Source organism: Ruegeria sp. HKCCE3926, assembly GCF_017872515.1.
In the GTDB taxonomy this organism is placed as follows: Bacteria; Pseudomonadota; Alphaproteobacteria; order Rhodobacterales; family Rhodobacteraceae; genus Ruegeria.
Genome location: NZ_JAEDOU010000004.1, coordinates 114,245 through 171,164, shown reverse-complemented (window position 1 = coordinate 171,164; position 56,920 = coordinate 114,245). Strand labels below are relative to the sequence as shown.

Here is a 56,920-nt window from a genome sequence, read left to right as displayed (position 1 = left end):
GCCTCGGGCTTCGCGGACTACCCGGAACGAATTCGCAAGAAACTGCTGCGCGAAGTGACGCAGCAAACAGCGGGCCTGAAATGACAGTCAGGAGATTCGTGATCACATGCCTTTGATCTTGAAATCGCTAACATTGATGAAGGGGAATGTTAAATGTGATCACGACAATATTTTGTGTGATCACATACCGGAATAATCCGTCAAATTGCGCTGAATTTAGTGGTTTTTGCACCCGCAGCACGTGACAGTGTCGCAAAAAACAGTAAAACGTTCGGTAGCCAACCGAAAAGGAGCCGCCATGGCCGATGTAAATCGGGGCAACCGCCCACTTTCGCCGCACCTGTCGATCTATCGTCCACAGCTGACGTCGGTCACATCCATCCTGACACGCATCACCGGAAACGCGCTACTGCTGGCGGCGCTGCTGATCGTCTGGTGGTTTCTGGCCGCAGCAACGTCGCCCGAGGCCTTCGCCGTTGCGAACGGAGTGATTACTTCGGTGCTTGGCGATCTGGTGATGGCTCTGTCCGTATGGGGTCTTTGGTATCACACGCTGGCCGGTGTACGGCACCTGATCTGGGACAATGCGATTGGGCTGGACCTTCCCACAGCGACAAAGCTGGGCTGGGCCGTTGTCATCGGATCGGTCGTGCTGACCCTTCTGACCCTTGTCATCGTCGCGTGATTGGAGGCCTGACATGCGTTATCTGACCGACCGCAAACGCGCCGCTGGCCTTGGCTCGGCGAAATCCGGCACCGCCCATTTCTGGGCGATGAAAGTCAGCTCGGTGGCTCTGCTGATCCTTGTGCCTTTGTTTGTTTTCACCTTCGGCCCGGTTCTGGGTCAGCCGTTTGACGTGGTACTTGAATACTATTCGCGGCCCTTCCCTGCCATCGTGGCAGCACTGACGCTGGCAGTTGGCTTCAAACACTTCGCAGACGGTGCGCAGGTGATGCTTGAGGACTATGTTCACGGCACGCTTGAAAAGGTCCTGATCATTCTGGTGACCTGCCTGTCCTACGGTGCGGCTGCGACCGGCATCTTCGCCATCGCGCGCATTGCCCTCTAATTCCCGGAGCTGAAAGAAATGGCTGCATACGAATACGAAACGCATGAATATGACGTGGTCGTTGTTGGCGCCGGTGGGGCCGGTCTGCGGGCGACATTGGGTATGGCGGAACAAGGCCTGCGTACGGCCTGCGTGACCAAGGTTTTCCCAACCCGTTCTCATACCGTGGCCGCGCAGGGTGGCATTGCCGCGTCGTTGTCGAATATGGGCCCCGACCATTGGCAATGGCACATGTACGATACCGTCAAGGGCTCGGACTGGTTGGGCGATACCGACGCGATGGAGTACCTTGCCCGCGAGGCGCCAAAGGCGGTCTACGAGCTGGAGCACTATGGCGTTCCGTTCAGCCGTACGGAAGAGGGCAAGATCTATCAGCGCCCCTTCGGTGGACACACCACTGAATTCGGAGAAGGTCCTGCGGTACAACGCACCTGTGCAGCCGCCGACCGGACCGGCCACGCGATTCTGCATACATTGTATGGGCAGTCGTTGAAGAACAACGCCGAGTTCTACATCGAATATTTCGCCATTGACCTGGTCATGTCCGAAGACGGTCAATGTCAGGGTGTCGTCTGCTGGAAGCTGGACGATGGCACCATGCATGTCTTCAACGCCAAGATGGTGGTATTGGCGACCGGCGGCTATGGCCGTGCCTATTTCAGCGCCACCTCGGCCCATACCTGCACCGGCGATGGCGGCGGCATGGTGGCCCGTGCCGGGCTGGCCTTGCAGGATATGGAATTCGTTCAGTTCCACCCTACCGGCATCTACGGTTCGGGCTGTCTGATCACCGAAGGCGCGCGCGGCGAAGGCGGGTACCTGACAAACTCGGAAGGTGAACGGTTCATGGAGCGCTATGCGCCCCAGTACAAGGACCTCGCACCACGCGATTACGTTTCGCGCTCGATGACCATGGAAATCCGCGAGGGACGTGGCGTAGGGGCCGAAGGGGATCACATTCACCTGAACCTCAGCCACTTGCCTGCCGAAGCTCTGGCGGAGCGCCTGCCCGGTATCTCGGAAAGCGCCAAGATTTTTGCGGGTGTGGATGTCACGAAGGAACCGATCCCGGTTCTGCCCACCGTGCATTACAACATGGGCGGTATCCCCACCAACTATTGGGGTGAGGTTCTGAACCCAACTGCCGAGGATCCGACTGCGGTCGTTCCCGGTTTGATGGCCGTTGGCGAAGCCGGTTGTGCCTCGGTCCACGGTGCGAACCGGCTGGGGTCGAACTCGCTGATTGACCTTGTGGTCTTTGGCCGGGCGGCAGCGATCCGGGCTGGCAAGGTTGTCGACGCCGAATCCCCCAACCCGGTTCTGAACCAGGCGTCGGTCGACAAGGCGTTTGACCGTTTTGATGCGGTGCGTAACGCCAGCGGTTCAATCCCAACCGCCGATCTTCGGCTTGAGATGCAAAAGACCATGCAGGCGGATGCGGCCGTGTTCCGAACCGCCAAGACCATGGCCGAAGGCGTCGAGAAGATGACGGCGATTGCCGCAAAGATGGACGACCTGAAGGTCACAGACCGTTCGTTGGTCTGGAACAGCGATCTGATGGAAACCCTTGAACTGACCAACCTGATGCCAAACGCGCTTGCCACCATCGTCGGCGCCGAGGCCCGCAAGGAATCCCGAGGGGCCCACGCGCATGAAGACTTCAGCGAGCGTGATGACGAAAACTGGCGTGTTCACACGGTCAGCCGGGTCGAGGGCAACAAGGTTGAGCTCAGCTATCGTCCGGTCATCGTTGATCCGCTGACGACCGAGGACCAAGGCGGTATCAGCTTGCAGAAAATCGCGCCCAAAGCGCGGACGTTCTAAGGGCTGGTCAGGAACAGGGGCGAGATGGCAGAGTTTTCTTCGACCGATTATTGGCAACGCCGATATGAGCGCGGCAAGACCTCGGGAGCGGGGTCTTACGGGCGTCTTGCTGTCTACAAAGCGAATTTCATCAACACGATGGTCGAGATGGAAGGCGTGGACTCGGTTGTAGAATTGGGATCGGGCGACGGAAATCAGGCGCAATTGTTTGATATCCCGAATTATACCGGTCTAGATGTCTCGGACCTCTGCGTTCGGCGCTGCAACGAAGTTTTTCGATCCCGCCCCAATTGGGTGTTCAAAAACGCCGATTCCGAGGTTGAGCCGCATGACGTTTCTCTTTCGCTGGATGTCATTTATCATCTGACCGAGGACAGCGTTTTCGAAAACTACATGCGGCGGTTGTTCGGACTGGCAAAGCGTTTTGTCGTTATCTATTCGTCTGATTTTGACCAGAACCCTTCCAACCAGCATGTGCGCCATCGCCCGTATTCCCTGTGGGTTGAAGAATTCATGCCCGGCTGGCAGCTCTATTGTGAAGAAGAGAACCCGTTTGCCGTCAAAGGGCATGCGCATGCCTCAAAGAACAGCTTTGCCGCGTTCAAAGTGTTCGAGCGGAGTTGAACGTGTGACTGGCGCAAGCACCATATCACCCCGGGAAGCCAAACAAGCCGCTTTTGATCATGTCACATGCCGGAGGGGCGTTCAAAAAAGCGCAAGTCATGGTGAAATCCCAGGCGTGCCAAGGCGTATGCTTTGCTGGTGCCCGCAATGACGGTCGAGAAACTCAAATCCGGGCAAAGCGATCCCAAGATCATCCTGATCGGCTTGAACCGCTGTGCGACGACCTCGTTTCACAAGCTGTTTCAGAACAGCGGGATTCCTTCGGTGCATTGGGAAGATGAACAGGGTCTAAACCTTGCACATCGGATGGTAACCAATATTGCCATGGGGCGCAGACCGCTGGATGGGTTTGGTGCCGTCCGGGCCTTCACCGATATCGCCTTTGTCAATTCGCGCTTCATGCTGGACGGCGCGCGTTTCTTTCGAGAGCTGCACGCGGCTTACCCCGACGCCTTTTTCTTGCTGAACACGCGCAATCGCGATGACTGGATCGCATCACGTGCCAACCATTCCGGCGGTAGGTACCTAGAGCGATGCTGCAAGGCCAATGGACAGACGGCCGACGAGGTAAAACGGGGCTGGGCGCATATGTATGACGTGCACCATTCCGAGGTCGAAGCTTTCTTTGACGACAACCCGCGCTTTCTGCGCTTTGATATCGACCGGGACGATCCGCAAAGCCTTGCGGATTGGCTTTCGCCGGATTTCGACGTGAACATCGCCCATTGGGGGCATTATAACCGAGGGGCGTCTGAATGCGCCCGGACAGGCTGAAAGGCGGCCTTGTGCTGAATGGAGAATTGACATGGTTCAACTGACCCTGCCCAAGAATTCCCGGATTACCACCGGCAAGACCTGGCCAAAGCCGGACGGCGCCACGAACGTGCGCAAGTTCCAAATCTATCGTTGGAACCCCGATGACGGGCAGAACCCGCGTGTCGACACCTATTTCGTTGATATGGATACGTGCGGTCCGATGGTACTGGACGCGCTGATCAAGATCAAAAACGAGATCGATCCGACGTTGACGTTCCGCCGGTCTTGCCGCGAAGGCATCTGTGGATCTTGCGCGATGAACATCGACGGGATCAACACGCTGGCCTGTATCTATGGCATGGATGAGATCAAGGGCGATGTGAAAATCTATCCGCTGCCGCATATGCCGGTGGTCAAGGACCTGATCCCTGATCTGACTCATTTCTATGCCCAGCATGCGTCCATCATGCCGTGGCTGGAAACCAAGACCAATCGCCCTGCGAAGGAATGGAAACAATCCATCGAAGATCGCAAGAAGCTGGATGGTCTTTATGAATGCGTGATGTGCGCCAGCTGCTCGACCTCATGCCCCAGCTACTGGTGGAATGGTGATCGCTATCTTGGCCCCGCTGCCTTGCTGCATGCCTATCGCTGGATCATCGACAGCCGGGATGAAGCCACTGGTGAGCGTCTGGATGAACTGGAAGATCCGTTCAAGCTCTACCGCTGTCACACCATCATGAACTGCGCCAAGACCTGTCCGAAAGGTCTGAACCCGGCCAAGGCGATTGCCGAGATCAAGAAGATGATGGTCGAGCGCGCGGTCTAAACACAGGCCCGATTTGCGGTTTTCGCATGTCCATCTTGCAAAAATAGGCGATGCAGCCCCGGCTGCATTGCCTTATTTTTTTGGCAGGGAGGAGTGATGAGCTTTAGTCAGGATCACTCCAATGAGCAAAGACACATCCAAACGGAAAAGCGCCGCCCAAGACGCGCTGGAACTGCTTGAACAGGCATGGGCCTATTACACGCCCGAACCTGCGAAGGCTGACAAGGAACCAGAGCTTTTCGAATACGCAAACGCAGCCTGATACAGGCTGCAAGGCTTGCAAACTGACGGTTTATCGGCAAAGCAGAGGGATGCCTGTTCTTCTGCTTCTTCTGGCGGCCGGCGTGTTTGCCTATTTCCTCTGGCGCTCGCGCCATTCCGGGCTGACACGTGATTGCAGGTGGCGGCAGGACAAGAGCCACGGCATCTGGCGGTGCAGCTTCTGCGGTGCCGAAATCACTGCACTGGACCAACCTTTGCAGTGTTTGAAGGCGCGTGACCCCTGAAAGATAGGGCTTTCCGAGAATTGAATAATGCGCCACTCTGCCCGGCATGACCGTTTCAGAAAACACTCTCCACCTGCCTGAAGATGCCGAAGCCCGTCGCGCGGTTTCCCCTGTCATCTGTTACCCGAACGAGGCATTGCCGCGACCGGATGTGACTTGGATGAAGTCCCTTCGCGAACGCGCAAGCAAAACGGGCGAAGTGCTGGTGCCGCCACGTGATGCACGTTGTTTTGAAGTGCCTGCCGGCCATTTCTTTCGCATCACTTCCGTCGAGGGGTCGCAGGTTGGCGATCTGAACCTCTGGAACCGAAACGACCTGTCGGAACGCTTCTATTCCGGAAAAACCCGGGCGCTGCATGGCACGCATCTGACCACCGGAGAGCGGATGTGGTCCAGTTTTCCTCATCTGCGCCCGATGGCCACGATTATTGCGGATACGCTGGAGTGGTACGGGATCGATTCCTATGGGGGGTCGGTTCATGACGTCATCGGCACGCGATGCGATCCGTATACGGGCAACCTTTTGTCCGGTACGCAATACCATCATTGTTGCCACTCCAACCTGACCCGCGCGCTTGCGGATCACCTCAATATTCCGCTGACCGAAGCCGAACCCGCGGTGCACGACGTACTGAACGTCTTCATGTGTACCGGTTTCACCCGCGACACGGGTCAGTACTTCATGAAAGCCTCACCCGTGCGGCCCGGGGATTTTCTGGAATTCTTTGCCGAGATTGATTTGCTGGGCAACCTCAGCGCCTGTCCGGGCGGGGATTGTTCCTCGGAACATTCCTCGGAAACGGCTGCATGCTACCCCTTGCTGGTCGAGGTATTCGCTCCTGCCAGTGGTGATTTGAAGGGGTGGGACAGCCCTGCGAGCAATGGTTATGATCGCTCGCACGGGCGTTAGCAAAGGCAGGCACCCGTTTCCTCGTGCCTGCCCACCATCAGCTGTTGGGGAACGCAGCCTGAAGCGCGATTTCCACCATTTCACCAAAGCTGCTTTCACGTTCTGACGATGGCAGGGCCTCTCCGGTCAACAGGTGGTCGGAAACAGTGAGAACGGCCAAGGCGCGGCATTTGTGGCGCGCCGCCAGGATATAGAGTTCGGCCGCTTCCATCTCGACCCCCAGAATGCCGTGACGCACCATCTGTTCATTGAGATCTGGACGTTCGTCATAAAAGACATCTGACGAGTAAATTCCACCAACATGGGTCGGCGTTCCCTTGGCGGCAGCCGCTGTGGCGGCAGCTTGCAGAAGCCCCCAATCGGCGCAGGGCGCAAAGTTGAGCTCTTTCATGATGCCGCGCGACGGCGTGCTCAGCGTGGTTGATGTCATGGCCAGAATAACGTCACGAATTTTGACGCTGTCCTGCATCCCCCCGCAGGATCCGATGCGGATCAGGGTTTTCGCATCGTAATCGCGGATCAACTCGTTTACATAAATGGAAAGGGACGGCATTCCCATGCCGCTTCCCTGAATTGTTACGGGGTTTCCCTTCCAGTTTCCGGTAAAGCCAAGCATTCCCCGAACGTTATTGACCTGTTTGACATCATCCAAAAACGTCTCGGCCGCCCATTTCGCCCGGTAGGGATCACCGGGCAATAGAACGGTTTCAGCTATTTCGCCTTTTTCGGCGCCAATATGAATTGTCATTTTCCAAATCGCTCAGATTAGATTTCCAGATCAGAAATATCCGCGCCTGCCGTCAGCGCGTCATGCACCCATTGAGGTTTGCGGCCGCGACCGGTCCAGGTTTGATCGGGATTCTCCGGATTACGGTATTTAGCCTTTGTTTTTGTTGGCTTAACACTGCGCGACGTTTCTTCGGACAGTTCAGACAAAGAGAAGCCGAATTCTGCCGCAGCCTTTTCTGCAGCTTTCAAAGCCTCCTGACGTTCGCGTTTTTCTGCCCTGACCAAAGCTTTTTCAATGTCATTGCGCAAAGCCAAAAGGTCTTTGCGCGACATATTCTCAAGATTGATCCCCATCATTCTTCTCCATCAGATAATAACTACGGTGCACATGAGCGCGCACCGTAATTCCAATTATCAGCGTATTCCATCCCGAATTTTTCAGAGACGGAAACAGGAGAAAAAGTGCCTTGCAGCTAATTTACTCTGCGGCGAGGTTCCGAGGATCCGCCAGAGTAACAATATCGCCCATTATCGAATTGAGTTCGAAGTTTTTCGGGGTGTAGACCTTGGCCACACCCATGGTTTTCAGTTTTTCGGCATCTTCGTCCGGAATAATGCCGCCCACCACTACTGGGATATGAGATAACCCTGCCTGCCGCAGACGTTCCATGACGTCTTTGACCAGTGGAAGGTGGCTGCCGGACAGGATCGACAGTCCAATGACATGCGCGTCATCTTCGCGGGCGGCCGCAACGATTTCTTCGGGTGTCAGGCGAATGCCCTCATAGCTGATGTCCATACCGCAATCGCGGGCACGGAAGGCGATCTGTTCGGCACCGTTGGAATGGCCGTCCAGCCCGGGTTTGCCTACAAGGAACTTCAGACGCCGGCCCAGCTTGTCGCTGACGGCATCAACGGCGGCACGCAGGTCGTCCAGCCCTTCGGTCTTGTTCGAAACAGACCCCGAAACACCAGTTGGGCCGCGATAGGTTCCATAGACTTTGCGCATTTCTTCGGCCCATTCGCCCGTTGTCGCGCCGGCCTTTGCGGCGGCAACGGACGGTTCCATGATGTTTGCCCCGGTCTGTGCCGCTTCACGCAGCGCGGCCAGGGCAGCGGTTACGGCCGCTTCGTCCCGTTCTGCGCGCCACGTGTTCAGGCGGTCGATCTGTTCTTGTTCCACGGCAGGATCAACAACCATGATGCCACCGTCTTCGGTTTGCAGGGGTGATGCCTCGCCTTCGATCCATTTGTTCACACCAACAACAACGGTTTCATTGCGTTCGATCCGGTTCAGGCGTTCAGCGTTGGAATCCACCAGTCGGGACTTCATGTATTCGATCGAAGCGACCGCGCCGCCCATCGAATCCAGGTTGGCCAGTTCGGCCCGCGCGCCTTCTTTCAACTCTTTCACCTTGGCATCGACAGCGGGGTTGCCATCGAACAGGTCATCGTATTCCAGGAGATCGGTTTCGTAGGCCAGGATCTGCTGCATCCGCATCGACCACTGCTGGTCCCACGGGCGCGGCAGACCCAGCGCCTCGTTCCAGGCGGGCAACTGCACCGCTCGGGCGCGGGCATTCTTCGACAGGGTAACGGCCAGCATCTCGATCAGGATGCGATAGACGTTGTTTTCGGGCTGCTGCTCGGTCAGGCCCAGAGAGTTCACCTGCACGCCATAGCGGAATCGACGGAATTTCGGATTTTCAACGCCATAGCGTTGTTGCAGGATCTCATCCCAAAGATCCACGAAGGCGCGCATTTTGCACATTTCGGTGACAAAGCGGATGCCAGCATTCACAAAAAAGGAAATCCGGCCGCATAGCGCCGGGAAATCCTCGGCAGGTACACGTGGGCGCAATTCGTCCAGCACGGCGATGGCAGTGGCTAGGGCATAGGCCAGTTCCTGCTCTGGGGTCGCACCTGCCTCTTGCAGGTGATACGAGCACACGTTCATCGGGTTCCATTTCGGAACATTGGTATAGCAATACTCGGCCACGTCCGCGATCATCTTGAGCGACGGCTTGGGCGGGCAAACATAAGTGCCGCGGCTCAGGTATTCCTTGATCAGGTCGTTTTGAACTGTGCCCTGTAGTTTGGATACATCCGCGCCTTGCTCTTCCGCGACGGCGATATAAAGCGCCAAAAGCCATGGCGCAGTGGCGTTGATCGTCATCGATGTGTTCATCTGCTCAAGCGGAATCTGGTCAAACAGAACCCGCATGTCGCCCAGATGACAGACCGGCACACCGACCTTGCCGACTTCACCGCGGGCCAAGGTGTGGTCGCTGTCATAGCCTGTTTGCGTGGGCAGATCGAAGGCCACGGACAGACCGGTTTGGCCTTTCGCAAGATTCCCCCGATAAAGCGCGTTCGAGGCTTTGGCCGTGGAATGACCGGCATAGGTTCGGATGAGCCAGGGGCGATCTTTCTGCGTCTGCGTCATAGCGGGGCCTCGCCTTTCAGTGGGCAATAAAATTACGTCTTAAGGTTCTAAAGCGCAATTTTCGGGACATGTCAATTCGCTGCGTTGCGGCATGTCGCAATTGTTCAGATTGTGGGCGGCTGTGATTGGTGGCAATCTGCCGCCATGACGCAAACCGTGGAACTTCCGCTTTGGCTTTTCGTGCTGATCGTGGTCTTTGCCATGGTCACTTTCGCATCGCATTTCCTGTTTCCATCCGTCCGCTGGTTTTTCCGTCGCAGACTGGAACGCGCGGTGGCGCGCCTGAACCAGCGCCTTCAACGCCCGATCCAGCCCTTCAAGCTGGCGCGTCGGCACGACATGATCCAGCGCTTGATTTATGATCCGCAGGTCGGCCAGGCGGTTCAGCAACATGCCCGTGAAACCGGCATGCCCGAGGCCGTCGCCTCGGAGCAGGCACGTCGTTATGCCCGAGAGATCGTTCCGTCCTTTTCCGCCTTCGCCTATTTCAGCTTTGCGATCCGGTTGGCCCGCTTGCTGAGCAACACATTCTACGAGGTGCGGCTTAGCTATCAGGACGAAGAATCCGTCAGGAGCATTGACCCCGAAGCTACCGTTGTCTTTGTCATGAACCACCGGAGCAACATGGATTACGTTTTGGTCACGTATCTTGCAGCCCGACATTCTGCACTGTCTTATGCTGTCGGAGAGTGGGCCCGGGTCTGGCCGCTCAGCCGATTGATCCGGGCGATGGGGGCGTATTTTATCCGGCGCAAGTCCGGCAGCGAACTCTATCGTCAGGTTCTATCCACCTATGTGCGCCACGCAACCGAAGCCGGCGTAACTCAAGCCATGTTTCCAGAAGGCGGGCTGAGCCTGACCGGGGCTATTGCGCGCCCCAAGCTTGGACTGCTCAAATATATTATGGATGGAACGTCGCCACAGGGGCGCGATGTGGTGTTTGTCCCGGTTGCCCTGAATTACGACCGTGTGTTGGAAGACACCATCCTGACCCGCGCAGCACTTGGGACAGAGCGACGGTTTCGCGCACGGATCGGCGTCATCACGCGCTGGATAGTGAAACAGATCTGGCGTCGTTTGATCGGCCGATACAAGCGGTTCGGTCTGGCGTCCGTCCGGTACGGCAGGCCGATCTCTCTCAGGGAATTCCGGGCTGAAGGCAGTGACGACATGATGACGGATTTGGCCCGGGCGCTGATGCAGCGTATCCAGCATGCTATTCCGCTGGTGCCGGCACCAGCGGCCTGTTTGCTGGTGCGCGACAACGGCCCGATGTCCGAAGAAGACGTGCTGTCACAAATCCGACAGATGATGGAGCGCGATGATCCGCAGACCAAGGACAATTCGCAGGCCATATCAAATGCTCTGGATCAACTGGTTGAACGCCGGATTCTGAACCGACAGGGGAATATGCTGTCCGTATCAGGTCAGCGCGGCGATCTTCTGGACTATTACGCCGCATCCGTCCCAACGGATTCAAGTTACCAGGTTTCTGCAGCCGCAAAATAGCTTTCTGCAACCGCTGGGTCATAAAATTACAATATGGCACCAAAAACGGTTGCAATATTACTCATCGACCAATATTCCAGTCTGTGAAGCGCGCGATTCTGCGTCGCGGCAAAGGCACTGAACAGAGGAGGCCGGCATGGCTTTGGACACCGAAAGTGGTATCGCGTCGTACGAGGCACCTGAAAAAGATCTGTATGAAATGGGTGAAATCCCACCCATGGGATATGTCCCAAAGCAAATGTACGCTTGGGCCATTCGCAAAGAACGTCATGGTGAGCCGAACACCGCCATGCGGCAGGAAGTTGTAGATGTTCCAACCTTGGACAGCAACGAAGTGTTGGTTCTGGTTATGGCCGCAGGGGTCAACTATAACGGCGTCTGGGCCGCTCTGGGGCAGCCGATCAGCCCGTTTGACGGTCACAAAGCACCCTACCATATCGCGGGTTCGGATGCGTCGGGCATCGTTTGGGCCGTTGGCGACAAGGTGAAGCGCTGGAAAGTTGGCGATGAGGTTGTGATCCACTGCAACCAGGACGACGGCGATGACGAGGAATGCAACGGCGGTGATCCGATGTATTCGCCCAGCCAGCGGATCTGGGGCTATGAAACGCCGGATGGCTCGTTCAGCCAGTTCACCCGCGTGCAGGCACAGCAGCTTATGCCGCGCCCCAAGCATCTGACATGGGAAGAAGCGGCGTGCTACACCCTGACGCTGGCAACCGCATACCGGATGCTGTTTGGCCACGAGCCACACGATCTCAAACCGGGTCAGAATGTCCTGGTCTGGGGCGCATCCGGGGGTCTGGGGTCCTACGCAATCCAATTGATCAATACCGCAGGCGCAAATGCAATCGGTGTGATTTCAGACGAAAGCAAGCGTGATTTCGTTATGGGGCTGGGCGCCAAAGGTGTTCTGAACCGTCGCGACTTCAACTGCTGGGGTCAATTGCCCACGGTCAACACACCGGAATATGCCGAATGGTTCAAAGAGGCCCGCAAATTCGGCAAGGCGATCTGGGACATAACCGGCAAAGGCAACAATGTTGACATGGTGTTCGAACACCCGGGTGAAAGCACTTTCCCGGTATCGACCTTCGTTGTGAAAAAAGGCGGTATGGTCGTGATTTGCGCCGGAACATCGGGTTTCAACTGTACATTCGATGTGCGCTACATGTGGATGCACCAAAAGCGTTTGCAGGGCTCGCACTTTGCTCATCTGAAGCAGGCGGCAGCCGCGAACAAGCTGATGGTCGAGCGCCGCCTTGACCCCTGCATGTCCGAGGTGTTCACCTGGAATGACTTGCCCGAGGCCCACATGAAAATGCTGCGGAACGAGCACAAGCCGGGCAATATGTCCGTTCTTGTTCAGGCGCCGCGTACTGGTCTGCGTACCCTCGAGGAAGTCCTGGACGCAGGTTGATAACGCGCCAGGGTTGTAGACAAAAAACGCCCGCGAATCACTTTGCTGGTTCGCGGGTCTTTTGTGTTTTTCAGGCCTCTGACAATCTTTCAAATGCTTGCAATTTTGCCCATCGCTATTTTTGGGGAGTAGAAACCGGTGAATAGGCCAAAAAAGATCATACATGTTATGGTTGTGTTAACCCTTCGTTAACTGTTTCAGAGAGACCCTGATGGCGCAAAATGAGTGGATATTGGACGTATTGTCGGACCTCAATGCTTTCGCCGTTGCGAATGGTTTGACCGCGCTTGCAGAGCAGCTTGATGACACAAGACTGATCGCGGCTGCCGAGATTGCGTCCTTGAAGAACGAGGCACGAGCGCCCGCGAATGGCAACGAAGGTCGATTTGGGTCAAATCCTTCAGGATTTGGAAAACACCAACACGCTTGAAGAACTCAGCGCCGTAGCTGAGCGTTTGCGGGACGCGTTGAAGGTCGAGCACCTGACGTATCACTGGGTTGACGGTGCCGGAGATCAATACGGCTACACCACCTATTCAGACGCCTGGGATGAGCGCTACAGGGAAAAAAACTATCACCGTATCGACCCTGTGATCTTGGGGTGTTTCCAGCGGTTTCATCCGGTTGACTGGAAGTCGTTGGATTGGTCCGGCAAGGTGGCAAAGGCTTTCCTTCTGGATGCGCAAAACCATGGCGTTGGAAATCAGGGGTATTCCATCCCAATTCGGGGTCCAAATGGTCAGTTCGCCCTGTTCACGGTCAACCACAGTTGTGATGATCAAACCTGGAAGAACTTTATCTCGACTTACGGGCGAGATTTGATTCTTGTTGCGCATTACATAAATCGCAAGGCGCTGGAGTTTGAAAAAGACAGGCAGCCGGACTGCCCGCGCAGCTTGTCGCCAAGGGAAATCGACGCGATCACACTTTTGGCGTTGGGATACAGCCGCGCCCAAGTGGCCCATTCCCTGACGATTTCCGAGCATACGTTGCGCGTTTACATTGAAAGCGCGCGCTCAAAGCTGGGCGCACATAACACAACCCACGCAATCGCCACGGCACTCAGCCGGGGATTAATAGTGGTTTAAGAGGCGAACGGCCTCCACACGCAAAATTAACCACGACTCTGTACTCCCTTCGTTCCTGCACAGGACGACAAGGGGAACAAGTCATGCTGCGTTATCTATATGCCGATGAGTTACACAGATTTCCGACTCTGGCAGAGGGGATGTTCAAAGATCGTACGGATCAGTTCAAGACCCGGTTGGGGTGGGATGTCCACGTCAACGAGAAGGGCGAAGAACGGGACGAATACGATGATCTCAATCCGCTTTATGTCATCTGGGAAGAGCCGGATGGCAGCCACGGAGGGTCGATGCGTGTATTGCCTACGACCGGTCGGGTGATGATCAATGAGGTTTTTGGTCATCTGAATGGCGGCAAGCCGATTTGCAGCCCCCTGATCTGGGAGGTCACCCGGTTCTGCCTGTCCCGAACAGCCAGCCCGCATACTGCCGGCGCCATCATGTTGAGCGGCGGTGAAATGATGGAAGGTTTCGGCCTGACGCATATTGCCGGTGTATTCGATGCCCGGATGATCAGAATCTATCGCCTGATCGGGTCATCGCCCGAGGTTCTGGGAACCCAGGGCAGCGGGCGCGATCAGATTTCAGTCGGATTGTGGCCCTATTCCGCGGATGACTGCAACCGTGTGGCAGAGCGTGCGGGCATCCCGCGCGACCTGTCTCGGATGTGGTTCAAGGCCGCATTCGGGCCGAAGAGACAGCACCGGTTCGCCCTGTCCGCTTAAGTGTCGGAAAACGCCAATCCACATCTGGTGATGGCTGGCGCGGCCCTGTAGGGTCGCGCCATGTCCTTGCCGAATGTAACGTTCTCAGATGATCAGGCCGCCGCGTATGACAGCATCGCCGAGATGCTGCGGGCAGCAGGTGTTGATCTGGAAGATGATGCCCTTCTGAAACTGCCGGGCGCAGGAAAATCCGGTGTGATGGCCGTGATCGGCAAAGCCGGCTCGGGCAAAACACTGCTGTTGGTCGAGCTGTACAAGGCACTGGCAGAGACGGGTGTTCAGATCGTGTCCGGCGATTATGAAAGCCGCAAATCGAAAGACAAGCGCAGCCTTGCCATCCTGGCCCCGACGAACAAGGCTGCAAGCGTTCTGCGATTGCGCGGCGTGCCTGCGACCACGATTCACCGAATATTGTACACGCCGGTTTATGATCCGGAATACGAGCGTATTGCGGAATGGCTGGCCGGCAATGACGAACGCCCCGATATCGAAGGTTTGACGGATGAAGCCTTGGATCGCGCGGCTGCTTTCTATCAAAATAACAAATCGATCCCCGGGGCCCTGGCCGCCGCCGGTTTGCGAGGGTCGGATTTCATCACAGGGTGGAAGCGCCGTGACGAACCACTGGATATCGGGTTTGTCGATGAAGCGTCGATGCTGGATGACCGTCAGTTCGATGATCTCAAAGAGATTTTCCCGACCCTTCTGTTGTTCGGGGATCCGGCTCAGCTGGCACCGGTAAACCAGTCCGGCAGCATGGTTTTCGAGGCATTGCCCGAACCCAGGAAGCTGACACTCCAGCGGGTGCACCGCCAGGATGCGGACAATCCAATTCTGGATCTTGCGCATGCGCTGGCTGACCCGGCAATGGGCTTCGAGGATTTCGAGCGACTGATCGAAGAAACAGCCCGTAGGGATGACCGAGTTGTCTGGGGCCAGCGGGTTGAGGTCGATCTGATGGCCCGAAGCCCGGTTCTCGTCTGGCGCAACGCCACGCGCATTCGTTTGATACAGGCCTTCCGGCAAGTTCACGGCGCACCGGATACAGAATTGCTGGCAGGTGAACCGCTCATTTGTGATGGGATCGAATTGCCCCTGAAACATCGCAAGAAACGGCTGGACCTTGAGGCGCGTGGGCTGATCAAAGGAGCTCAGGTGGTATATCTGGGGCCGGGACGAAAGCCGGGGTTCTCGCGTCTTCACGTGGTGGGGGCCGAAGACCCTCAGGTCAGTGCCGCCTCGATCGTTCAGATTGAAAAACCGGACGAGGAAGAGCCTTTTATTCCCTACGCTGCCCGCATGGGGGCGACCTTTTTGCACGGAGCGGCCGTGACGATCCACAAGGCGCAGGGGTCACAATGGGATACGGTTCAGGTGTTCGCTCCAGACCTCTATGCCGCCGCTCGTATGGGCCGGACCGAGGCCGGACAGCCATTGTGGAAGCGTCTGGCATATGTCGCGATCACGCGCGCGCAAGAGCGGTTGATCTGGGTGGTGCGAAATCGCCTGTCAAAGCCCACGCACCCCCTGCGTGTGGATGACTTGAGGGCGATTCCGGCGGCGTCGCTGACATTGGAGGCGGAAGAGACATGAAATCCATCATCGTAACGGGTGCCAGTTCAGGTATTGGCCGGGCAACGGCCCTGCTGTTCTTGTCTCAAGGGTGGACGGTCGGGCTGTTGGCGCGCAGCAAAGACAAACTGGATGCTCTGGCAAAAGAGCATCAGGCAGCCATCGTCCTGCCTGCGGATGTGACCGACCCGAATGCGGTTGGACGGGCTTTTCGGTCTTTCACAGACCGCACCGGGCGGCTGGATGTTCTGTTCAACAACGCCGGAATCTTTGCGCCGGGCGGCACGATCGACGAGATCGCTCTGGACGATTGGTACCAAAGCGTCAACGTGAACCTGAACGGCATGTTCCTCTCTGCGCGTGAAGCTTTCAAAATCATGCGTCACCAAAATCCACAGGGCGGTCGGATCTTAAACAACGGCTCGATAGCGGCACATGTTCCGCGCCCGAATTCGGTACACTATTCGGCCACAAAGCACGCCATTACAGGGCTGACGCGCAGCCTTTCGCTGGATGGGCGTCGCTTTGGAATTGCCTGCGGGCAGATCGATATCGGAAATGCGCGCACGCAGATGGTTCAGGGCCTTGTGGACGCGGCGCAATCCGCGGGTGAGACACCAGACCCGACGATGGCCGTGGAAGACGCCGCGCGTTCGGTTCTGCATATGGCAAGCCTGCCGCCCGAGGCCAACGTGCAGTTCATGACCGTCATGGCCACGACCATGCCCTATATCGGCCGAGGATGACGGTTACTTTTCTCGCAACAGCCGGAAGGCTGTCGAGGCGCCCCAGCCTGCCGCGATCGCTATAACCAGCGACATCAGACCGTACCAGACGGGTTGCTGGCGGGACATATTGTACAAAAAACGCTCTAGGCCAACTTTCCGAACATCAATGATCGTTTCATATTGCGAGACGACCTCTCCGCCACGGGTCAGGAAAATCCGGGCGGTATAATCGCCTTCGGTCAGGTCGGCGGGCATATCGATCGAGGTGCGGAACAGGGTCTGTTCATCCACTGCCACGGTATTTTCGCGGATCGAATACAGGTGTTCGTGTTCTCGAATTCTTATTACGGCGTCTGCAAAATCCTGTGCGCCCCGGATATGCATCGCGGCACCGACCGAGCGGATCGCGCGTTCGATCGAAATCCGGTAGCGCAGGTCTTCGGTGTCGGACAGGATGTCGTCAAAGGGTCCGCTGGTTGCGACGGCGTAAAAGCTGGGTGCAAGATCGACAAGAACACTGTCGGTGTTCACCCAGATCCCAAGCTTGCGTTCCTTGCGTCGCACGGTGACAGGCTCGGACGGACCAGCAACCGCGACGATGACTTCGACCGGAGGGCCTGAAGGGATTGGGGTTTCCCGCTTGATTGCCCCAAATATCAGAAGTTCCGATCCGTCGAATGTCGCGGTGATGGCAACCCGGTCCTGGCTGAGACCAAGGACAACCTGCTCTTCCGCCGCCAAAGCGGGCATGCAGAACAAGCACAGGGCGGCAATAAACGAACGCAACATCCTCAGTGCCCTCCACCGCTGCCAAGCGAGTAGAGCTCGGCAGGTTCAATAAGCAGATCAAGTGCCAGCTTGCCACATACGGCCAGTACCAGAGCGGCAAGCAGCACGCGCAATTGTTCCGCCGGCATGCGGGCTCCGATCACGGTTCCGATCTGGGCGCCAATGACGCCGCCCACCAGCAACAAGACCGCCAGAACAACATCAACCGTATAGTTGGTGGTGGCGTGCAGCATCGTGGTGAAGGCTGTCACAAAGATGATCTGGAACAGCGACGTGCCGACCACGACCTTGGTCGGCATACCCAGCAAATAGATCATGGCAGGAACCATGATGAAGCCGCCGCCAACGCCCATGATCGCGGACAAAACCCCAACGCACAGACCGACCAAAGCTGGCGGGATGACCGAGATATACAGGCCCGAGGTGCGGAAACGCATTTTGAAGGGCATGGCATGGACCCAGCCCCGCTGCCGACGCTTGGCAGGGGCCGCGCCGCCTTTCTTGGCTTTACGCAGGGCCCTCAGGCTTTCGACAAACATCAGGCTGCCGATGACGCCAAGAAAAACAACGTAACAGAGTGTCACCAGCAGATCGACCTGACCCAGGCTTTTGAGATAGTTGAAGACAACCACGCCCAGAGCGGCCCCAACAAGCCCGCCAACCAGCAATACCGTTCCCATCTTGAGGTCCACGGTCTTTCGTCGGAAATGTGCCAGAACTCCGGAAAAGGATGATGCGACGATCTGATTGGCTTCGGTAGCAACAGCCACCGCCGGCGGAATACCGATGAAGAACAGCAGCGGGGTCATCAAAAAGCCGCCACCGACACCGAACATGCCGGACAGGATGCCGACCATACCGCCCAACCCCAACAAGAGGAAAGCGTTTACTGAGACTTCGGCGATGGGCAGGTAAATGTGCATGGTACCGTTACTTTGCGTATGGCCGTGGCTTGCCTGTTATGGGTTGAGATTTCAAGGGTGGTAATTGTCGTGTGCCGTGGGTCAAACAACATCAAACTCCCCCGGGTTCCGCCAAAGAAAAGATCTCTTCTGGCGGTAGAAAAAGGTCAAACCCGATTTTACCGGCGACGCCCATGACAAGAAGCGCCAAAAGGATACGCAATTGTTCGGCTTTCAGACGTGCACCAATCTGCGTTCCCAATTGCGCACCCAAAACACCGCCCAGCAACAGGAACAGGGCGAGGACAACATCGACACTGTAGTTGGTCGACGCATGTATCATCGTTGTGAACCCGGCAACGAAAATGATCTGGAACAGGGATGTCCCGATAACCACCTTTGTCGGGATGCCAAGGACATAGATCATTGCGGGAACCATGATGAACCCACCGCCGACTCCCATGATCGCCGACAGAACACCAACGCCGAAACCGACCAGCGCCGGAGGTATGACAGAGATGTAAAGTCCAGACGCCGGGAACCGCTTCTTGAACGGCAGGGCGTGAACCCAGGTTCGCTGACGTCGCTTGGGGGCAGGACCATTGCCTGACTGGCTGGCCTTTCGGATGGCCGCAAGGCTTTCGATAAACATCAGGGTTCCGATGGCGCCCAAAAACACGACATAGCAAAGCTGTACCGCCAGATCGACCTGCCCGAGATGCTTCAGGAAATTGAAAACCACCATTCCAAGGGCCGCACCAAGCAGCCCTCCGGCCAGCAGAACGCTTCCCATTTTCAGGTCCACGGTCTTGCGTCTGAGATGGGCCAGCAAGCCCGAAATAGACGAGGCAACAACCTGATTTGCTGATGTGGCCACAGCAATCGCCGGGGGTATGCCGATAATGAACAGCAACGGGGTGATCAAAAACCCGCCTCCAACCCCGAACATGCCGGACAGAATGCCGACAGCCCCGCCGATCCCCAAAAGCAGGAATGGGCTGACAGAAACTTCTGCTATGGGAAGGTATACGTGCATACCCTCTTAGAACGGTTGCGGCATGCAAAATCAACTCTGCATGCCGCTCCGCAGCGAACAGGACTGAAACTCAGTTCGGAACTGGCCTTATCAGCGCTCTTTGACGTAGGGTTCTCCGCCCGCCCGAGGTGGGATGGCTTTGCCGACGAACCCGGCAAGAATCACCACCGTCAGGATATAGGGCAGGGCGTCCATCACCTGCACGGGAATCACGACGCCACCCAGGTCGATATTTTGGAACCGCAGCGCGATCGCTTGCAGCAGACCGAACAGCAAGCAGGCCCACATGGCATGCCACGGGCGCCACTTGGCAAAGATCAGAGCGGCCAAGGCGATAAAGCCACGACCAGCGGTCATTTCCTTGACAAATCCTGCCTGCAAGGCCGTAGCCAGATAGGCGCCTGCAATACCGCAAAGCACACCACAGATGGCGACAGCGGCGAACCGCAGGCCAACAACCGAGACACCGGCGGTGTCCACTGCGGCAGGGTTCTCACCCACCGCCCGCAGGCGCAGACCGAACCGGGTGCGATACAGAATCCACCACGTGGCCGGAACCATCAGGAACGCGACATAAACCAGGATCGAGTGGCCCGAGAGCAATTCGGAATAGATGGGACCAATAATCGGCACACCGCTGAGGGACTCGGCGAATGGGAAGTTGATCGGTTCGAACCGGCCCCCGCCAAACAGGGAGGGTGTCCGCCCACCTTGCTTAAACCAGCTTTGCGCGACCAGGACAGTCAGGCCCGAGGCCAGAAAGTTGATGGCCACGCCCGATATCAATTGGTTGCCCCGAAATGTGATCGACGCCAGCCCGTGCAGGCCCGACAGCAACAATGAGGATGCGATACCGGCCAGCAGGCCCAGCCACACGGACCCTGTGACAGCTGCGATTGCAGCCGAAAAGAACGCTGACATCAACATTTTGCCTTCGAGACCGATGTCGAAAATCCCGGCCCGTTCCGAAAACAGACCGGCCAGACAGGCAAGCAGCAGTGGCGTGGACAGGCGAATGGTCGAATCCAGAACCTGAATGAGGGTTACGAAAAATTCCATCACTCAGCCCTCTTCCGCATACCCAGGAACAGCTTTTCAAGCGGCATGCGCACCATGTTGTCCAATGCGCCGGTGAACAGGATGACCAATGCCTGAATGACCACGATCAGTTCCCGCGGAATCGAAGCCCACAGCGCTAGCTCGGCGCCGCCCTGATACAGAAATCCGAACAAGAGCGCGGCCAGAAACACGCCGAACGGATGTGAACGCCCCATCAGAGCCACGGCGATGCCAATGAAGCCCGCGCCCTCGGTCGAGTTCATAACAAGTCGCTCGGCTTCGCCCATGACGTTATTGATGGCCATCAGCCCCGCCAGTCCGCCGGAAATCAGCATCGCGACAATCGTGATGCGCACAGGTGAAATACCGGCATAGACAGCGCCAGTCTCGGAATGGCCGTAAGCCCGGATTTCATAACCCAGACGCGTGCGCCAGATCAGTGCCCAGACAACGACGCAGGCAAGCAATGCGATGAAAAAGGTGATGTTCGCCGGGGCGCCGCGGAAAACAACGTTCTCTGCGGTCGAGAACATTTCCTGGAAAGAGGGCAGATGCACGCTTTCAGAGAACCGCGCGGTGGCCGGGTCCTGCGACCCTTGGGGGCGCATGACATTGACCAGCATGTAATTCAGGAAAGCAGCGGCGATGAAGTTGAACATGATCGTGGTGATCACGATATGGCTGCCGCGCTTTGCCTGAAGATAGGCCGGAATGGCTGCCCAGAGCGCGCCGAACAGCATCGATGCCGCACAGGCGGCAAGCAAGGCAATGCTCCAATGCGGCCAGTCGACATAAAGACAGACCATGGCCACGCCCAGCCCGCCCAGCATCGCCTGACCTTCGCCCCCGATGTTGAACATACGGGCATGGAAGGCGACGGCCACCGCAAGACCGGTAAACATGAAGTTTGTCGCGTAATATAGCGTATAGCCCCAACCATAGGTCGATCCCAGCGCACCAGTGACCATCAGTTTGACGGCTTCGACAGGGTTTTCGCCAATGGCGAGGATGACCAGCGCCGAAAGGATTGCGGCCAGTATCAGACTGATCAGCGGGATCAGAACGACATCGGCCCATTTAGGCATTTTTTCCATGTTACGCGGCCTCTCCCGCAACACCGGCCATCAGAAGGCCCAGTTCTTTTTCATCTGTCTCATGGGGCAGGCGTTCTCCCATGATATGTCCGTCAAACATCACCGCGATCCGGTCCGAGAGCGAGAAGATTTCTTCCAGTTCGACCGATACCAGCAGGATTGCCTTGCCCTGATCACGCAGCGCGACAATCTGTTTGTGAATGAACTCGATGGCGCCGATGTCCACGCCCCGCGTGGGTTGCCCGACCAGCAACAGGTCGGGGTTGCGTTCAATCTCGCGGGCGACAACGATTTTCTGCTGGTTGCCGCCCGAGAAACTCTTGGCTGCCAACCAGGGATTGGGCGGGCGGACGTCGAATTTCTCGATCTTGGCTTCGGTATCGGCGCGCAACGCCGCGTTGTCCATGAATATACCGCGTTTATAGGCCGGGTCGCGGTGATACCCGAAGGCCACGTTTTCCCAGGCGTGGAAGTCCATGATCAGGCCTTCGCGCTGCCGGTCTTCGGGCACGTGGGCAATGTGTTGCGCGCGGCGGGCCTGACCATCTGATCCGGCCCCACTCAGTGCCAGCGGTTCGCCGTTCAGCTTGATCGTGCCCTGTCCGGGGCGCATTCCACCAAGAACTTCCAGCAGTTCGGATTGACCATTGCCCGCCACGCCGGCGATGCCGACGATCTCACCTGCGCGCACGGTCAGGTCGATGTTTTTGACCCGTTCAACGCCCGCCGAATCAAAAACGCTGAGATTTTCGATCTCGAGAATGGGTTTGCCGGGCGTCGCGGGCACTTTGTCGACTTGCAGCAGAACCTTGCGGCCGACCATCAGTTCGGCCAACTCCTCGGGGCTGGTCTCGGATGTTTTGACCGTGGCCGTCATTTGCCCGCGCCGCATAACCGACACCGTGTCGGTGTTTTCCATGATCTCGCGCAGTTTGTGCGTGATCACGATGACTGTTTTGCCCTCGGACCGCAGTCGGTCGAGAATGCGGAACAGCTGATCGGCTTCGGCTGGGGTCAACACGCCGGTCGGCTCGTCCAGAATCAGAATTTCGGCCTTGCGGTACAGTGCCTTCAGGATCTCGACCCGCTGCTGCATCCCCACGCCGATCTCGTCGATGCGCTTGTCGGGATCGACGAACAGTTCGTATTCTTCCTCGAGCTCTTTCAGCTCTTTGCGGGCTTTTGCCAGTGATGGCGCCAGCAACCCGCCATCCTCGGCGCCCAGTACGATGTTTTCCAGAACTGTGAAATTTTCCACCAGCTTGAAATGCTGGAACACCATCCCGATGCCCGAGGCGATGGCCGCCTGGCTGTCCGGGATGTCGGTCTTTGTCCCATTGATCCAGATCTCACCTTTGTCGGCTTTGTAAAAGCCGAAGAGAATGCTCATCAACGTGGATTTGCCCGCGCCGTTTTCACCGATGATCCCATGGATCGTACCGGGTGCAACGCTGATCGAGATGTCTTTGTTGGCCTGAACTGGCCCAAAGGCCTTGGATATCCCTTTGAGCTCAATGGCTGGGACGGTCATGTCTTGCCCTCAACTGCCGAGAAACCCATCCAGCTGTCCGCTCGGATGGCGAAGTGGGTGGCGAGGCGGAAGGCACTCTCCCGCCCCGCGCGTAATCAGAACTGCAGTGCCGGGCAGCTGTCGTTCTCGTAATAGCTTACAACATTGATGTCGCCGTTGATGATCGCCTTGCGGGCTTCGTCGACGGCGTCGCTCATGCGAACCGAAACAAGCTCTTTGTTGTTTTCATCCATGGCAACGCCAACCCCATCTTCGGCCAGACCCATGGTGAAAACGCCGGTTTCGACGTTTTCGCCTGCTTTCATCGCTTCATAAACAGCGACGTCCACACGCTTCAGCATCGAAGTCAGCACTTTGCCTGGGTGCAGGTGATTCTGGTTGCTGTCCACACCAATCGACAGGATGTCTTCGTCAGCTGCAGTTTGCAGAACACCTACGCCGGTTCCGCCGGCAGCAGCGTAAATCACATCAGCGCCCTGGCTGATCTGTGCTTTTGTAAGCTCCGAACCTTTTACCGGATCGTTCCAGGCAGCAGGCGTTGTTCCTGTCATGTTGGCAACAACATTGATGTCTGGGTTCACGGCCTTCGCGCCCTGGGCATAGCCGCATCCGAAATGGCGAATCAACGGGATGTCCATGCCTCCGATGAAACCAACGGTGCCGGATTTCGACGCCATGGCGGCCATCATGCCGACGAGGTAGGACCCTTCGTGCTCGGCAAAGCCAATCTGGCGGATGTTTGGAGCGTCCAGCCAAGTCACGTCAACAGCGACGAATTTGGTGTCGGGGTAGTCACTTGCAACAGCGGCCAGGGCGTCAGCGATTCCGAACCCCATGGTGATGATCGGATTTGCACCGGATTCCGCAAAACGGCGCAGGGCCTGTTCGCGCTGCGGTTCTGCCTGAATTTCGATTTCCAGATACTTGCCGCCGGTTTCATTCGCCCAGCGCTGCGCGCCGTTATAGGCGGCCTCGTTGAAGGACTTGTCGAACTTGCCGCCCAAGTCAAAGATCACCGCCGGCTCGGCCAGAACCGCTCCGGCTGACATTGCGACCGCAGCGGCAGCACCCATCAAGGATTTCATCAGGGTCATTTCAGTCTCCCAATATTATTTTGTTGGCACAGGGTCAGATTAGCCCCGTTCACCCACTTTTAGCGAGCATAACTGTTGTGATGGCGGGTATTAAGGGGGTTTGCAACCACCATGGTCAAATGAATTCTGACCAAATGGTCTAAAAAACGGGCGATTGCCGTTGGGGCAGGCGGCATTCCATTACAAGTGCATCAATTTTTTGGCCCGTTTCGCGTGCATAGTACGCCTTGCGCAGCCCGCACTGCCGATATCCGCATCGATTGTACAGGGAGATGGCCGCAATGTTGTCGGCCGCGACATCCAGAAAGGCACGCGTTGCCAGCAAATCGATCGCCTGATCATGCCATTCCTGCATGAGTCGAAGTGCCAGGCCCTGCCTTTGAAACGAAGGGTGGGTCGCAATTGTCAGCAACTCGGCTTCGCCCGCAATCACCTGAAACAGTGCAAAGCACCGGGAATCTCCGACGGCATAAGTAAAGCGGTTTTTAAGAAGGGCGGCAAATTCGTCTTCTGTCCAGCCGCGCGATTGCGAAAACGCTGCGGCATGGGTCGATGCCATCTCGTGCGGTGTCATTCGTTCAGCAGGACAGGGGGTGTATCGCGGGACGGAGCCGCATCGGCGGGCCTTACGTACAAAGGTGCAGGCGGCAAGCTGGTGCGATCCCAGTGCCGTGCGGCCAGCCGGGCGATGGCTTGTGCCAGCAAGGCAGGGTCAGAGCAGGAATACAACGGCCCGCCAAGTTCCGCTTCGGCCCGAGGCAAGAGACACGGATCGGCACCGGGCATTTTCACATAAACCTGGTCGCGCGGGGCAGGGATCGCCGGTATCTGCCCGTCTTCCGCCAGCTCACGCAAGGCATCGAAGCCGGAAACTCCGACCGCAGGGATTTCAAGCCCAAGTGCAAGACCGCGCGCGGCCGAGACCGAAATACGGATGCCGGTGAAGTTACCGGGCCCTATCCCAACGCCGATCGCGTCCAAACTGGCCCAATCACATCCGGTTTCCGCCAGCACGCCTTCCAACAGCGGAAACAATCGTTCGGCTTGTCCGCGTGACATTGCTTCGGCACGAGACGTCACGATTTCGCCATCACGCAACAAAGCGGCCGCGCAATGCGCGGCCGATGTGTCAAACGCCAGAATCGTCGGGTTAGACGGCAACAGGGCGAACCTCGGTCACTTCCGGAATGTAATGGCGCAGAAGGTTTTCGATACCCATCTTCAGGGTCAATGTCGAAGACGGGCAACCCGCGCAGGCCCCCTGCATGTGCAGATAGACCACGCCGCGATCAAACCCGTGGAACGTGATATCACCCCCATCCTGAGCCACGGCAGGACGCACACGGCTGTCCAGCAAGTCCTTGATCTGGTTGACGATATCAGCGTCCTCACCAGAGTGCTCGGCATGGCCCGAGGCCCCGGCGGAATCTGCGCCCATAACAGGCTGGCCGGATTGATAATGCTCCATCACCGCGCCAAGAATGGCCGGTTTGATGTGGTCCCACTGTACGTCGTCCGATTTGGTAACGGTGACAAAATCGTTGCCAAAAAACACGCCAGTCACACCGTTGACCGCAAATATGCGTTTGGCCAGAGGCGATTTTTCGCCCGCTTCCGCAGTTGGGAAATCCGCTGTTCCAGCTTCCAGCACCGTTTGGCCGGGCAGGAATTTCAACGTGGCCGGATTGGGGGTGGATTCGGTCTGGATGAACATGAGGGCGCTCCGTCTGATGTGCTTCTGATATGCGCGCAGGCGCACGGGAAGTCAAGATTTGGAACGATTCTAAATTGCGGAAGAGTATTCTAATGCGTCATCCAGACGGTCATCGCCCCAGAACAACTCTTCCCCGGCCAGAAAACTTGGTGCACCAAACAGACCAAGCGCCTTGGCGCGGGCAGATTGTTCAAACAGGGCCTGTTTTATGTCCGTGTCCCCTGCGCGGTTCATCACGCTGCTGTGCACCCCTGCTTCGTCGAGGCAGGAAGCCAGAACGCTGTCCTCGGAGATATTCCGCCCGGCGCCGAATTCGGCGCTGAAGACGGCCCGAACAAACGCCGCCCGTTCCCGATGATCCTCGATGGCCAGAACCAGACGCGCTGCCCTGAGCGAATTCTGCGGAAAAGGATCGGGCTTTGCAAAAGGAAGCCCGCGCGCTTTGCACAGACGTTCCATATCGCGCCACATGTACCGGCCTTTGGCCGGATACAGGTTGAAAGGTGAGGTGCGCCATCCCTGTTCCGCGAAAATCGGACCCAACAGGAACGAGTGCCATTCAATGGCGACGCCTTTGTCTTGCGCGGCCGCTTCGATCCGCATCGCGCTGAGGTAGGAATAGGTCGAGGCGAATTCGAACCAGAACTGTATCGTCTTCGCCATCGCCGCTCCTCAGGTTATTTCTTCCAGTTTCTCTTTGCTCAGATTACCTGGAACGATCGTGATCGGAATCGGCAGGCTACCCGAGTTCTTTGTCAGTTGAGTCACCAACGGACCGGGACCTTTCTTGTCGGTCCCCGCCCCAAGAACAAGAACACCAATCTCGGGATCGGACTGAACATGTTCGATGATCTCTGGCACGGGATCGCCTTCGCGAATGGCCAGTTCAGGTTCCACGTTCTGTTTGTCCCGCATCCATTTGGCAAACACTTCGAAATGCGCGTGGATACGTTCGCGGGCTTCTTCACGCATGGTTTCGGCCACACCGATCCAGTGATTGAACTCGTCAGGCGGGATGACGGAAAGGACCGTCACACCACCTCCGGTATGGGCAGCCCGCATTGCGGCAAACCGCATCGCGTTCAGGCATTCGCGGCTGTCATCCAGAACGACTAGGAACTTACGCATGGGTATCCTCTTTAGGTTTCCGGGATCATGCCCGACCGATCGCGCGCTGGCAACTCGGGCAAGCCTGGGGCATTGCGCTAGCGTTCGCTTGCAGCCCAATCCCAATAGAGCGCGCGGGCACGGCGAGCAATAGGACCCACCTGAAATTGCGTATCCTCCAGCGCAGTTACCGGTGTGACCTTGCTCATGTTTCCGGACATGAAGACCTCGTCGGCCTCGTGGAAATCCTCGAAGCTCAGAACCGTTTCGTGGACCTTCACACCATCCGCGCGCAGGTTTTTGATATGCCGGGCCCGGGTAATGCCGGCCAAGAAGGTTCCGTTCGGGATCGGTGTAAAGACTTCGCCATCCTTCACCATAAAGATGTTGGCCGTCGCCGTTTCCGCTACATGCCCCATCGCATCGGCCACCAAAGCGTTGGAAAAGCCTTTCGAGCGTGCCTCTTGCAGCATGCGGGCGTTGTTGGGGTAAAGGCACCCCGCTTTGGCGTTTACGACCGCGCTTTCCAGAACCGGGCGGCGGAAGCGCGTGGTCGACAGAGTGACCGACGCGGTTTCGGGGGCCATTGGGATTTCTTCCAGGCAGATGGCAAAACCGGTGCTGTTTTCCTGCGGGACTATTGCCGTGCTGTCACCGTCGATTCCCCAGTACATGGGACGAATGTAAACGGCTGTGTCCGGGCTGTAGGCCTGCAACCCTTCGCGTACCAACTCGACCATCTGTTCGGTCGTCATGGTCGGCGTCAGCATCAAGGCTTCGGCTGACCGGTTCACCCGTGCGCAATGGGCCTCCAGATCCGGGGCCACCCCGTCAAAATACCGCGCGCCATCAAAGACCGAAGATCCCAGCCAGGCGCCATGATCCGCCGCGCGCATGATGGGTGCGTCCCCCTCATGCCATTGGCCTTGAAAATAGGTCCGGATGTTCGTGCCGGTTGCCATGACGCCCTCCTTTGATTCAGGCAAACCCTAGGAGGGCGTCAGGCGAAGGTCCAGTGCAATCAGCGTGATGCGGCGCCGACCATGCCAACGATTTCGTAGGTCTTTTGCAGGATCGGAGCAGCGATTTCACGTGCGCGCTCGGCACCGCGGGCGAGAATCCGGTCAATCTCGGCCTGATCCCCCATCAGACGTGACATTTCGGTCGAGATCGGAGCCAGTTTCGCCACTGCCAGATCGGCCAGCATCGGTTTGAACTCACCGAACTGCTTGCCGCCTACTTCGGACAGAACCTTTTCGATGGTTTGATCGTTCAGGGCCGCGTAAATATTGACCAGGTTACGCGCCTCGGGGCGGTCCTCGAGCCCTTCGGCTTCTGACGGCAGAGCATCGGGGTCGGTCTTGGCTTTGCGGATTTTCTTGGCAATCGCTTCGGCGTCATCCGTCAGGTTGATCCGGCTCATGTCAGAAGGGTCGGATTTCGACATCTTCTTGGATCCGTCCCTCAGGCTCATGACACGTGTGGCCGCACCTTCGATCACTGGCTCGGTGACGGGGAAGAAATCGACGCCGAAATCGTTGTTGAACTTGATGGCGATGTCGCGGGTCAGCTCAAGATGCTGTTTCTGGTCTTCGCCGACCGGTACGTGGGTTGCGTGGTAGATTAGAATGTCCGCAGCCATCAGAGCAGGATAGGCAAACAAGCCAAGCGAAGCGTTCTGCTGGTTCTTGCCGGCCTTGTCCTTCCATTGGGTCATGCGCTGCATCCAACCCATACGAGCAACACAGTTAAATATCCAAGCCAGTTGCGCGTGTTCCGGCACTTGGCTTTGATTAAACAAAATCGATTTTTCGGGGTTTAGTCCAGAAGCGATGTAACCGGCACAAAGCTCCCGCGTTGCATGCTGTAACTCGATTGGATCTTGCCAGACCGTGATTGCATGAAGATCGACCATGCAATAGATGGTTTCAAATTCCTCGCTTTGCATTCTCACCCAGTTCCGAAGCGCACCGAGATAATTGCCGAGGTGCAGGTTACCCGAAGGCTGTGCGCCGGAAAACACGCGGGGCGTGAACTGGGTCTCGGTCATCAAAGGGAACTCCTGTCTGGAAAAATCAGCCTCCGTCGCTTACCCATGAGGCAAAGGGACGTCAACAGCCGCGAAAGGCCATCCCAATGAGCAGTGAGCATTACACACCCGCCGTTAACCCGTTGCCGCCCGTTGTGGTGGCGCTGGTTCTGTTCATCATCGGCGTCGAACTGGCCTTCACGCTGGGATCGCGCGGTTTGATCGGAGGACCGGCGGCCGTGGGTTGGCGTCTGGACGCGATACAGCACTATGCCTTCTCGGCGGATATTTTCGATTGGATGGTGCTGAACGGGCGTTGGCCGTTCGAACATCTGGTCCGGTTCGTGACCTATCCCTTTGTATCCGCCAACTTTACGCAGGCGATTTTTGTCTGTGTCTTCGTTCTGGCGATGGGAAAAATGGTTGGTGAGGTTTTCGGTGGTGTCCCCATGCTGCTGATCTTCGTCGTATCGGGGATTGGCGGCGCGTTGAGTTATGCCGTTTTGCTGGACCCGCGCTATCCCCTGATCGGAGGGTTTCCACCTGTTTATGGCCTGATCGGAGCATTCACGTGGTTGTTGTGGCGCAAACTGTCGCTTGTGGGGGCAAATCAGGCGAGGGCGTTTCAGCTGATCGCCGTTCTGATGGGCATTCAGTTCCTGTTTGGTCTGATCTTCGGCGGAAACGCGGAATGGGTCGCCGATCTGGGCGGGTTTGCCACCGGCTTTGGCATGTCATTTCTGGTGGCGCCGGGGGCCTGGGCCCGGATCGTCGGGCGCATCCGCCGCGATTGATCAGGCCCGGCGCAAGGCGCGTTTGAACTCTGACAATTTGAACGCTCCCAGGACATGACCAAGACAGAAATACGAGACGGCGGCGACCACGATCAGGACCAAAAGCGCAAGATAGCGCCAGCCGGGAACGTCCAGCGTCCAACCCAAGAAGTGGATCAACGCAAACAAAACCGCGCCCATGCCGACCGAGGCCAGAACGATCCGTCCCGCACGTGCCCTGAAACGGTCATCGAAACGCGCTTCTTCGCCCATGCGACGTGCCCCGATCGCCAGAAGAACAACCATGGCCCAGCCGGCAGTTGACGCGGCAATCGCAGGGGCGATCCAACCCACCAGCGGAAATAGGCCAAACGCCAAGGCCGCGTTCACGACCATTGCGACCACCGCATAACGGAACGGGGAACGCGTATCCTCGCGCGCGAAGAAAAGGGGTTGCAGCAATTTTTGCAGCATGAATGCAGGCAGACCGATGCCATAAATCGCGACCGCCAGCGCTGTCGCAGCGGTATCCTCGGGACTGAACTGTCCCCGTTCGAACAGCACCGAAACCAGCGGGTTCGGGATGATCAGGAACGCCACGGTCGAGGGCAACGTCAACAGCAGCATGAATTCCCCGGCGCGGGAAAACGCGTTGCGGGCCCCTTCCTTGTCGTCGGCGCGCAGGCGGCGGGACAGGTCGGGCAGCAGGACAATGCCAATGGCGATTCCGACGACGCCCAAAGGCAGTTGGTACAGGCGATCCGCGGCAAACAGCCAACTCACGGCCTTTTCGGTCTTTGATGCCACCAGTTGTCCGACCACCAGGTTGACCTGCGTGACCCCCATGGCCAAGGCGGCGGGAACCGCGATGCGGACCATCCGGCGCATCTCGGGCGTCAGGTGGGGCAGGCCGGGGCGGATGCGGATACCGGCACGCTCGGTCGCCACCCAGACCAGCACCAGTTGTGCGACGCCGGCGACCGGAATGACCGAGATCAGCCATCGTATCACCTCACCGCCAGAGATGGCCCCGGCGATCAGCGCAGTGCAGGCAAAGATGTTCAGCAAAACTGGTGCCGCTGCGGCCGCTGCGAACCTGCCGGTGGCGTTCAATACCCCCGAAAACAACGCCGCCAAGGACATGAAAAGGATATACGGGAACACGACATAGCCATAGTCCACGGCCAGCTCGAAACGTTCATCCCCATGGAACCCTTCGGCCGTCAGCCATACCAGACCCGGCATGAAAACCATGGCCAGCCCGACCAGCGCCAGAACGGCCACGGCCAACAGGTTGAACGCATCCTGCGCGAACCCCTGGGGGTTCTCGTCCGCCTCCAGCCGTTTCGAGAACATGGGCACAAAAGCCGCGTTAAACGCACCTTCGGCGAAAAAGCGGCGGAACATGTTCGGCAGGCGAAAGGCCGCGACGAAAGCATCCATCACCGGCCCGGGGCCGATGAAGGCGGTCAGCAGAATTTCCCGCAGGAACCCCAGTATTCGACTGGCCAGCGTCCAGAAGCCGACCGTGAACAGGCCTGAAAACAAACGGATTTGCTTCATGAGGCCGCACGCTCGGCGCCTTCGGTGATCGCCTTGCGCAGCTTGGCCTCAAGCCCACGTTGCTTGCTTTCCGAATGATATTTCAAGCCGAACATATCCTTGACGTAAAACGTATCGACCACCTGTTCGCCATAGGTCGCGATCACGGCATTGGCGATGTAGACATTCGCTGCGGCGAGGGTCCGGGTCAGATCAAACAGCAGACCCGGACGGTCGCGGGTGTCCACTTCGATGATCGTGTATATTTCAGAGCCGTCATTGTCGAAGGTGATATGCGTTGGAACGTTGAAGGCACGCTCGCGTTTCTTGATCTTGTCGCGTGATTTCAACGCCTCCTTCGCAACCACTTCGCCGCGCAGCGTCTTGTGGATCATCTGCGTAAGACGTGGCAGGCGTGAGGATTCAAACGGGTGCCCTTCGGCGTCCTGAATCCAGAATGCATCGGTGACATAGCCGTCTTTGGTCGTATAGCTGCGCGCATCCACGACATTCGCGCCGACCAGGGCCAGCGCGCCGGCAATGCGGGCAAAGATACCGGGGTGGTCGCCCATTGCAAAACAGGCTCGGGTTGCGTCGCGATCCTCGTCCGGTTGCAGGCGGATCTCCATCGCGCCGGGGTCGCCGCTTTGTTCCAGCGCACGCAGCATGTTCGCAAACTCGACATGTGTGGCCAGATTGAGACCCTGCCAATACGGGTCATAGTGGCGCCCCGTCTCGGATTTGAGATCGGCCTTGGACCAGGCCGCCAGTTCGGTGCGCAGGGCCTTTTTTGCCTCGGCGCCGCGATTGGCGCGGTTGAGGTCCTCCATCCCGGTCTCCAGCGCGCGCTTGGTTTCGGCGTGAAGGGCACGCAAAAGCGTGGCTTTCCAGTTGTTCCAGGTGTTCGGCCCCACGCCGCGAATGTCGCAGACGGTCAGAACGGTCAACAGATCCAGCCGTTTGACGGTTTGAACTGCCTTGGCGAAATCGCGCACTGTGCGGGGGTCTGAAATGTCACGTTTCTGTGCCATGTCGGACATGAGCAGGTGATAACGCACCAGCCATTCGACCGTTTCCGAATCTGCTTTGTTCAGGCCCAGTCTTGGTGCCACCTTGCGCGCGATCTGTGCTCCAAGAATCGAGTGATCCTCGGGTCGCCCCTTCGCGATATCATGCAGCAACAGGGCGACATACAGCACCTTGCGGTTGACCCCACCTTTCAGAATCGAAGAGGCAAGAGGCAGCGATTCAATCAACTCTCCGCGTTCGATCTGGGCCAGGTTCACGATGCACTGGATGGTATGCTCGTCCACCGTATAGCTGTGGTACATGTTAAACTGCATCATTGCCACGATGGGCTCGAACTCGGGCAGGAAGGCTGACAGCACACCCAGTTCGTTCATCCGCCGCAAGGCTCGCTCTGGGTTGCCGTGTTTCAGCATCAGGTCCAGAAAGATGCGCCGCGCCTCTTTGTCATTGCGCATTTCGTCGTCGATCAGATGCAGATTTGCCGCCACCAGACGCATGGCATCCGGATGGATCAGCATTCCTGTTCGCAAGCCTTCTTCGAACAGGCGCAGAAGGTTTACCTTGTCGGACAGAAATTTGTCAGGGTCCGCTACGTCCAGACGACCGTGAACAACCCGGTATCCCGCTTTGATCCGCCGGCGTCTGCGGAAAATGCGCTCCAGCAATGGTGCGCCTTTCACGTGCAGCGCCTCAAGCTTCGTCAGAAAAATCCGCGTCAACTCGCCCACACGCGTGGCTTCGCGGAAATAGCGTTGCATGAACACCTCGACCGCCCGGCGACCGGCGTGATCCTCATAGCCCATGCGCGCGGCGACCTCGACCTGCATGTCAAAGGTCAGTTGCTCGGTGGCGCGACCCGTCACCAGATGCAAATGCGAACGAACGGCCCAAAGAAATTCTTCGGCCTGAACGAAGGTCTTGAACTCTTCCGGGGTGAACAGACCCAAAGGCACAAGTTCGGCCACGTCCTGAACGCCATAGATGTACTTTGCGATCCAGTAGAGGGATTGGAGGTCGCGCAACCCCCCTTTGCCCTCTTTCACGTTGGGCTCGACCTTGTAGCGTTCTCCCTGTTTCAGGTGCCGCTCATCTCGTTCGTTCAGTTTGGCTTCGATGAACTCCCGCTCGGTTCCTTTGAACAGCTCGGTTTTCAGGCGCCGTTCAAGCTCGTCGGCCAGCGCCTTGTCACCCGCCAGATAACGTTGTTCAAGCATTGCTGTGCGGATCGTGAAATCCTCGGTGCCCAGCCGAAGGCAGTCTTTGATCGTGCGCGAGGAATGCCCGACCTTAAGCCTGAGATCCCAAAGGATATAAAGCATCGATTCGATGACGCTTTCGGCCCAGGCCGTGATTTTATAGGGGGTCAGAAACAGCAGATCGACATCCGAAGAGGGCGCCATTTCACCGCGCCCGTATCCGCCAACGGCCAGTACGGCGATCTTTTCACCTTGTGTTGGCGTCGCAAGCGGATGCAGGCGCGTGCTGGAGACCAGCATCGCGGTTCCGACCAGCTGGTCCGTCAGGTAAGTATAGGAGCGGGTCAGCGCGCGCGCGTCGAACGGACGCTCGCTGAAGGCATCGGCGATGGCTTTGCGACCCGCTTTCTGAGCGTCGCGCAGAATGCGCACTGTTTCAGAGCGCATTTTGCTGTTGTCAGAGCTGGTCTCGAACACCTCGGCCAGCGCATCATTGACGCTGACGCTGTCAAAGATGTTTTCGGCAGGGCAAATTAGCGCGCCATCCGGCGCCATGGTCTCGCCCGATCGCTCAGAAACCGGCACCAGAGAAGCTTTGCGGGGCAGGGTCAATCACAACCACCTGTTTATTCTGAATCGTCGCTACGGCAAGGCCGCGTTCATTGGTGCCGTTCGGGCGGAGGCGGAAGATACCGCCAACACCTTGGAAACCGGCATTTTGGGTCAGGGCAGCACCGGTCAGCGCATCGGATTTGCCCTGGCTGACCAAAGCACCAATCGCCGCAATGCCGTCATAGGCCAGACCGCTGATCGGATGAGGCGCTTCGCCATATGTCGCGTTATACCGTTGACGATAGGCTTGGGCCTTGGACGGGTCGGGCAGGGCGAACCATCCCCCTTGCACGCCTGGCAGCTCCAGCGTTTGCGGGGGGATATCCCAACGGGTCAGACCGATGAATTGTGTCGTCGCCGGAGAAACGCCGGCCTCAGGCAGCAATTGCGAGAAAAGTGGCAAGGCACCCGCTGTCGTTGCCGTCATGAAAATCGAGTCCGCCCCTGTCGAATCGACGGTGGCCTTGATGGTGGGAACCGAGTTGATAACACCCTGTTGCGACCGGTCGTATCCGACCGTTCCCGCATTGTTGACCCGGCTGTTTGCCAGTGCATTGGCGATGGCAGCTTGCCCCACTTGCCCCGCGGCATCATTGCTGTGCACGATAACCGTGTTCGTTTTGCCTTGCCTGCCCGCATAATTTACCAGCCGGTTGGCGGTGTTTTCAAAGGTCGGTCCAAGTACAAATACATTGCCACCCGCAATGCTGGTGTTGTTCGAGAACGACAGGACATTCACGTTATTGTTCAGTACGGCCAGCCCGGCAGCGTTTGCCGCCTGGGCGTAAACAGGGCCGACAATGATCTTGGCGCCTTCGGCAACGGCCTGCTGGGCCACCGCTGTCGCCGTGGTCGGATTTCCTGCCGTATCGTAAACACGCAGGTCGATTTTGACGTTAGGCAGATCGGACATTGCCATACGGGCTGCATTCTCAAGGCTCTGCGCCAGCGCGGCGTCGCCCGAGCGGGGAACCAGCAAAGCAACCGGAACAGGATTCGACGTGTCAATCGAAGGGCCCCCCCCAACGCCGCCGGGCTCACAAGCGGCCAGAAACGCTGCGGTCGTCAGGGCAATGGCGGCTTTCGCCAGCTTGCTTACGGGCTTGCAAACGGTAAACATCTAAATGAAAACTCCCTGATCCGGCGGCTGTGAATGCTTCTGTTCTGTTGAGCCGCGATAATAAACGTCACGCTGTGAGGGTCCAGCTTTGAATTTCCAAAAGATCAGATTGGCTGCGGGCCTGTATTTTGTTGCCACTCCGATCGGAACCGCGCGCGATATTACGCTCAGGGCGCTGGATGTTCTGGCCTCGGCCGATGTGATAGCGGCGGAGGACACCCGGAGCCTGCGGCGGTTGATGGAAATCCATGGCATCCCGCTGGAGGGTCGGCATATCCAGGCCTACCATGATCACAGCGGCGCCGGGGCGCGTGGCAGACTCATGGATGCCCTGGCGCAGGGGCAATCTGTCGCCTATGCATCCGAGGCGGGTATGCCACTGATCGCTGATCCGGGATATGATCTGGGCAAGCAGGCGGCCGAAGCCGGGCATATGGTGACCTGTGCGCCCGGGGCATCCGCTGCCATAACAGCGCTGACCCTGGCGGGCCTGCCAACGGATTCATTCTTCTTCGCAGGTTTCTTGCCCAATGCATCGGGCGCACGCCGGACTCGGATTGAGGCTTTGAAAAACATACCAGGCACCTTGGTGTTCTACGAATCCCCCAAACGCGTCTCGGCCAGCCTTGCAGATCTTGCGGATTGCCTGGGGGCAGACCGTCAGGCGGCCTTGTGCCGTGAACTGACGAAAAAGTTCGAAGAAATCCGCCGTGGAAGACTGGCCGATCTGGCGGCAGAAATTCAGGAAAAACCGGTCAAGGGTGAGATCGTTCTGCTGGTGGACCGTAGTCATTCGCAAACTGTTAACGAATCCGACGTAGAAGAGGCTTTGAAGCGAGCTTTGGAAACCCACTCGGTTCGGGACGCAGCGGATCTTGTGTCAGAAATGTATGATCTGCCGCGCCGTCCGATTTACCAGAAAGCTCTGAAACTGGGAAAGGGATGACATGGGGCGGCGTGCAATTCAGGGCTCGGTTTCCTATCAGGCGGGGCAGTCGGCCGAGCTTCGGGTCGCCTCGGACTATGAGCGCCGGGGTTTTGCAATTGCGCATCGCCGGTGGCGGGGTGCCGGTGGTGAAATCGATCTGATTGTGCGGGATGGCGACGGGCTCGTGTTCATCGAGGTCAAGAAAAGCTCCAGTTTCGAAAAAGCTGCAGCCCGGATCAGTCAAAGACAAATTGACCGAATCTGTGCCTCGGCCGCGCAATACCTGGAAAACGAACCGGGTGGGCAATTGACCAATGTCCGATTTGACGCGGCACTGGTAGATGGCACTGGCGCGGTTCAAATCATCGAAAACGCCTTCGGTCACGCCTAAGCCCCATTGAACCCTCAGGCCTGCTGGGCCATGTATCTTGCGTGAAACTGAGGGACACGACATGAAAATCGCCTTTCAAATGGACCCGATCGGGGCCGTGGACATCAACGCCGACAGCTCATTCCGTCTGGCGGAGGAGGCGCAGGCGCGCGGTCATTCGTTGTTTTTCTATGGGCCGGATCAGCTGGCCTATCAGGAAGGTCGTATCACGGCGCGCGGCCATGACATGACCGTGCAGCGGGTCGCCGGCGATCCGGCGATTCTGAGCCCCGAACGTGAAGTTGACCTGGCCGATTTCGACGTGGTCTGGCTGCGTCAGGATCCACCCTTTGACATGCATTACATCACGTCCACCCATCTGCTGGACCGCCTGAAAGGGCAAACGCTGGTGGTCAACGACCCGTTCTGGGTGCGGAACTATCCTGAAAAACTGCTGGTTTTGGATTTCCCTGACCTGACGCCGCCGACAACGATTGCCCGTGACATAAAAACGATCAAGGCGTTCAAGGAAAAGCACGGCGATATCATCCTAAAGCCGCTTTATGGCAATGGCGGTGCGGGCGTGTTCCGACTGGATGCCAATGACCGCAACCTGACCTCTCTGCACGAGCTGTTCACGGGGTTCTCGCGCGAGCCTCTGATCGTGCAAAAGTTCCTGCCGGATGTCAGCAATGGCGACAAGCGGGTGATCCTCGTGGACGGTGAACCGGTTGGCGCAATCAACCGGGTGCCAGCCGCGGGCGAAACGCGGTCAAACATGCATGTGGGCGGACGCCCGGAAAAGATCGGGTTGTCACAGCGTGATCTGGAGATCTGCGCCGCCATCGGACCGCTGCTGAAAGAAAAAGGTCAGATTTTTGTCGGGATCGACATCATTGGCGACTATCTCACCGAAATCAACGTGACCTCGCCCACCGGCATTCAAGAGCTGGAACGGTTCGACGGCGTGAACATCGCCGAAAAGATCTGGCAGGCGATTGAAGCCAAGATCTAAGCCATGACCCGGGCGCTGATGCGAAAGCTCAGCGCCTCTGCAACATGTGGCCTGCGGATGTCGGCTGAACCGTCCAGATCGGCGATCGTCCGCGCCACCCTCAGGATCCGATGAAAGGCACGCGCCGATAGGCCGAACCGATCTGCGGCCTTCAGCAAAACGGCTTTTCCTTCTGCATCGGGTGTTGCGATCTGTTCCAGAACTTTGCCTTCGGCGTCGGAATTCTGACGCAGGTCCGGCATTCCCCGAAACCGCTCCGCCTGTATGGCGCGGGCGTTTTCAACCCGCGCGGCAACTGTCGCCGAGCTGTCGCCGGATGGGGGCAGATCAAGATCGGTGAAGCCCACAGGCGGAACTTCGATCCGCAGGTCGAACCTGTCCATCAGGGGCCCCGAGATACGGTTCAGATAATCCTCGCCGCAGCCGGGTGCGCGAGAGCAGGCGCGCGATGGATCCGTCAGGTAGCCGCATTTGCACGGGTTCGCGGCGGCCACCAGCATGAAACGGCAGGGGTATTTCACATGGGCATTGGCACGCGCCACCATGACTTCTCCGGATTCTATTGGCTGGCGCAGGGTCTCCAGAACCGAACGGGGAAATTCGGGGAACTCATCCATGAACAGCACGCCGTTATGCGCCAATGAGATCTCACCGGGCTTGGCACCTTTGCCCCCGCCGACAATGGCTGCCATCGAGGCCGTATGATGCGGTTCCCGAAATGGACGCGTGCGGTTGATGCCGCCTTCATCCAGCAACCCGCACAGGGACTGAATCATCGAAGTTTCCAACGCTTCGACTGCGGTCAGCGGTGGCAAGATGCCCGGAAGCCGTGCGGCCAGCATGGATTTGCCCGACCCCGGCGTGCCGATCATGATCAGATGGTGACGCCCGGCTGCCGCGATTTCCAAGGCGCGCTTGGCGCGTTCCTGCCCCTTTACATCGCGCAGATCCCGCACGCTGGGCGCCAGATTCACCTCGCCGGGTTGTGCCGCCGGCAAAGGGCACTGTCCCGAGAAATGGCGGACAACATCGCCCAGGGAACCCGCGCCGATAACCTGAGTGGCGTCGACCCATGCAGCCTCGGCGCTGGAGGCTTTGGGACACAGCAACATGCGATCCTCTGACGCGGCCGTCATGGCCGCGGGCAGGGCGCCGACGACAGGCACCAGAGATCCATCAAGCGACAACTCTCCCAGTGCAACTGTTCCTTCGGCGGCATCGGCTGGGATGACCTCGAGTGCCGATAACAGCGCGACTGCGATGGGCAGGTCGAAATGGCTGCCTTCCTTGGGCAGATCCGCAGGAGACAGGTTGATCGTAATTCGTTTCGACGGCAGAGCGATGGCCATCGCACTCAGCGCGCTGCGGACACGGTCGCGGGCTTCGGACACGGCTTTGTCGGGAAGGCCAACGATGGAAAAGGCCGGCAAGCCGGGCGATACGGCACATTGCACCTCGACCGGGCGGGCTTCGACGCCGTGAAAGGCAACAGTGTGGGCGCGGGCGACCATGGCAGTCCTGTTCTTGGTTAACAGGGTGTTGCTGCCATGATTGTGGTTTAAGAGTCGTTAACGGTTGCGCGCAATGCAGCGAATTTTGGCCACGCGTCGGGATCGGCAATTGTTTTGTCGCGGCAGAATGGATTGCAGAAGCCCCAGCATTTTCCATCCAACTCCAGAAATTCCGCAACGGGTTTGCCGGAATACGGGCAAACTTGGTTGATTGACGGGCCGGAGACCGGCTTGGCGGTTGAAACCCCTCCGATCGGCCAGGGCTTGGACGGCAAATCCTGACGATAGGGAAAAGGGTCGTATCTGACAGTCAGGCCCATTGCGCGCCATTGTCTGACGGCGGGGTCTGACAACAGGTCCAGGCAATAGGTCCGGTTCGCCTTGGAAACTGGCAGCCCATATCCGATGATCCGCGCTGCGACAGGTGAGTAAAACACGTCCACCAGCGAATACGCGCCGAACAACGGGCCTTGTCCCGCACCGGACACTTTGCGTGCATGGTCCCAGAGTATTTCGATGCGTGCCAGATCTGCCAGTGTTTCATCTGAGGGGTCGAAACCCTGCCAGACGTGCAGCAATTGCATCGGGCATTCATACCGCAAGGCACCAAACCCTGCCACCATCTCGGCGCATAGCCAGCGGGCGGTTGCCCGGGCGGCGGGATCTGATGGCCACAACCCGGCATCAGGGTGGCGCTCGGCCAGGGTTTCAGCCATGGCCAGGCTTTCGCCCACCACAGTTCCTTCCGGCAGGCGCAGGGCAGGCACAAGTCGCGCTGGGGCCAAGGGCTCCATATCCTGTGCCATGGTGCCCGAATACAGGCCAATCATGTGGCTTCTGTAGGAAAGGTTGAATTTCTCAAGCATCAACCAGCCACGCATTGACCAGCTGGAGAAGAGGCGGTCGCCGATATACAAATCATATGTCATACGCAGACGATGCCGCAGGTTCGCAACCCGGTAAAACAGTGATTTGTGTGGGGTCTGTTCACGGAAGGTGATTGATCGTACCGACGGACCACCTGCCTGCGTCGATCAGGATATCCGTTACCGACAGGTTGTCGATTCGGTGTGAAAAGGTCTGTTGTCCGTCCAGATCAAGGGCGCGCTGCACCTGAGTAAGGATAACGCCGAAATGCGCGACGATGACCAGATCGCGGCCTGAATGTACTGAAACAAGCGTGTCGATCGCCGCATCAACCCGATTGCGGACGTCGTTCCAGCTTTCACCTTTCGGAGCGCGGACATCGCCGGGGTTGTCCCAATATAAAAAGGCCAGTTCCGGGTCTTCGGCTTCGATTTCGGAAAATCCGCGCAACTCCCAGTCGCCAAAATGGATTTCCCGCAAGCCCGGATGATGGGGAAGGCGTTGACGTTGACCTTGTATGGCCGTGGCGGTGTCAACCGCCCGTGACAGATCGGACGAGATCACAAGCGCCTTGGGCGGCAAATGGTCGTGCAGACGTTTCAGTGCGGCTGTATCGCTAAGGTCAGCGGGCAGGTCGGACCAGCCGACCATGGTTTTCGCATGTGTCGGCCCGTGTCGAACAAGGTGAAGGCGCATCACGGCATTTGCCCTTTCAGAACCAAGGGCAACCCGACAGTAATCTGCACCACCAGATCGGCCTGCGCTGCAAGCGCGATGTTCAGCCGCCCCTGTGCTTCGCGAAACCGGCGGGCCAGGGCGTTGTCCGGGACAATGCCGTGGCCAACTTCGTTCGAGACGATCACGATTTGCGCAGGGCATGCACGAAGGGCGTCAAGCAGGGCGGTTTGTGCCGCTTCCAGATCGGTTTCGGCCAGCAGGTGGTTGCTCAGCCACATGGTGGCGCAGTCAATCAGGCAAATCTGATCGGGCGACAACGTGGCCAGAACCGGCCCCGGGTCGAAGGGTTCTTCAACCGTGGTCCAACCGTCGCCGCGCTGTTCAAGATGGCGCTCAATCTTCTGGCGCATCTCGTCATCAAACACTTGTGATGTCGCAAGGTAAACTCGGCTTTTCCCCTGAGAAACAACCAGTTCTTCGGCGAAAACCGACTTGCCCGACGCGGCCCCGCCCAGAACCAAGGTTAAATCCGGCGACACAGTACTTACCTATAGTTGATCCGTTTGGTGCTGTTTTGCGTAATGGTCATAGGTCGGCAAAGCAAGTCTGACCAGTACCTGCAAACAGGGGAGAGGTTTATGGCACTGGATAATGCGACGGACTTTTCGATGTCCCGGCAAGCAATGAAGGCCGAGCTGCTGGATGCGGAAACCGAACTGAAACTGGCTTATGCATGGCGTGATGAGCGTGATGAACAGGCGTTGCACCGTCTGATCACCGCCTATATGCGTCTGGCGATTTCGATGGCGGCCAAGTTCAAGCGCTATGGCGCGCCGATGAATGATCTCATTCAGGAAGCAGGCCTTGGCCTGATGAAGGCCGCAGACAAGTTCGACCCAGATCGCGGCGTGCGGTTTTCGACCTATGCCGTATGGTGGATCAAGGCAAGCATTCAGGACTATGTGATGCGGAACTGGTCCATGGTTCGGACCGGGTCAACCTCATCTCAAAAATCGCTGTTTTTCAACATGCGTCGCGTTCAGGCCCGGCTGGAACGGGAAGCCGCCACCGAAGGGCAGGAATTGGACCGTCATCAGTTACACCAGATGATCGCCACGGAAATCGGTGTGCCGCTGCGCGACGTCGAGATGATGGAAGGTCGTCTGTCCGGCTCTGATTTTTCGCTGAATGCGGTGCAATCCGCTGATGAGGATGGGCGCGAGTGGATCGATGCCCTGGAAGATGACCGCGAGCAGGCAGCCGAAGCAGTTGAACACAGCCATGATACCGAACAGTTGCGCAAGTGGCTGTTGACGGCGATGAATGCCTTGAATGATCGCGAGCGTTTCATTGTGCGCGAGCGCAAGCTGCGAGACCCTGCGCGAACCCTGGAAAGCCTGGGAACCGAGCTGGGTCTGTCAAAAGAACGTGTACGACAGCTTGAAGCCGCAGCCTTTGCGAAAATGCGCAAGAACCTTGAAGCCCAGTCGCGCGAGGTGCAACACTTCATCGCATGAAACAGTTTGCGATTCTTGCGTTTGTTCTGGGTTTTACGGTTGCGGCAGCGCGACCGGGGCTGGCAGATAGACTTGTTCCCGCTGATGCCATGTCCGCGATGCGGGACGCCGATGTCTTGATATTGGGGGAAGTTCACGACAACCCGACGCATCATTTGGTGCAGGCCGAGGCGCTTGAAGCTGTTTCACCTTCGGCCGTCGTCTGGGAAATGGTCACGGAAGAGGGCGCGCAGAGACTCGCTCAGAAAGCTGTGTCAAACCCGGAAGAACTGAGCCGCATTCTGAAATGGGCTGAAAGTGGCTGGCCGCCGCTCAGCATGTATTATCCAGTGTTCGAGGCGTCAGGCGCGCCGGTTTACGGGGCTATGGTTCCGCGTGCTGCTGCGCGTGCCGCGATGGAACGCGGTGCCGCCACGGCGTTGGGGGCAGACGCGGCGCGTTATGGTCTGACGGTGCCTCTATCGCCCGAAGAACAGGCCGCGCGCGAAGCCGACCAGTTGGCGGCGCATTGCGATGCGCTTCCGGCTGAAATGTTGCCCCAGATGGTTGCGATCCAACGATTGCGCGATGCTGTGCTGGCCCGTGCCGTGGTCCGTGCGATGGACGAAACCGGGGGTCCGGTTGCCGTGATTACTGGAAATGGTCACGCGCGAAAGGATCGGGGCATACCGACCTATCTTGCGCGCCTCAGACCAGGTTGGAAAGTCGTGGCCGTCGGACAATCCGAGGATGGAGCGATCGACGGAGAATTCGATATCGTGATTGATAGCCCCACGGCCGAGCGCGAAGACCCCTGTGCGGCATTTCAGGTTCAGAATTAATCGCTGGAACTACCTGCGGGCCTTGCCTAATGTCGGGGCCGACCGGGACGGGAAGGGCTGAACATGCTGTCATCCAAACGCATTCTGCTGATTATCGGTGGCGGAATCGCGGCCTACAAATCGCTGGACCTGATCCGCAGGCTGCGCGAGCGTGGCGCGGACGTAACCCCTGTATTGACGCGCGCTGCGGAAGAGTTTGTGACACCGCTGTCCGTATCGGCTCTGGCAGGTGAAAAAGGCTATCGCGATCTGTTTGACCTCACTGATGAGGCCGAGATGGGGCATATTCAACTGTCGCGCTCTGCGGATCTGATCGTTGTGGCCCCTGCAACGGCGGATCTGATGGGCAAGATGGCCGCAGGGCTGGCCAACGATCTGGCCTCGACCCTTCTGATGGCCACGGACACACCCGTTCTGTGTGCGCCCGCGATGAATGTGCGGATGTGGACCCACCCGGCAACACAGCGAAACCTGAAGCAGCTGCAAGCGGATGGCGTGCGCTTTGTGGGCCCGAACGAAGGCGACATGGCCTGTGGCGAATACGGCCCGGGGCGCATGTCCGAGCCGCTGGAAATTGTCGCGGCGATTGAGGCTCGGTTGTCTGCGGGGCCCTTGGCGGGCAGGCGGGTGCTGGTGACGTCCGGCCCGACGCATGAGCCGATAGATCCCGTCCGGTATATTGCCAACCGTTCGTCCGGGGCCCAAGGTGCCGCCGTGGCCCGGGCGCTGGCGGAATTGGGAGCCGAGGTGACCTTTGTGACCGGCCCGGCAGACGTGCCGCCCCCGGCGGGTGTGCGGGTCGTACCTGTCGAAACCGCGCAACAGATGTCTGATGCGGTTGATGCAGCTCTGCCCGTCGATGCCGGAATATTCGCGGCTGCGGTCGCGGACTGGCGTGTCGCCAGCGCATCGGACAAGAAGCTGAAAAAAAGCCGCGATGGCCTGCCGGTACTGGAATTCACCGAAAACCCGGACATTCTGAAACGTGTTTCCGGGATGGGCGCGAACCGTCCGCCATTGGTTGTCGGCTTTGCGGCCGAGACGGACAATGTGATCGAACACGCCACGGCCAAGCGTCTGCGCAAAGGCTGTGACTGGATCGTCGCCAACGATGTCAGCCCTGCAACAGGCATTATGGGCGGGTCAGAAAATGCGGTCACCCTGATTTCGGACAACGGGGCCGAGGAATGGCCCCGTATGGGTAAAGACGAAGTTGCCCGGCGTCTGGCGGCGAAAATCGCGGACGCGTTGGCAGGCTGAAGGAAAGGCAAGGGCATGGTTGCAATCCGGGTGATCCGCGAAGACGGGGCAGACCCCGCCGTGGCGCTTCCCTCTTACGAAACCTCGGGGGCGGCCGGCGCGGACGTGCGTGCCAATCTGCCCGGCGGCGCGCCGATTACGCTGGACCCCGGTCAGCGGGCGCTGGTGCCGACCGGCCTGCGCATTGAAATCCCGCAAGGGTATGAGGTTCAGGTTCGGCCCCGCTCGGGCCTTGCGTTGAAGCATGGGATTACACTGCCCAACACGCCGGGCACCATCGACAGCGACTATCGTGGGCCCTTGGGCGTGATCGTGATGAATGCGGGCCAGGAACGGTTCGAGATCGCCCACGGAGATCGTATCGCGCAGCTTGTGGTCGCGCCGGTGGTGCAGGCAACGTTTGAACTGGCTCAGGCTCTGGGCGAAACCGATCGCGGGGCTGGCGGTTTCGGCTCGACCGGGCGCGGCTGATGCTGTTGGTTTTCATCCTGGCTGCGGGGCTTTGGGGTGTCGGTTATATCGCCGGCACGTCGAAAAAAGCGCGCATGGTTTCCGTGAGTGTGTTGCTGGCCGGCGTCATACTGTCCCATCTGATCTTGCCGGATGGGCACCCTCTTCGCGAAGCAATGGGTGGGTCTGCGGCGCTTTGGCTGATCCTCTTGGGTTTCGCGGCGCTGGCTTTGCTGTATGGCAGAATACTCAAAGCTTTGCGCAACCGCGCAGTTTCAGCTGCTGACCCGGAGCCCGACATGCCCTCGGACCGATTTACCGAGGCCGAGCTGGACCGCTATGCCCGCCATATCGTTTTGCGCGAACTGGGTGGGCCCGGTCAGAAAAAATTAAAAAAAGCCCGCGTTCTGGTAATCGGCGCAGGTGGTCTGGGCGCACCTGCGCTGCAATATCTGGCGGCTGCGGGTGTCGGCACGATCGGGATCATCGACGATGACGTCGTCGAGAATGCCAACCTGCAACGACAGGTCATTCACCGCGACGGAGATATTGGAATGCCCAAGGTCTTTTCGGCCCAGCAGGCGATGGAGGCGCAAAACCCGAACGTCGTTGTTCTGCCCTATCACCGCCGCTTGAGCGAGGAAATCGCCACCGACCTTTTTGCAGACTTCGATCTGATCCTTGACGGAACCGACAATTTTGAGACCCGGTATCTGGCAAACCGAACCGCTGTCGCGCTGGGCAAACCGCTGGTTTCGGGGGCTTTGTCGCAGTGGGAAGGTCAGCTGAGTGTGTTTGACCCGGCCAATGGCAGCCCCTGCTATCAGTGCATCTTCCCAGAGGCCCCGGCGCCCGGTCTGGCCCCGTCCTGTTCCGAGGCCGGTGTGATCGGCCCGCTGCCGGGCGTCGTCGGATCGATGATGGCGGTCGAGGCGATCAAGGTGATAACGGGGGCCGGCATGGCGCTGCGCGGCGAGATGCTGATCTATGACGCGCTGTACGGTGAAAGCCGAAAGATTGTTCTGACCCGCCGGGACGATTGCCCCATTTGTGGCATCAGAAACGATTAACCTTTCTTCACATGGGTTGGGTGTTCTGGAACACCCGGCCATGGCGACATAGCTATGGGATCAAAGGAGATCCGCATGACCAACCCGATCTTGTCCAACTGGACCACACCGTTTGAAATCGCCCCTTTTTCCGATATCTCGGATGATGATTTCTCGCCGGCACTGGAGCAGGCGATGAAAGAGCATAACGCCGAGATCGACGCGATAGCGGCAAATCCGGATACCCCCACATTCGCCAACACGATCGAGGCGCTCGAGGCTGCGGGCGGGCAACTGGACAAGGTTCTGTCGGTCTTCTTCACGATTGCGGGCGCGGACAGCAACCCCAAGCGGGAAGAACTGCAACGCGCGTTTTCCCCCAGGCTTTCGGCGCATTTTTCGGGCATTTCTTCCAACAAGTCGCTGTTCAAGCGTGTGGCCGACCTATGGGCACGGCGCGATGATCTTGACCTGACCGAGGAACAGGCGCGTGTGCTGATGCTGACCCACCGGGGCTTTGTGCGTGCCGGTGCGGCTTTGGTAGGGGACGAAGACACCCGTATGCAAGAGATCAAGTCGCGCCTTGCGTCGCTGGGCACCTCGTTTACCCAGAACCTGCTGGCGGATGAGCGGGACTGGTACATGGATCTGACCGAAGGGGATCTGAACGGCCTGCCGGATTTCGTCGTGGACGCGGCGCGTGCCGCGGGGCAGGAGAAGAAGGCACAGGGGCCGGTGGTCACCTTGTCACGGTCGCTGATCGTGCCGTTTCTGCAATTCTCGCCCCGCCGGGACCTGCGTGAAAAAGCCTATCGCGCCTGGGCCGCACGCGGCGCCAATGGGGGCGAGACCGACAACCGAGACATCGCGGCCGAGATCCTGGCCTTGCGCGAAGAGCGTGCCAAGCTTCTGGGCTATGACACGTTCGCCGACTACAAGCTGGAAACCGAGATGGCGCGCACGCCGGATCGGGTGCGCGAACTGTTGATGCAGGTTTGGGAACCGGCCAAGTCCCGCGCAGACGCCGACGCGGATGTTCTGACGCAGATGATGCAGGAAGACGGCATCAACGGCCCGCTGGAAGCTTGGGATTGGCGGTACTATGCTGAAAAGCGGCGCAAGGCGGAACATGATCTGGATGAGGCTGCGTTGAAACCCTATCTGCAACTGGATCGTATGATCGAGGCTTCGTTTGCCTGCGCCAACCGGCTTTTCGGGCTGGATTTCAAACCGTTGGACGTACCCCTCTATCACCCGGATTGCCGGGCTTGGGACGTTACCCGCGACGGGCAGCATATTGCCGTATTTATCGGAGACTACTTTGCACGAGGGTCCAAGCGGTCAGGCGCCTGGTGCAGCGCGATGAGGGCGCAGGCCAAATTCCCGAAGAAGCAGACACCGGTTGTCATCAATGTCTGCAATTTTGCCAAAGGGGATCCCGCCTTGCTGTCCTATGATGACGCGCGGACCCTGTTTCATGAATTCGGCCATGCCCTGCATCAGATGCTGTCCAACGTGACATATGAAAGCATCTCGGGCACGTCCGTGGCGCGCGATTTCGTGGAGTTGCCCAGCCAGCTTTACGAACACTGGCTGGAAGTGCCCGAGGTTCTTGCCGAGTTTGCGACCCATGCGGAAACGGGCGAGCCGATGCCGCAGGAAATGCTGCAAAAGGTGCTGAAGGCGGCCAATTTCGATCAGGGATTCCAGACGGTGGAATATGTCGCCTCGGCCCTTGTTGATCTGGCCTTCCACGATGGCGAGGCGCCGACAGATCCGATGGCGAAACAGTCGGAAGTTTTGGCCGGGTTGGGGATGCCGAAGGCCATTGGAATGCGCCACGCTACTCCGCATTTCGCGCATGTCTTTGCAGGCGATGGCTACAGCTCGGGGTACTACAGCTATATGTGGTCCGAAGTGATGGATGCCGACGCCTTTGCCGCCTTTGAAGAGGCGGGAGGTGCCTTTGACCCCGAACGCGCCAAAGCGTTGGAGGACAACATCCTGTCCACTGGCGGTTCGCGCGAGGCAGAAGACCTGTATCTGGCGTTCCGGGGAAGATTGCCGGGGGTTGACGCCCTGTTGAAAGGCCGCGGTCTGATCGCGGCCTGAAATCAGTAGCCCAAAGCGCGATCCACCAGGTGCACGAAGGGCTCTCCGGCTTCGCCACGCCGGATGTTTTCGCAAATGACCTGCGCGGCTGTGACCGGGCGGGTCTCGGACGCGATATGAGGGGTCACCGTCACGTTCGGATGTGCCCAATACGGATGATCGGGGGGCAGGGGCTCGACCCGGAACACATCCAGCGTCGCGTGACCGACCTGACCCGCGTTCAAGGCATCCAGCAGCGCATCGTCATCGATCAGGGGTCCGCGACCCGGGTTGATGATCCGCGCGCCCTTGGGCAGCAGGGCCAGCGTTTCAGCATTCAACGCGTTTTCGGTGGCAGCGGTGTCAGGCAGCAGCAGAACCAGTATCTCGGCCCGGGAAAGCGCGTCACGCAGACCGTCAGGACCATGCAGGCAGGTTACGCCGGGGATGTCCTTGGCGGTGCGGCTCCAGCCTGTGACCGTGAAATTCAGCGAGGCCAGGGTGCGGGCCGCGGCTTCGCCCAACGCGCCGAGGCCCAGAATGCACACTTTGCGCTCTTGCGCCAAAGGTGGGGCATCCGGGGCCCAGACGCCATCCTGGATGGTGATGTGGCGATCCATTCCCAGATGATAGCGCAGCACATGGCCCACCACCCATTCGGTCATACCTTGCGTCAGCCCGTGATCCACCATTCGCGCCAAGGGGACGGTCAGCGTGTCATTGTCCGCGATCTTTTCAACCCCGGCCCAGAGGCTCAGAACCGCCTTCAGGCGTGTAAAGGGCGAAAAATCCAGTAACCCGCCATTCGGAGCGTAGACAACGTAATCGACCTGATCCGGGTCAAATTCCGTACCGAGCCGCGCCTCAACGCCGGCCTCCGCAAGGTATCGAGTGAGCAGCGGTTCATACACGGGCCACAGGGCAGGGCGCGCGGAAAACAGTACGTTTACGGGCATCGGGGGCCTTTCGGATCAGCGGGGACGATGGATATGAGCGCTTTGGACGATGCCGAACGCGGCCATCAGCACCAGCATGGCCGATCCGCCATAGCTGACCATTGGCAGTGGGACGCCCACAACCGGTGCCATGCCCATCACCATCGACATGTTGACGGCAAAGAACAAGAAGAAGTTCAGCGCGATGCCCAGAGTAACCAGTGACGAGAACCGATCCTTGGTGGCCAGTGCGGTCGCCATGCAGAACACAAGGATCAGGGCATAGAGAATCAAGAGCGTGATGCCACCGACGAATCCGAATTCCTCTGCGAGGGTGGTGAAGATGAAATCGGTGTGTTTCTCGGGCAGGAAGTTCAGCCGGGATTGCGTACCCTGCATGAAACCGCGCCCGTTCCAGCCCCCGGAACCAAGGGCGATCTTGGATTGCGTGATGTGATACCCGGCACCCAAAGGATCGGTAGAGGGGTCAAGAAACGTGTCGATCCGGCGGAACTGATAATCCTTGAGCAACTGCCATTCGGTCCCGCGACTGTTGAACACGGCGGCGATCAGGCCCACGACGGCGGCAATGACGGCTGCAAAGTAGGCCCAGTGGACACCCGCAAGAAACATCAGCCCGCCACCGGCAGCCAACAGCAGGATCGACGTGCCGAGATCCGGCTGTTTCAGAACCAGCAGGGTTGGCAGGACAATCAGGGCCACGGGAACAAAGACCCATAGAGGGCGGGAGGTCTTGTGCGATGGCAGCCAGTCGTAATACGCCGCCAGAACCATGACCAGGGCCACCTTCATGACTTCTGAGGGTTGCAGGCGCATGAACCCAAGGTCGATCCAACGCTGCGCGCCCATGCCGATGGTGCCGAACAACTCCACGAATACCAGCAACGCGACCGACCCGAGATAGGCCAGCACGGACATGTTGCGCCAGAACCAGATCGGAACCAAAGCAATGATGAACATCGCGATCAGGCCAAGCCCGAACCGCTCCATCTGTGGTTCCGCCCAGGGTGTCCACGACCCGCCTGCAACCGAATACAGCATCAGGAACCCTGCGCTGGCCGTGCTGATCAGCAACAGGGTCAGCGGCCAATTCATGTACAGGAATTTCCGAAACCCCGACGGCGTGGATTTCACGGCATATTCAAGATAGCTCATGCGCGGTCCTTTCCGTCGGGACGCGCTTTGGGGCGACGGTCGCCCTCGAGCCGTTTTTGCTGTTCCTTGATCCGCTCGCGGTCGGCAACCGGATATGCCTCAAGCGGCGGGGTACCGTTGTAGAGCGCCTGAAGCATGATATCGCGGGCGACCGGTGCCGCCGCCTTGGACCCGCCGCCGCCATGTTCAACGACCACGGCAACCGCGTATTTCGGATTGTCATAGGGCGCGAAGCAGACGAACAAGGCGTGGTCGCGACGCTCCCATGGCAGGTCTTCGTTGCGGATCACGCCGGCGGCACGTTCGGCCTTGGTGATGTTGCGGACCTGACTGGTGCCGGTTTTGCCGGCCATGCGGAACTCGTCCGCGATGATGCGGCTGCGATAGGCCGTCCCACGCCGATCGTTCGAGACCGAGTACATGGCCTTGCGCACCTGTTCCAGATTGTAGGCGTTGATGTCCAGCGGTTCCCCTGCGCCCGAAGGCTGTTCGACACCGTCGATCGAACGTACAAGGCGCGGTGTCACCGATCGGCCGGTGGCGATACGAGCCGTCATGACGGCCAGTTGAAGCGGTGATGCCAGCATGAACCCTTGCCCGATGGACGCGTTGGCCGTGTCGCCCACCAGCCAATCCTGACCGTGTGTCCGCTGCTTCCATTCCTGATTGGGGGCAAGTCCAGCGGCGACCGCCGACATCGGAATATCGTGTTTGACGCCTAGGCCCAAAGTACGAGCCATTTCGGATATCTTGTCGATCCCGACCCGCAAAGCCACGTCGTAGTAATAGACGTCGCAGCTGCGTTTCAGCGACAGGTTCAGATCGACCGTGCCATGCCCGCCGCGCTTCCAGCAGTGGAACCTGCGGCTGCCGACCTTAAGGTGCCCGGGGCAATACACTGTGTTTCCAGGGCCTATCACGCCGGCCTCCAGCGCGGCCAATGCAGTGACCATCTTGAACGTCGACCCCGGAGGATAAGTGCCTTGTACGGACTTGTTGGCCAGAGGGCGATACTTGTCCCCCGTCAATGCCCGATAATCCGCGACCGAGATACCGCGCACAAACAGATTTGGATCAAAACTGGGTGTAGAGCTGACAGCGCGCAGGTCCCCGGTTTCGCAATCCAGAACAATTGCCGCCGCGCTTTCTCCTGCCAGCCGCGCTTGCGCATATTGTTGCAGGTCGGCATCGATCGCCAATTGCAAGTCCGCACCCGGCTGACCTTCCTGCCGGTCCAGCTCGCGCATGACCCGCCCTGTGGCATTGACTTCGACACGCTTTGCACCGGCTTTGCCACGCAGGGCTGTTTCCTGCTTGGCTTCCAACCCGACCTTGCCAATCTGAAACCTGGGAATTCGCAAAACCGGCTCGGGGTCTTCGAGCTTGCTGAGATCGTAGTCGCTGACCGGGCCGACATAGCCGACGATATGGGCGAAATCCTCATAGCGTGGGTATTGCCGTGTCAGGCCCACTTCGGGCGTCACACCCGGAAGGGCCGGGGCATTGACTGCGACTTTCGAGATGTCTTCCCAAGTGACCTGATCCGCCAGAGTGACCGGCAGGAACGGGGCTGATCGGCGCATTTCAGTCCGGGCGCGTTCGATCTCATCATCGTTCAGCGGGATGAGTTCCGACAATTTGGCAATCACCTTGTCGACGTCACCTGCGTCTTCACGCACGATGACGATGCGATAGGATGGTGAGTTCTGACCGATGATTTGACCATTGCGGTCATAGATACGTCCACGGGTTGGCGGGATGAGTCGAATGTTGATGCGGTTTTCTTCGGCCAGCAGGCGGTATTCGTCGGCCTGATCCACCTGCATGAAACGCATCCGTGCGGCCAGCCCGCCGATAAAAGCCGCCTGCAAACCGCCCAGCAGTAGCGCCCGGCGTGGCAGGCGTTTATAGGCAAGGCCCTGCGACTTGGGTTTGCGTTGTTTCATGCTCCGCCCCCTACGGCTCCGGCATCCGCAGCAGACAGGCGGTGGACGCCAAATACGCTTTGGCTCAACAGCACGATGAACGGGTAGAAGGCGATTGTCAGCACAAGTTGCATAACGACTGGCCACAAAGCGGCCTGCTGCACAGACAAGATCGACAAAACGACTCTGTTCGTCAAAAAGACCATGGCAATCACCACACCGACAGACATCCATTCTCCGACAAACCCAGTGTCCTTCATACCCGGAGCGGCAGAGCGCAGATAGGCTGTGCCAAACACCACCAGCGCAGCCAGAAGGCCGGGCGGGCGTTGCAGCAACAGATCCGCCATCAGCATGACAAACGCGACCAGCAGCGTGGGCACATAATCGGGGCGCCGCAATACCCAGGCAAAGGTCAGCGCAATCAATACATCAGGAAAAGGCCAGCGATCCGGTTGCGCATCAAGCGGCAGCAAATGCAGAAACAGAACGACAAAGGCCAGCGCAACGTAAAGGCCGCGCATGGCCCAGTTGTATGAGGCGGGCCTATCCATCGCTGACCTCATCCGGCACAAGCGCAGTTTCGGGCCGAGTTGGCCCGACGATCCCACCCGGATCCTGAATCGGCGGGGGCGAATGGAAGCGCAGAACACGAAGAAACTCGAGCCGTTCAAAATCTGCTGAAAGGCGAACGCGCAGGCGGCCGCCTGGATCTGCGGTGATCTGGCCGATCAAAAGGCCTGCCGGAAAAACGCCACCGTCGCCGGATGTGATCACCCGATCACCGGGGCGGACCAGCTCTCGGTTTTCAAGAAACTCGACCACTGGGGCCGGAGTATTGTCTCCTTTGATCAACGCGGTCTGGCCAGAAGGCTGAATCGTTGCCGGAATGGCGCTGGTGGCATCCGTCACCAGGATCACCCGAGCCGTGTCTGGCCCGACGCCGGAAATTCGGCCAACCAGCCCGATTCCATCCATCGTGGCCCAGCCATCAACGATCCCGTCGCGTTCCCCCACATTCAACAGGACGGACTGCCGAAAGGGTGATCCGCTGTCGGCCATCACAACACCCGTGATGTATGTCAGGCGCGGGTCGAGGCGGACATTGTTCAGATCCAACAGCCGCGCATTTTCCTGCTCCAATTGCAGTGCGGCCTCTTTCCAGGCACGCATCAGGCGCAGTTCGCTGCGCAGCTCGCGGTTCTGCTCGCTCAGACGCTGGTAGCTTTGGAAATCGCGCACAAGGTTCACAGCGGCGGTCACGGGCACCATGGCCCAGTCCATCGACGGTACGACCGCGTCCACCACCTGCGCGCGGAACCGCTCGACACGCGGGCTGTCGATCCGCCACACCAGAAAGATACCCAGCAAGCAAAGGATGACGATCCCCAGCAACAAGCGGCGCAGAGGGGTCGTGTAGTCATCGCGCTGTGATCGGTCTTTTGCCACAGGTTACCTTCCCGTGCTGCTCGTGCCGAATTCAGACTGCCCCTAAAAGGTGCGCGCCTCAGCTTTCGTAGTCAATCGCGTGGCGCAGCTGTTTTTCGTATTCTAGCGCCTTGCCGGTGCCCAAAGCCACACAATTCAGGCTTTCGTCCGCGATGGACACGGCCAGGCCGGTCTGTTCGCGCAGGGCCAGATCCAGATCACCCAGCAATGCACCACCGCCTGTCAGCATGACGCCCCGATCCACGATATCGGCGGCGAGATCGGGCGGAGTGGTCTCCAGCGCGGTCATCACCGCTTCGCAGATCTGCTGGACGGGTTCCGACAGCGCCTCGGCGACCTGGGCCTGGCTGATCTCGATTTCCTTGGGTACGCCGTTCAACAGGTCACGACCCCGGATATGCATCGACTGGCCGCGGCCATCATCAGGCATCCGCGCCGTGCCGATCGTCGTCTTGATGCGTTCCGCAGTGGATTCACCGACCAGCAGGTTCTGCTGACGGCGCAGGTACGAGATGATGGCTTCGTCCATGCGGTCGCCACCTACGCGGACCGAGCGGGCATAGACGATGTCGCCCAGCGACAGAACGGCCACTTCGGTCGTACCACCGCCGATGTCGACGACCATGTTGCCGGTCGGGTCGGTGATCGGCATGCCCGCGCCGATGGCGGCGGCGATCGGTTCCGCGATCAGGCCCGCGCGGCGCGCGCCTGCGGACAAAACCGACTGACGGATTGCGCGTTTTTCGACTGGGGTCGCACCGTGAGGTACGCAGACGATGATCTTGGGTTTCGAAAAGGTCGAACGTTTGTGCACCTTGCGAATGAAGTGCTTGATCATTTCCTCGGCGGTGTCGAAGTCGGCGATCACGCCTTCACGCATGGGGCGGATGGCTTCGATCGAACCGGGCGTTCGTCCCAGCATCAGCTTGGCATCTTCGCCGACGGCCAGAACTTTCTTAACGCCGTCCTTGACGTGATAGGCTACGACCGAAGGCTCAGACAGGATGACACCGCGCCCCTTGACGTAAACCAGCGTGTTCGCCGTTCCAAGGTCGATGGCCATGTCCGCTGTGAACAGGCCGCCCAGATTGCCAAAGATCCCCATGTTTCCCCTGATCCTGTATGTCGGTTTTTCTACTGCCCGCGACTCGACGGTTCCGGGACGGATGACTTATAGGGTGCCATCACGCCCGGTAAAAGGGCTGATTCCGCGACAATCAGCACCTTTCCGCCTTATTGAATGGGACTTTAGAAGGCAAAATGCTCTCTTATCAACATATTTACCACGCCGGGAATCTGGCTGATGTCCAAAAGCACGCATTGCTGGCCTGGGTGCTGAATTATTTGACGCAGAAGGACAAGCCGCTCAGCTATGTCGAAACGCATTCCGGGCGGGGGCTGTACCAGTTGGACGCGGACGAATCCATGAGGACGGGCGAGGCGGCGGCGGGAATCGAGCGCGCGAAACGAGAAGGGTGGTTCGGCCCCGGACATCCGATGGCGCGGGTTCTGGAAAACATACGGGCCCGGCACGGCGACGCGGCCTATCCGGGATCGCCGATGATTGCAGCACATCTGTTGAGGGATCAGGACAGTCTGCATTTTGCCGAGCTGCACCCTCAGGAACATGCCGCGCTGTCTTTGGCTATGTCGCCGTTCGGGGCGAAGGTGTATCGGCAGGACGGGTTTGAACTGGTGCAATCCCTGCTGCCTCCGACGCCGCGTCGGGGGCTATTGCTGATTGACCCAAGCTATGAGGTGAAGACCGACTACGATCGACTGCCCGCAGCGATTGCCAAACTGCACCGGAAATGGAATGTCGGGGTGATCGCGCTGTGGTACCCGGTTCTGAAGGACAAACGCCACGCCCGGATGATCGCGACGCTAAAAGCGCAAAACTTCCCCAAGGCCATTTGCCATGAGGTGACGTTCCCACCGGTGCGCGAGGGGCATCGGATGGTGGGGTCAGGGATGTTCATTCTGAACGCACCATTCGGCATCGAGGAAGAGACGACACGCCTGTCGCAGCTATTTGCAGGCCTCTGAGGCCAGCCAAAGAAATGCAACCGATACTCCCGCCCTGTTTGCCTGCATCAGAGATGCCGTCAAACATGTTGGGCCCCTCACCGCGCCAATTATGATCAGGTCAGGTCTTTGTAGCTGATTTCGCGGGCATCCGCGCCCGGGCCGGTCTTTTCCCGGCGCACGATCAGGCGGTTCAGCGCGTGGATATAGGCTTTGGCCGAAGCCACGACAGTATCCGTGTTCGCCGACTGACCCGTGGCGATCATGCCATCTTCTTCCAGCCTGACCGAAACCGTGGCCTGCGCATCGGTGCCTTCGGTCACCGCATGAACCTGATACAGCTGCAAACGGGCCGTGTTGGGGTAAATCGCACGGATCGCCTTGAAGGTTGCGTCTACCGGCCCGTCACCGTGTTCAGTTGCGATGACGTCCTTGCCGTCGACTTCCAGCTCGACCGTCGATTCCGCCTGGCCGCCGGTGCCGCAGGTGACTTTCATCGACACCAATTGCAGATAGTCGTCCGCCTCGTCCAACGTCATCAGCGCAATGAGATCGTCGTCGAACACTTCTTTCTTGCGATCCGCCAGATCCTTGAACCGCACGAAGATGTCTTTGAGTTGATTGTCGCCAACTTCAAAACCCAGCGTTTCCAGTTTGTCGCGCAGAGCCGCGCGGCCCGAGTGCTTGCCCAGAGGCAGGGACGTGCCCGACAGGCCGATATCCTCGGGGCGCATGATCTCGAAATTGTCGCGGTTCTTGAGCATGCCGTCCTGATGGATACCGCTTTCGTGGGCAAACGCGTTCTTGCCGACGATGGCCTTGTTGAACTGCACGTTGAAGCCCGACACCGTGGCGACCCGGCGAGAGATATGCATGATCTTGGTCGTGTCGATCCCGGTGTGGAAGGGCATGATGTCATTGCGCGTGCGCATTGCCATCACGACCTCTTCCAGGGCGGTGTTGCCGGCGCGTTCGCCCAGGCCGTTGATGGTGCATTCGATCTGGCGTGCGCCACCGATGACGGCCGCCAGCGAGTTCGCTGTCGCCATGCCGAGGTCGTTGTGACAATGGGTGGCAAAGATCACCTCATCTGCGCCCGGAACCGTTTCGATCAGGCGTTTGATCAGGTCAGCGGATTCCAGAGGCGCAGTATATCCCACGGTGTCGGGGATATTGATGGTGGTTGCCCCGGCCTTGATCGCGATTTCGATGACGCGGCACAGGTAATCCCATTCGGTCCGGGTTGCATCCATCGGCGACCACTGCACGTTTTCGCACAGGTTGCGCGCGTGGCTGACCGTTTCGTGGATTTTGTCAGCCATCTCGTCCTGTGTCAGGTTCGGAATGGCGCGGTGCAGTGGAGAGGTGCCGATGAAGGTGTGAATGCGGTTCTGTTCCGCGTGTTTGACCGCCTCCCAGCAGCGATCGATATCGGCGAAATTGGCGCGGGCCAGACCGCAGATGCGGCTGTTTTTGGATCGTTGTGCGATCTC

57 protein-coding genes (2 of these 57 cut by a window edge) are annotated in these 56,920 nt (G+C 58.6%); 26 read left to right on the top strand and 31 right to left on the bottom strand.

Annotated features, from left to right (window positions below; genetic code table 11):
- The 9 genes from I9184_RS12610 to I9184_RS12570 form a co-directional block, all read left to right on the top strand.
- Nucleotides 1-84: the 3' portion of a DUF1194 domain-containing protein gene (locus tag I9184_RS12610; protein WP_209834660.1), read on the top strand. 579 nt of this gene lie to the left of the window's left edge; 84 of the gene's 663 nt are visible here — the last part of the coding sequence; its start codon lies beyond the left edge, outside the window; its stop codon occupies nt 82-84.
- Between the two features lie 214 nt (nt 85-298).
- Nucleotides 299-685 (top strand): succinate dehydrogenase, cytochrome b556 subunit, encoded by a 387-nt coding sequence (sdhC, locus tag I9184_RS12605; RefSeq protein ID WP_152456838.1) that lies wholly within the window; start codon nt 299-301, stop codon nt 683-685.
- 13 nt (nt 686-698) lie between these two features.
- Complete coding sequence (sdhD, locus tag I9184_RS12600) at nt 699-1,070, top strand: succinate dehydrogenase, hydrophobic membrane anchor protein (protein ID WP_209834658.1); 372 nt, start codon at nt 699-701, stop codon at nt 1,068-1,070.
- An 18-nt stretch (nt 1,071-1,088) separates the two neighbouring features.
- A complete protein-coding gene (gene sdhA, locus I9184_RS12595; protein ID WP_171634928.1) occupies nt 1,089-2,894 on the top strand; it encodes a succinate dehydrogenase flavoprotein subunit in 1,806 nt (601 codons plus the stop codon).
- A gap of 24 nt (nt 2,895-2,918) precedes the next feature.
- Nucleotides 2,919-3,518: a class I SAM-dependent methyltransferase gene (locus tag I9184_RS12590; RefSeq protein ID WP_171634926.1), complete on the top strand. Its 600-nt coding sequence runs from the start codon at nt 2,919-2,921 to the stop codon at nt 3,516-3,518.
- A gap of 147 nt (nt 3,519-3,665) precedes the next feature.
- A complete protein-coding gene (locus I9184_RS12585) occupies nt 3,666-4,292 on the top strand; it encodes a sulfotransferase (RefSeq protein ID WP_171634924.1) in 627 nt (208 codons plus the stop codon).
- A 31-nt stretch (nt 4,293-4,323) separates the two neighbouring features.
- The gene (locus I9184_RS12580) at nt 4,324-5,103 is read left to right on the top strand and encodes a succinate dehydrogenase iron-sulfur subunit (protein ID WP_152456842.1); all 780 of its coding nucleotides are present in this window, start codon (nt 4,324-4,326) and stop codon (nt 5,101-5,103) included.
- A gap of 121 nt (nt 5,104-5,224) precedes the next feature.
- Entirely contained in the window at nt 5,225-5,365 is a 141-nt protein-coding gene (locus tag I9184_RS12575) for a hypothetical protein (RefSeq protein WP_171634922.1), read from the top strand.
- Nucleotides 5,366-5,655: 290 nt separating this feature from the next.
- On the top strand, nt 5,656-6,519 hold the full coding sequence (locus I9184_RS12570) for a DUF1989 domain-containing protein (RefSeq protein ID WP_209834656.1): 864 nt from the start codon (nt 5,656-5,658) through the stop codon (nt 6,517-6,519).
- A 37-nt stretch (nt 6,520-6,556) separates the two neighbouring features.
- Here I9184_RS12570 and deoD read toward each other — a convergent pair whose 3' ends face one another.
- From deoD to I9184_RS12555, 3 genes are all read right to left on the bottom strand, one after another.
- Nucleotides 6,557-7,267, bottom strand: a complete 711-nt coding sequence (gene deoD, locus I9184_RS12565; RefSeq protein WP_171119690.1) for a purine-nucleoside phosphorylase — start codon at nt 7,265-7,267, stop codon at nt 6,557-6,559.
- Nucleotides 7,268-7,284: 17 nt separating this feature from the next.
- Complete coding sequence (locus I9184_RS12560; protein ID WP_171634916.1) at nt 7,285-7,602, bottom strand: H-NS histone family protein; 318 nt, start codon at nt 7,600-7,602, stop codon at nt 7,285-7,287.
- 124 nt (nt 7,603-7,726) lie between these two features.
- On the bottom strand, nt 7,727-9,694 hold the full coding sequence (locus tag I9184_RS12555; protein WP_171634914.1) for a protein meaA: 1,968 nt from the start codon (nt 9,692-9,694) through the stop codon (nt 7,727-7,729).
- 144 nt (nt 9,695-9,838) lie between these two features.
- On the opposite strand from I9184_RS12555, the gene I9184_RS12550 reads away from it, so the two are divergent.
- The 6 genes from I9184_RS12550 (at nt 9,839) to I9184_RS12525 (ending at nt 16,751) form a co-directional block, all read left to right on the top strand.
- Nucleotides 9,839-11,203 (top strand): 1-acyl-sn-glycerol-3-phosphate acyltransferase, encoded by a 1,365-nt coding sequence (locus I9184_RS12550; protein ID WP_171634912.1) that lies wholly within the window; start codon nt 9,839-9,841, stop codon nt 11,201-11,203.
- 136 nt (nt 11,204-11,339) lie between these two features.
- Nucleotides 11,340-12,623 (top strand): crotonyl-CoA carboxylase/reductase, encoded by a 1,284-nt coding sequence (gene ccrA / locus I9184_RS12545; RefSeq protein ID WP_171634911.1) that lies wholly within the window; start codon nt 11,340-11,342, stop codon nt 12,621-12,623.
- A 368-nt stretch (nt 12,624-12,991) separates the two neighbouring features.
- Nucleotides 12,992-13,711: a LuxR family transcriptional regulator gene (locus tag I9184_RS12540; RefSeq protein ID WP_171634910.1), complete on the top strand. Its 720-nt coding sequence runs from the start codon at nt 12,992-12,994 to the stop codon at nt 13,709-13,711.
- A gap of 83 nt (nt 13,712-13,794) precedes the next feature.
- The gene (locus I9184_RS12535; RefSeq protein WP_209834654.1) at nt 13,795-14,433 is read left to right on the top strand and encodes an acyl-homoserine-lactone synthase; all 639 of its coding nucleotides are present in this window, start codon (nt 13,795-13,797) and stop codon (nt 14,431-14,433) included.
- 60 nt (nt 14,434-14,493) lie between these two features.
- Entirely contained in the window at nt 14,494-16,026 is a 1,533-nt protein-coding gene (locus tag I9184_RS12530; protein ID WP_209834652.1) for an AAA family ATPase, read from the top strand.
- Nucleotides 16,023-16,751: an SDR family oxidoreductase gene (locus I9184_RS12525; RefSeq protein ID WP_171724259.1), complete on the top strand. Its 729-nt coding sequence runs from the start codon at nt 16,023-16,025 to the stop codon at nt 16,749-16,751. The genes I9184_RS12530 and I9184_RS12525 overlap by 4 nt, the downstream gene beginning before the upstream one ends.
- A gap of 3 nt (nt 16,752-16,754) precedes the next feature.
- Here the strand turns inward: I9184_RS12525 and I9184_RS12520 are convergent, their stop codons facing one another.
- The 14 genes from I9184_RS12520 to trpS form a co-directional block, all read right to left on the bottom strand.
- A complete protein-coding gene (locus I9184_RS12520) occupies nt 16,755-17,522 on the bottom strand; it encodes a TIGR02186 family protein (protein ID WP_171634903.1) in 768 nt (255 codons plus the stop codon).
- A gap of 2 nt (nt 17,523-17,524) precedes the next feature.
- The gene (locus I9184_RS12515; protein ID WP_171634900.1) at nt 17,525-18,445 is read right to left on the bottom strand and encodes a sulfite exporter TauE/SafE family protein; all 921 of its coding nucleotides are present in this window, start codon (nt 18,443-18,445) and stop codon (nt 17,525-17,527) included.
- A 91-nt stretch (nt 18,446-18,536) separates the two neighbouring features.
- The gene (locus I9184_RS12510) at nt 18,537-19,460 is read right to left on the bottom strand and encodes a sulfite exporter TauE/SafE family protein (protein WP_209834650.1); all 924 of its coding nucleotides are present in this window, start codon (nt 19,458-19,460) and stop codon (nt 18,537-18,539) included.
- 90 nt (nt 19,461-19,550) lie between these two features.
- On the bottom strand, nt 19,551-20,519 hold the full coding sequence (locus tag I9184_RS12505; protein WP_209834648.1) for an ABC transporter permease: 969 nt from the start codon (nt 20,517-20,519) through the stop codon (nt 19,551-19,553).
- Entirely contained in the window at nt 20,519-21,613 is a 1,095-nt protein-coding gene (locus I9184_RS12500) for an ABC transporter permease (protein ID WP_171634892.1), read from the bottom strand. The genes I9184_RS12505 and I9184_RS12500 overlap by 1 nt, the downstream gene beginning before the upstream one ends.
- A 1-nt stretch (nt 21,614) precedes the next feature.
- Nucleotides 21,615-23,144, bottom strand: a complete 1,530-nt coding sequence (locus I9184_RS12495) for an ABC transporter ATP-binding protein (RefSeq protein ID WP_171634889.1) — start codon at nt 23,142-23,144, stop codon at nt 21,615-21,617.
- 95 nt (nt 23,145-23,239) lie between these two features.
- Entirely contained in the window at nt 23,240-24,238 is a 999-nt protein-coding gene (locus I9184_RS12490) for a BMP family ABC transporter substrate-binding protein (RefSeq protein WP_171634886.1), read from the bottom strand.
- A gap of 139 nt (nt 24,239-24,377) precedes the next feature.
- A complete protein-coding gene (locus I9184_RS12485; RefSeq protein ID WP_209834646.1) occupies nt 24,378-24,812 on the bottom strand; it encodes an N-acetyltransferase in 435 nt (144 codons plus the stop codon).
- Nucleotides 24,809-25,399 (bottom strand): tRNA (adenosine(37)-N6)-threonylcarbamoyltransferase complex dimerization subunit type 1 TsaB, encoded by a 591-nt coding sequence (tsaB, locus tag I9184_RS12480; protein WP_171634882.1) that lies wholly within the window; start codon nt 25,397-25,399, stop codon nt 24,809-24,811. Before tsaB ends, I9184_RS12485 begins: the two co-directional genes overlap by 4 nt.
- Nucleotides 25,389-25,952, bottom strand: coding sequence for a NifU family protein (locus I9184_RS12475; protein WP_152456863.1), 564 nt, complete (start codon nt 25,950-25,952; stop codon nt 25,389-25,391). Before I9184_RS12475 ends, tsaB begins: the two co-directional genes overlap by 11 nt.
- 69 nt (nt 25,953-26,021) lie before the next feature.
- Nucleotides 26,022-26,615 carry a 2-hydroxychromene-2-carboxylate isomerase gene (locus tag I9184_RS12470; RefSeq protein WP_209834644.1) on the bottom strand — a complete coding sequence of 198 codons (594 nt, stop codon included), beginning with the start codon at nt 26,613-26,615 and terminating at the stop codon, nt 26,022-26,024.
- A gap of 9 nt (nt 26,616-26,624) precedes the next feature.
- Nucleotides 26,625-27,080, bottom strand: coding sequence for a universal stress protein (locus tag I9184_RS12465; RefSeq protein ID WP_171634880.1), 456 nt, complete (start codon nt 27,078-27,080; stop codon nt 26,625-26,627).
- Nucleotides 27,081-27,157: 77 nt separating this feature from the next.
- The gene (locus I9184_RS12460) at nt 27,158-28,021 is read right to left on the bottom strand and encodes a branched-chain amino acid aminotransferase (RefSeq protein WP_209834642.1); all 864 of its coding nucleotides are present in this window, start codon (nt 28,019-28,021) and stop codon (nt 27,158-27,160) included.
- A gap of 59 nt (nt 28,022-28,080) precedes the next feature.
- Nucleotides 28,081-29,109 (bottom strand): tryptophan--tRNA ligase, encoded by a 1,029-nt coding sequence (gene trpS, locus I9184_RS12455; RefSeq protein ID WP_209834640.1) that lies wholly within the window; start codon nt 29,107-29,109, stop codon nt 28,081-28,083.
- A gap of 86 nt (nt 29,110-29,195) precedes the next feature.
- Between trpS and I9184_RS12450 the strand changes: the two genes are divergently transcribed.
- Nucleotides 29,196-29,882, top strand: a complete 687-nt coding sequence (locus tag I9184_RS12450) for a rhomboid family intramembrane serine protease (RefSeq protein ID WP_171171106.1) — start codon at nt 29,196-29,198, stop codon at nt 29,880-29,882.
- Here I9184_RS12450 and murJ read toward each other — a convergent pair whose 3' ends face one another.
- From murJ to I9184_RS12435, 3 genes are read right to left on the bottom strand one after another with little or no spacing between them, the layout of a single operon-like run.
- Complete coding sequence (gene murJ / locus I9184_RS12445) at nt 29,883-31,424, bottom strand: murein biosynthesis integral membrane protein MurJ (RefSeq protein ID WP_209834639.1); 1,542 nt, start codon at nt 31,422-31,424, stop codon at nt 29,883-29,885.
- Nucleotides 31,421-34,183 (bottom strand): [protein-PII] uridylyltransferase, encoded by a 2,763-nt coding sequence (locus tag I9184_RS12440; protein ID WP_209834815.1) that lies wholly within the window; start codon nt 34,181-34,183, stop codon nt 31,421-31,423. The genes murJ and I9184_RS12440 overlap by 4 nt, the downstream gene beginning before the upstream one ends.
- Before the next feature lie 16 nt (nt 34,184-34,199).
- Nucleotides 34,200-35,360, bottom strand: coding sequence for a penicillin-binding protein activator (locus I9184_RS12435; RefSeq protein WP_171634868.1), 1,161 nt, complete (start codon nt 35,358-35,360; stop codon nt 34,200-34,202).
- Nucleotides 35,361-35,448: 88 nt separating this feature from the next.
- Here I9184_RS12435 and rsmI point away from each other — a divergent pair, with 88 nt between their 5' ends.
- From rsmI to gshB, 3 genes are all read left to right on the top strand, one after another.
- A complete protein-coding gene (gene rsmI, locus I9184_RS12430) occupies nt 35,449-36,306 on the top strand; it encodes a 16S rRNA (cytidine(1402)-2'-O)-methyltransferase (RefSeq protein WP_171634866.1) in 858 nt (285 codons plus the stop codon).
- 1 nt (nt 36,307) lies between these two features.
- Nucleotides 36,308-36,679: a YraN family protein gene (locus I9184_RS12425; protein WP_152456873.1), complete on the top strand. Its 372-nt coding sequence runs from the start codon at nt 36,308-36,310 to the stop codon at nt 36,677-36,679.
- Nucleotides 36,680-36,740: 61 nt separating this feature from the next.
- Nucleotides 36,741-37,673 carry a glutathione synthase gene (gshB, locus tag I9184_RS12420; protein ID WP_209834637.1) on the top strand — a complete coding sequence of 311 codons (933 nt, stop codon included), beginning with the start codon at nt 36,741-36,743 and terminating at the stop codon, nt 37,671-37,673.
- Here the strand turns inward: gshB and I9184_RS12415 are convergent.
- The 4 genes from I9184_RS12415 to cobU are packed head-to-tail and all read right to left on the bottom strand — an operon-like array spanning nt 37,670 to nt 41,268.
- Nucleotides 37,670-39,184 (bottom strand): YifB family Mg chelatase-like AAA ATPase, encoded by a 1,515-nt coding sequence (locus I9184_RS12415; protein WP_209834634.1) that lies wholly within the window; start codon nt 39,182-39,184, stop codon nt 37,670-37,672. The two genes, gshB and I9184_RS12415, sit on opposite strands and share 4 nt — an antisense overlap.
- Nucleotides 39,185-39,231: 47 nt before the next feature.
- Nucleotides 39,232-40,113, bottom strand: a complete 882-nt coding sequence (locus tag I9184_RS12410; RefSeq protein ID WP_209834632.1) for a glutathione S-transferase — start codon at nt 40,111-40,113, stop codon at nt 39,232-39,234.
- 58 nt (nt 40,114-40,171) lie between these two features.
- Complete coding sequence (locus I9184_RS12405) at nt 40,172-40,750, bottom strand: histidine phosphatase family protein (RefSeq protein ID WP_209834630.1); 579 nt, start codon at nt 40,748-40,750, stop codon at nt 40,172-40,174.
- Nucleotides 40,747-41,268, bottom strand: a complete 522-nt coding sequence (cobU, locus tag I9184_RS12400) for a bifunctional adenosylcobinamide kinase/adenosylcobinamide-phosphate guanylyltransferase (protein WP_209834628.1) — start codon at nt 41,266-41,268, stop codon at nt 40,747-40,749. Before cobU ends, I9184_RS12405 begins: the two co-directional genes overlap by 4 nt.
- 99 nt (nt 41,269-41,367) lie before the next feature.
- On the opposite strand from cobU, the gene I9184_RS12395 reads away from it, so the two are divergent.
- The 6 genes from I9184_RS12395 to I9184_RS12370 all read left to right on the top strand — a co-directional run bounded on the left by I9184_RS12395 (nt 41,368) and on the right by I9184_RS12370 (nt 47,938).
- Entirely contained in the window at nt 41,368-42,246 is an 879-nt protein-coding gene (locus tag I9184_RS12395; protein ID WP_152456879.1) for an RNA polymerase factor sigma-32, read from the top strand.
- Nucleotides 42,243-43,067, top strand: a complete 825-nt coding sequence (locus I9184_RS12390) for a ChaN family lipoprotein (protein WP_209834626.1) — start codon at nt 42,243-42,245, stop codon at nt 43,065-43,067. Before I9184_RS12395 ends, I9184_RS12390 begins: the two co-directional genes overlap by 4 nt.
- Nucleotides 43,068-43,130: 63 nt before the next feature.
- Nucleotides 43,131-44,327: a bifunctional phosphopantothenoylcysteine decarboxylase/phosphopantothenate--cysteine ligase CoaBC gene (coaBC, locus tag I9184_RS12385; protein WP_209834624.1), complete on the top strand. Its 1,197-nt coding sequence runs from the start codon at nt 43,131-43,133 to the stop codon at nt 44,325-44,327.
- 15 nt (nt 44,328-44,342) lie between these two features.
- Nucleotides 44,343-44,798 (top strand): dUTP diphosphatase, encoded by a 456-nt coding sequence (gene dut / locus I9184_RS12380; protein WP_171119662.1) that lies wholly within the window; start codon nt 44,343-44,345, stop codon nt 44,796-44,798.
- Entirely contained in the window at nt 44,798-45,847 is a 1,050-nt protein-coding gene (moeB, locus tag I9184_RS12375) for a molybdopterin-synthase adenylyltransferase MoeB (RefSeq protein ID WP_209834622.1), read from the top strand. Before dut ends, moeB begins: the two co-directional genes overlap by 1 nt.
- Before the next feature lie 75 nt (nt 45,848-45,922).
- Entirely contained in the window at nt 45,923-47,938 is a 2,016-nt protein-coding gene (locus I9184_RS12370; protein ID WP_209834621.1) for a M3 family metallopeptidase, read from the top strand.
- A 2-nt stretch (nt 47,939-47,940) separates the two neighbouring features.
- On the opposite strand, the gene I9184_RS12365 is transcribed toward I9184_RS12370, so the two are convergent.
- From I9184_RS12365 to I9184_RS12340, 6 genes are read right to left on the bottom strand one after another with little or no spacing between them, the layout of a single operon-like run.
- Nucleotides 47,941-48,873, bottom strand: a complete 933-nt coding sequence (locus I9184_RS12365; RefSeq protein ID WP_171724244.1) for a glyoxylate/hydroxypyruvate reductase A — start codon at nt 48,871-48,873, stop codon at nt 47,941-47,943.
- Nucleotides 48,874-48,888: 15 nt separating this feature from the next.
- Entirely contained in the window at nt 48,889-50,028 is a 1,140-nt protein-coding gene (gene rodA / locus I9184_RS12360) for a rod shape-determining protein RodA (RefSeq protein WP_171634836.1), read from the bottom strand.
- Nucleotides 50,025-51,974, bottom strand: coding sequence for a penicillin-binding protein 2 (mrdA, locus tag I9184_RS12355; protein WP_171331337.1), 1,950 nt, complete (start codon nt 51,972-51,974; stop codon nt 50,025-50,027). Before mrdA ends, rodA begins: the two co-directional genes overlap by 4 nt.
- Nucleotides 51,971-52,507, bottom strand: coding sequence for a rod shape-determining protein MreD (locus I9184_RS12350; protein WP_171634834.1), 537 nt, complete (start codon nt 52,505-52,507; stop codon nt 51,971-51,973). Before I9184_RS12350 ends, mrdA begins: the two co-directional genes overlap by 4 nt.
- Nucleotides 52,500-53,402 carry a rod shape-determining protein MreC gene (mreC, locus tag I9184_RS12345; RefSeq protein ID WP_209834619.1) on the bottom strand — a complete coding sequence of 301 codons (903 nt, stop codon included), beginning with the start codon at nt 53,400-53,402 and terminating at the stop codon, nt 52,500-52,502. Before mreC ends, I9184_RS12350 begins: the two co-directional genes overlap by 8 nt.
- Before the next feature lie 58 nt (nt 53,403-53,460).
- Entirely contained in the window at nt 53,461-54,507 is a 1,047-nt protein-coding gene (locus I9184_RS12340; protein WP_039523195.1) for a rod shape-determining protein, read from the bottom strand.
- Between the two features lie 155 nt (nt 54,508-54,662).
- Here I9184_RS12340 and rlmJ point away from each other — a divergent pair, with 155 nt between their 5' ends.
- Nucleotides 54,663-55,448, top strand: coding sequence for a 23S rRNA (adenine(2030)-N(6))-methyltransferase RlmJ (gene rlmJ, locus I9184_RS12335; protein WP_209834617.1), 786 nt, complete (start codon nt 54,663-54,665; stop codon nt 55,446-55,448).
- A 95-nt stretch (nt 55,449-55,543) separates the two neighbouring features.
- On the opposite strand, the gene I9184_RS12330 is transcribed toward rlmJ, so the two are convergent.
- Nucleotides 55,544-56,920, bottom strand: the 3' portion of a protein-coding gene (locus I9184_RS12330) for a 2-isopropylmalate synthase (RefSeq protein ID WP_171634829.1). Its footprint extends 192 nt past the window's final position; only the last 1,377 of its 1,569 coding nucleotides appear in the window; its start codon lies off the right edge, out of view; it ends in the stop codon at nt 55,544-55,546.

Bases quoted from the DNA above. Each gene is read 5' to 3' on its own strand.
- sdhC (WP_152456838.1), top strand. From the start codon at position 299: ATGGCCGATGTAAATCGGGGCAACCGCCCACTTTCGCCGCACCTGTCG.
- sdhD (WP_209834658.1), top strand. From the start codon at position 699: ATGCGTTATCTGACCGACCGCAAACGCGCCGCTGGCCTTGGCTCGGCG.
- sdhA (WP_171634928.1), top strand. From the start codon at position 1,089: ATGGCTGCATACGAATACGAAACGCATGAATATGACGTGGTCGTTGTT.
- I9184_RS12590 (WP_171634926.1), top strand. From the start codon at position 2,919: ATGGCAGAGTTTTCTTCGACCGATTATTGGCAACGCCGATATGAGCGC.
- I9184_RS12585 (WP_171634924.1), top strand. From the start codon at position 3,666: ATGACGGTCGAGAAACTCAAATCCGGGCAAAGCGATCCCAAGATCATC.
- I9184_RS12580 (WP_152456842.1), top strand. From the start codon at position 4,324: ATGGTTCAACTGACCCTGCCCAAGAATTCCCGGATTACCACCGGCAAG.
- I9184_RS12575 (WP_171634922.1), top strand. From the start codon at position 5,225: ATGAGCAAAGACACATCCAAACGGAAAAGCGCCGCCCAAGACGCGCTG.
- I9184_RS12570 (WP_209834656.1), top strand. From the start codon at position 5,656: ATGACCGTTTCAGAAAACACTCTCCACCTGCCTGAAGATGCCGAAGCC.
- deoD (WP_171119690.1), bottom strand. From the start codon at position 7,267: ATGACAATTCATATTGGCGCCGAAAAAGGCGAAATAGCTGAAACCGTT.
- I9184_RS12560 (WP_171634916.1), bottom strand. From the start codon at position 7,602: ATGGGGATCAATCTTGAGAATATGTCGCGCAAAGACCTTTTGGCTTTG.
- I9184_RS12555 (WP_171634914.1), bottom strand. From the start codon at position 9,694: ATGACGCAGACGCAGAAAGATCGCCCCTGGCTCATCCGAACCTATGCC.
- I9184_RS12550 (WP_171634912.1), top strand. From the start codon at position 9,839: ATGACGCAAACCGTGGAACTTCCGCTTTGGCTTTTCGTGCTGATCGTG.
- ccrA (WP_171634911.1), top strand. From the start codon at position 11,340: ATGGCTTTGGACACCGAAAGTGGTATCGCGTCGTACGAGGCACCTGAA.
- I9184_RS12540 (WP_171634910.1), top strand. From the start codon at position 12,992: ATGGCAACGAAGGTCGATTTGGGTCAAATCCTTCAGGATTTGGAAAAC.
- I9184_RS12535 (WP_209834654.1), top strand. From the start codon at position 13,795: ATGCTGCGTTATCTATATGCCGATGAGTTACACAGATTTCCGACTCTG.
- I9184_RS12530 (WP_209834652.1), top strand. From the start codon at position 14,494: ATGTCCTTGCCGAATGTAACGTTCTCAGATGATCAGGCCGCCGCGTAT.
- I9184_RS12525 (WP_171724259.1), top strand. From the start codon at position 16,023: ATGAAATCCATCATCGTAACGGGTGCCAGTTCAGGTATTGGCCGGGCA.
- I9184_RS12520 (WP_171634903.1), bottom strand. From the start codon at position 17,522: ATGTTGCGTTCGTTTATTGCCGCCCTGTGCTTGTTCTGCATGCCCGCT.
- I9184_RS12515 (WP_171634900.1), bottom strand. From the start codon at position 18,445: ATGCACATTTACCTGCCCATCGCCGAAGTCTCAGTAAACGCTTTCCTC.
- I9184_RS12510 (WP_209834650.1), bottom strand. From the start codon at position 19,460: ATGCACGTATACCTTCCCATAGCAGAAGTTTCTGTCAGCCCATTCCTG.
- I9184_RS12505 (WP_209834648.1), bottom strand. From the start codon at position 20,519: ATGGAATTTTTCGTAACCCTCATTCAGGTTCTGGATTCGACCATTCGC.
- I9184_RS12500 (WP_171634892.1), bottom strand. From the start codon at position 21,613: ATGGAAAAAATGCCTAAATGGGCCGATGTCGTTCTGATCCCGCTGATC.
- I9184_RS12495 (WP_171634889.1), bottom strand. From the start codon at position 23,144: ATGACCGTCCCAGCCATTGAGCTCAAAGGGATATCCAAGGCCTTTGGG.
- I9184_RS12490 (WP_171634886.1), bottom strand. From the start codon at position 24,238: ATGACCCTGATGAAATCCTTGATGGGTGCTGCCGCTGCGGTCGCAATG.
- I9184_RS12485 (WP_209834646.1), bottom strand. From the start codon at position 24,812: ATGACACCGCACGAGATGGCATCGACCCATGCCGCAGCGTTTTCGCAA.
- I9184_RS12475 (WP_152456863.1), bottom strand. From the start codon at position 25,952: ATGTTCATCCAGACCGAATCCACCCCCAATCCGGCCACGTTGAAATTC.
- I9184_RS12470 (WP_209834644.1), bottom strand. From the start codon at position 26,615: ATGGCGAAGACGATACAGTTCTGGTTCGAATTCGCCTCGACCTATTCC.
- I9184_RS12465 (WP_171634880.1), bottom strand. From the start codon at position 27,080: ATGCGTAAGTTCCTAGTCGTTCTGGATGACAGCCGCGAATGCCTGAAC.
- I9184_RS12460 (WP_209834642.1), bottom strand. From the start codon at position 28,021: ATGGCAACCGGCACGAACATCCGGACCTATTTTCAAGGCCAATGGCAT.
- trpS (WP_209834640.1), bottom strand. From the start codon at position 29,109: ATGACCGAGACCCAGTTCACGCCCCGCGTGTTTTCCGGCGCACAGCCT.
- I9184_RS12450 (WP_171171106.1), top strand. From the start codon at position 29,196: ATGAGCAGTGAGCATTACACACCCGCCGTTAACCCGTTGCCGCCCGTT.
- murJ (WP_209834639.1), bottom strand. From the start codon at position 31,424: ATGAAGCAAATCCGTTTGTTTTCAGGCCTGTTCACGGTCGGCTTCTGG.
- I9184_RS12440 (WP_209834815.1), bottom strand. From the start codon at position 34,183: ATGGCGCCGGATGGCGCGCTAATTTGCCCTGCCGAAAACATCTTTGAC.
- I9184_RS12435 (WP_171634868.1), bottom strand. From the start codon at position 35,360: ATGTTTACCGTTTGCAAGCCCGTAAGCAAGCTGGCGAAAGCCGCCATT.
- I9184_RS12425 (WP_152456873.1), top strand. From the start codon at position 36,308: ATGGGGCGGCGTGCAATTCAGGGCTCGGTTTCCTATCAGGCGGGGCAG.
- gshB (WP_209834637.1), top strand. From the start codon at position 36,741: ATGAAAATCGCCTTTCAAATGGACCCGATCGGGGCCGTGGACATCAAC.
- I9184_RS12415 (WP_209834634.1), bottom strand. From the start codon at position 39,184: ATGGTCGCCCGCGCCCACACTGTTGCCTTTCACGGCGTCGAAGCCCGC.
- I9184_RS12410 (WP_209834632.1), bottom strand. From the start codon at position 40,113: ATGACATATGATTTGTATATCGGCGACCGCCTCTTCTCCAGCTGGTCA.
- I9184_RS12395 (WP_152456879.1), top strand. From the start codon at position 41,368: ATGGCACTGGATAATGCGACGGACTTTTCGATGTCCCGGCAAGCAATG.
- I9184_RS12390 (WP_209834626.1), top strand. From the start codon at position 42,243: ATGAAACAGTTTGCGATTCTTGCGTTTGTTCTGGGTTTTACGGTTGCG.
- coaBC (WP_209834624.1), top strand. From the start codon at position 43,131: ATGCTGTCATCCAAACGCATTCTGCTGATTATCGGTGGCGGAATCGCG.
- dut (WP_171119662.1), top strand. From the start codon at position 44,343: ATGGTTGCAATCCGGGTGATCCGCGAAGACGGGGCAGACCCCGCCGTG.
- moeB (WP_209834622.1), top strand. From the start codon at position 44,798: ATGCTGTTGGTTTTCATCCTGGCTGCGGGGCTTTGGGGTGTCGGTTAT.
- I9184_RS12370 (WP_209834621.1), top strand. From the start codon at position 45,923: ATGACCAACCCGATCTTGTCCAACTGGACCACACCGTTTGAAATCGCC.
- I9184_RS12365 (WP_171724244.1), bottom strand. From the start codon at position 48,873: ATGCCCGTAAACGTACTGTTTTCCGCGCGCCCTGCCCTGTGGCCCGTG.
- rodA (WP_171634836.1), bottom strand. From the start codon at position 50,028: ATGAGCTATCTTGAATATGCCGTGAAATCCACGCCGTCGGGGTTTCGG.
- mrdA (WP_171331337.1), bottom strand. From the start codon at position 51,974: ATGAAACAACGCAAACCCAAGTCGCAGGGCCTTGCCTATAAACGCCTG.
- I9184_RS12350 (WP_171634834.1), bottom strand. From the start codon at position 52,507: ATGGATAGGCCCGCCTCATACAACTGGGCCATGCGCGGCCTTTACGTT.
- I9184_RS12340 (WP_039523195.1), bottom strand. From the start codon at position 54,507: ATGGGGATCTTTGGCAATCTGGGCGGCCTGTTCACAGCGGACATGGCC.
- rlmJ (WP_209834617.1), top strand. From the start codon at position 54,663: ATGCTCTCTTATCAACATATTTACCACGCCGGGAATCTGGCTGATGTC.